Origin of the sequence: Knoellia flava TL1 (genome assembly GCF_000768675.1) — a bacterium.
GTDB lineage: Bacteria > Actinomycetota > Actinomycetes > Actinomycetales > Dermatophilaceae > Knoellia > Knoellia flava.
On record NZ_AVPI01000067.1, the window covers coordinates 57672 to 114425 of the forward strand.

Genomic DNA, 56754 nt, shown 5'->3' on the forward strand with positions numbered 1-56754 from the left:
GAAGACGAAGACGGTGACGCCGGTGACCCAGAACCCGAGCCGGCCGGCACGCCGCTTCTCCTGGCCCACGGCGACGGCCGTCGACTCGTCGATGGTGATCTGCGCGGCCGCGAGCCGGCGCAGGCCGCCGAGGTCGAGGATCCGCGAGGTCTGCAGCGCATAGAGCCCGTTGCGTACCCCGAGGAGGGTCGACGTCGCGACCGCCGCGGAGCCGGCACCCCCGGCACCGAGGATGCCGACGAGGGCGAACTGCGAGCCCCCGCTGAAGAGGAGCAGCGACAGCGCGACCGTCTGGAGGGTCGTGAGACCGGAGGCGACACCCAGCGCGCCGAAGCTGATGCCGTAGGCGCCCGTGGCGATGCCGACCGAGAGCGACTGGCGCAGCACCGCCCTGCGGTCACCCGCCGTCAGTGCCGCGTATGCCGGGTGCTCGCCGTCGTCGTGCGACGTGGGCGCCGCCGAGGTCACCCGGGCTCGTCCGTCGCGAGCGACGCGACGAGGCGCACCTCCCGCAGGGTCGCACCGTCGGGCGCGACGACGCGGTCGCGGTAGGCACCGTCGGGGCCGAGCCCGGAGGCGGTGAGGAAGGCGCGCGTGGCCTCGTCGTCCGCGAGCACCCAGATCGCGACGTCGTCGGCGCCGGCACCGCGCAGGGTGTCGACGCACGCGTTGAGCAGGCGCGAGCCGTGGCCCAGACGTCGGGCGCCCGGGTGGACGCCGATCGCCGTCACCTCGCCACGGGCCGGTCCGGCGTCCGCGTCCTGGCTGGGCCCGACCGCGGCGAACCCTACGACCTGCTCACCCGCCCGCGCCACGAGCAGCCGGTGCACACCCTCCGGCGGGTTCTCGAGGGACTGGCGCCACGCCTTCGCGAAGGCGGGCGGCTCGAAGAGGGCGACGACCTCGTCGGGGACGCGGCCGGCATACGCCTGGGTCCAGACAGCGGCCTGGACGACGCCGACGGCGGGTGCGTCGGTCGGCTTGGCGATGCGCACGCTCGCGTCGGCGACCGGGCCGGGCTCGTGGGAGTGGTCGTGGCTCATGAGCCCTGGAACTCCGGTGCGCGACGCTCGCGGAAGGCGGAGCGTCCCTCCGTGAGGTCGTCGCTCGACCACGCGGTGGCGAAGGCGGCCTCGTAGCGGGCAACACCGGCGGAGTCGGCGCCGTGGGCGTCGAAGCCGAGCTTGGACCCGGCCTGGGTCAGCGGCGCCAGGTCGGTCGCGCGGCGGGCCAGCTCGAGGGCCCCGTCGAGGCCGCCGCGCACCTGCGTGAAGCCGAGCCGCCACGCGTCGTCGGCGGTGAGGACGGCACCGGTGAGCACCATGTGCCGCGCGGCGCCCTCGCCCCAGAAGCGCGTCGTCCGCTCGAGCGTCCAGTGGTTGACCATGAGTCCCAGCCGCGCGACGGGGAGGGCGAAGGCGGCGTCGTCGGCGACGACGCGCAGGTCGCAGGCCACCGCCAGCTGCATGCCGAGACCCATGCACGAGCCGGAAATCGCGGCGACGGTCGTGATCGGCGCCTGCGACAGCCGGGTGAGCACCTCGGCGAGCCGGTCGGTGAAGGCCACGTCCTCGAGCTCGGTGAGATCGGCCCCGGCGCAGAAGTGACCGCCGGCACCGGTGAGGACGAGGGCCCGCGACTTCACGAGCGCGGCCTCGAGGGCGGCGTCGAGCTCGTCGAGGGCCTCGTGGCCCAGGGCGTTGCGCCGTTCCGGTCGGTCGATCGTGAGGAGGGTGACCCGGTCTGAGGTGGATGAGGTGATCGCCACGCGGTCGAGCCTAACGGCGGGGCATTTGTGAGGATGGAGGGCGTGTCCCTGCTCCGCCGTCCCGCCAAGCCGCACCCCGTCTTCCGCCCGCTCGCCGTGGCGGAGGTCGAACCGGTCGCCGAGCACGCGGTCTCGATCGGCTTCGACGTGAGCGAGATGCCCGCGTTCCTCGACTACCGGGCGGGGCAGTACGTCACGCTGCGGGCGCTCGTCGGCGACGAGGACGTGCGCCAGTCCTACTCGATCTGGGTGCCCCCGAGCCGCGCCCGGCGCGAGGGCGTCATCCGGGTCGCCGCCGCGGCCGTGCAGGGCGGGCGCATGTCGCCGTGGCTGGCGAACGAGGTCGGGGTCGGCGAGGTCATGGGCGTCCTGCCGCCGCTCGGCGAGTTCGTCCTCGACGACGTCGCCGGTCCGCGCCACCACGTCGGCGTCGTCGGCGGGTCGGGCATCACGCCCGTCCTCGCGATCGCCGCCGCCGCGCTCGAGCAGGACCCCGGCTCGACCGTCGACCTCGTCGTCGCCAACCGGACGCGGGAGTCGACGGTCCTCGGCCACGAGCTCGAGGAGCTGGCCGAGGCGTCCGGCGGGCGGCTGCGCGTCGAGCACGTCCTCAGCCGGGAGCGGGTGCCCGGCGTCCGTCACGGCCGGATCGACCCGCTCGTCATCCGCGACGTGCTCCGTGACGACGGGGGGCTCGAGGGGGTCGACGACTGGTGGCTGTGCGGCCCCGAGGGACTCATCGCCGACGTCGAGGCGTGGCTCCGAGGAGAGGGTGTCGGCGCCGACCACATCCACCGCGAGCGGTTCACCTCGACCGGACCGGTCGACCCACGCACGCACTGACGTCCGGCACGGTGCCGGCATACCGACCACAGTTGCGGACGCAACGCCGAGGTGAGCCGCGACGTCCGGCGAGGTGACGGCATACCCACCACAGTTGCGGACGCAATGAGGAGGCGTCAGCGGCGCTCGTAGGTGACCCACGCGAAGCCGTCGCGCTGCTCGCGCTCGGTCTCGCGCCACACTCCTTCGTCGATGTCGGGGAAGCGCACGTCACCCTCCGGCTCCTGGTCGACCTCGGTGATGAGCAGCCGCTGGGCGAACGGCATCGCCTGGGCATAGATCTCGCCGCCGCCGGCGACGAAGACCTCGCCGACCGGGCCCGCGAGCCCGAGGGCGTCGTCGAGCGAGTGCACGGTCTCGACGTCGGGGTGGTGCCAGTCGGCCTGCCGCGTGATGACGATCGTGCGTCGCCCCGGTAGGACCCTCCCGATCGAGTCGAAGGTCTTGCGCCCCATGACCATCGCATGGCCCATCGTCGTCCGCTTGAAGAACGCGAAGTCCTCGGGCAGGTGCCACGGCATGTCGTTGTCGGCGCCGATGACGCCGTTGCGCCCGACCGCCGCGATGAGCGTCACCTGGGTCATGCGCCTCACCCTAGGACCGTGGCGCCCACGACGTCACGGTATGCCGGCCGCGCACCCCGCGAGGTCGCCGCGCCTCGCGAGGTAGCCGCGCCTCACGAGGCGTGGTGCGGGCACCACGCGCCGCGGGGGCCGGCATACGGGCGGGGAGGTCAGACCGCGATGGGTGCCTTGATCGCAGGGTGGGGGTCGTAGCCGACGAGCTCGAAGTCACCGAGGTCGTAGTCGTCGATCGCGGCCCTGGGTGTGATGTGCATCGTCGGCAGCGGGCGCGGCTCGCGGGTGAGCTGGAGGCGGGCCTGCTCGAGGTGGTTGGAGTAGAGGTGTGCGTCGCCGAGGGTGTGGACGAACTCGCCGGGCTCGAGGTCGGTGAGCTGGGCGACCATCATCGTGAGCAGGGCGTAGGAGGCGATGTTGAAGGGCACACCGAGGAAGACGTCGGCCGAGCGCTGGTAGAGCTGGCACGAGAGCCGCCCGTTGCTCACGTAGAACTGGAAGAGCGCGTGGCAGGGCGGCAGCGCCATGTCGTCGACGTCGGCGACGTTCCACGCGCTGACGATGTGGCGGCGGCTGTCGGGGTTGGTGCGGATCGACTCGACGACCTTGGCGACCTGGTCGACCTGGCGTCCGTCGGGGGTCGGCCACGAGCGCCACTGGTGGCCGTAGACCGGGCCGAGGTCACCCTGCTCGTCGGCCCACTCGTCCCAGATCGAGATGCCGCGCTCCTGGAGCCAGCGCACGTTGGTGTCGCCCCGCAGGAACCACAGCAGCTCGCCGATGATCGAGCGGAGGTGCAGCTTCTTGGTCGTGACGACGGGGAACCCGTCGGCGAGGTCGAAGCGCATCTGGTGGCCGAAGACCGAGAGCGTGCCGGTGCCGGTCCGGTCGGACTTCTCGACCCCCTCGTCGAGGATGCGGTCGAGGAGGTCGAGGTACTGGCGCATGGCGAGAGCGTAGCCGCGGGCACCGACCGCACCGGGGAGGCCTCGCCCCGGGCACCCACTACCCTGAGGGGCATGACGACGAACCCCTTCGGCCGGGTCATCACGGCCATGGTCACGCCCATGCACCCCGACGGATCACTGGACGAGACGGGGCTGCGGGCGGTCGTCGAGCACCTGCTCGCGAACGGGCACGACGGCATCGTCGTCAACGGCACGACGGGGGAGTCGGCCACCCTCACCGACGACGAGAGCATCGCCGCGGTGCGGCTGGCCAAGGAGGCCGCGGGCGACCGCGCCGCGATCACCGCCGGTGTCGGGTCCAACGACACCGCCCACTCCATCCTCATGGCCGAGCGCGCCGCCGAGGCCGGCGCCGACGCCCTGCTCCTCGTCTCGCCCTACTACAACAAGCCCACCCAGGCCGGGCTCCTCGCGCACTGCCGTGCGGTGGCGGACTCCACCGAGCTGCCGATCATGCTCTACGACATCCCGGGGCGGACGGGGACGCCGTTCGACACCGCGACCCTCGTCGAGCTCGCGAGCCACCCGCGCATCGCCGCCGTCAAGGACGCCAAGGCCGACCTGTGGGCGTCGACCCACGTCATGGCCGCGACGGACCTGCTGTGGTTCAGCGGCGACGACGTCCTCACCCTCGCCCACCTCGCCCAGGGCGCGGTGGGCTGCGTCTCCGTCGTCGGCCACGTGGCCGGCAAGGAGTACGCCGCGATGGTCGCCGCCGTGGACGCGGGCGACCTCGCTGGGGCGCGTGAGATCCACGAGCGTCTCATCCCGGTCGTCGACGCCATCATGACGACGTCGCAGGGCGCGATCATGGCCAAGGCCGCGCTCGTCGAGCTCGGGGTGATCGAGTCGGCGTTCGTCCGGCTCCCGCTCGTGGAGTCACCACCGGAGCACCTCGACATCCTCCGCAAGGGCCTGGCCGGGTCGGGTCTCGCGTGAGCCATCCGCACCCCGAGCTGTCGCTGCCCGGTCCGCTCAAGGAGGGCGGCGTCCGCGTCGTCGCACTCGGCGGGCTCGGTGAGGTCGGCCGCAACATGGCGGTCATCGAGCACAAGGGCCAGCTGCTCGTCATCGACTGCGGCGTGCTCTTCCCCGACGACCACCACCCGGGCATCGACCTCATCCTCCCCGACTTCAGCTACATCAAGGACCGGCTCGACGACGTCCAGGCGATCGTCCTCACCCACGGGCACGAGGACCACATCGGCGCGGTGCCGTTCCTCCTTCGCCTCAAGCCGGACATCCCGCTCATCGGCTCCCAGCTGACGCTGGCCCTCATCGAGGCCAAGCTCAAGGAGCACCGGATCAAGCCGTACACGCTCTCCGTCAAGGAGGGCGACCGCGAGAACCTCGGCGTCTTCGACTGCGAGTTCGTCGCCGTCAACCACTCGATCCCGGACGCGCTCGCGGTCTTCGTGCGCACCTCCGGCGGCACCCTGCTCCACACCGGCGACTTCAAGATGGACCAGCTGCCGCTCGACGGCAGGCTCACCGACCTGCGCGCCTTCGCCCGTCTCGGCGAGGAGGGGGTCGACCTCTTCCTCACCGACTCCACCAACGCCGAGGTCCCGGGCTTCACGACGCCGGAGAAGGACATCGCGCCGGCGATCGACCGGGTCTTCCGGCACGCGCAGCGCCGGATCATCGTCGCCTGCTTCTCCTCGCACGTGCACCGTGTCCAGCAGGTGCTCAACGCCGCCGAGAAGTCGGGGCGGAAGGTCGCCATGGTCGGCCGGTCGATGGTCCGCAACATGGGGATCGCCGCCGAGCTCGGCTACCTCCACGTGCCCGACAACATCCTCGTCGACTTCAAGAAGCTCGGCGACCTGCCCGACGACAAGGTGACGCTCATCTGCACCGGGTCGCAGGGCGAGCCGATGGCCGCGCTCTCGCGCATGGCCAACCGCGACCACCAGATCGAGGTGGGGGAGGGCGACACCGTCCTCCTCGCGTCCTCGCTCATCCCCGGCAACGAGAACGCCGTCTACCGCGTCATCAACGGGCTCATGCGCCTCGGTGCCGACGTCGTCCACAAGGGCAACGCCCGGGTGCACGTCTCCGGCCACGCCAGCGCCGGCGAGCTCCTCTACTGCTACAACATCGTCAAGCCGCGCAACGTCATGCCCGTGCACGGCGAGTGGCGGCACCTGCGGGCCAACGCCGACCTCGCGCTCGCGACCGGCGTCCACCCCAAGGGCGTCGTCGTCGTCGAGGACGGTGTCGTCGTCGACCTCGTGAACGGCAAGGTCAAGGTCGCCGGAGCGGTCGAGTGCGGCTACGTCTACGTCGACGGCTCGTCCGTGGGCGAGGCCGACGAGACGCTGCTCAAGGACCGCCGGATCCTGCGCGACGAGGGGTTCGTGTCGGTCATCGTCGTCATGGACGCGTCGACCGGCAAGATCGTCGCCGGGCCGGAGATCACGGCACGTGGGTTCGTCGAGGACGACGTCGTGTTCGACGACGTCATGCCACAGCTCACCAAGGCTCTCGACGACGCGACCGCCCAAGGAGTGAGCGACACCTACCAGCTCGAGCAGGTCATGCGGCGGACCGTCGGCGGCTGGGTGGGTCGCAAGATCCGCCGCCGCCCGATGATCATCCCCGTCGTCATCGAGGCGTAGCCGCCTCGCCGGCTCCGTGGGCCCGCCCGTCGTCATCGAGGCGTAGCCGCCTCGCCTCGCCGGGACCCTTTTCCGGGGACGGCGGGAAACCTGCCCCGAGCAAGGGAACTGTTCCCTTGCTCGGGACACGTTTTCCGGGGACGGCGGGAAACGGCTCCAACCGTGGTGGTGCGCGTGTGCTGCGTGTGAACGGTGTGACAGTGGCCTAGGGTGCGAGCATGGCCTCCCGTTCGACCACTCCTGCGCGCTCCCGCACGGCGTCGTCGCGCCCCGCGAACCGCCGTGCACCCGCGCGCACGACGAGCCGCAAGAAGGTTCCGGCCAAGGGCAGCTCGACGCCGATGCCCGTCGCCGCCGTCCGCGGCGCGTGGATGGGGCTCGCGCACGTCACCGGGGGCACGGTCCGCAAGGTCTCGCACGTCGGTCAGGACCTCGAGCCGGAGCACCGCCGCGACGGCGCCGGGCTCGCCCTCATCGCGCTCGCCGTCGTCGTCGCCGCCCGCGAGTGGTGGGGCCTCGCCGGCATCGTCGGCGAGGTGACGCACGCCGTCGTCGCCGGCACCCTCGGCCGGGTCGGCTACGCCCTCCCCATCGTCCTCCTGCTCTTCGGGCTCCACCTCTGGCGCACCCCGCGTGAGCACCCCGCGACCAACCGCATGGCCATCGGCACGGCCCTCCTCGCCTTCGCCGCGTGCGGAGTCGTCCACGTCTCGGCCGGCATCCCCGAACCTCCCGCGGGTGCCGACGGCATGCGCGCGGCCGGCGGCATCATCGGCTTCCTCGCGTCGAGCCCGCTCGAGGCCGCCGTCTCGATCTACGGCACCATCCCGCTCCTCATCCTCATCGGCATCTTCGGGCTGCTCGTCCTCACCGCCACACCCGTGCACGAGATCCCGGACCGGCTGGAGCTGCTGCGGGCCACGCTGTTGGGGCGGCCGGCATACGCCGACGAGGACGTGACCGAGGAGGTGCCGGTCAAGAAGCCGCGCCGCACCCGCTCCAAGGGTGACGAGCCCATGGTCGGGGACGAGGCCTACGAGCAGGCCGCGATCGTCGACTACGAGGACAAGGACAAGCCGCGGCGCGGCAGGCGCGCGACTGCGCTGCCCGCCGAGACCGACGAGGGCGGCCCGCGGCCGGGCGAGAAGCGCCCGACGGCGCCCGGCGTCCTCGCGCCCGCAGCCAAGGCGCCCGTGGAGCAGGTGAAGCTCGAGGCTCCGCCGACGACCCCGTTGCCGCAGCGCGTCGAGCAGCTCTCCCTCGCCGGCGACATCACCTACACGCTGCCCGACAACGCCGCGCTCAAGCAGGGCGCGCCGCACAAGGAGCGCTCCGAAGCCAACGACCGCGTCGTCGAGTCACTCACCACGGTCCTCGACGAGTTCGGCATCGACGCCCAGGTCACCGGCTTCACGCGCGGCCCGACGGTCACCCGCTACGTCGTCGAGCTCGGTCCCGGCGTCAAGGTCGAGCGCGTCACCGCGCTCAGCAAGAACATCGCGTATGCCGTCGCCTCGGCCGACGTGCGCATCCTCAGCCCGATCCCGGGCAAGTCCGCCATCGGCATCGAGATCCCGAACCCGGACAAGGAGATGGTCTGCCTCGGTGACGTCCTGCGCAGCCGGGTCGCGCGCGACAACCACCACCCGATGGTCATGGGCGTCGGCAAGGACGTCGAGGGCGGCTACGTCATTGCCAACCTTGCCAAGATGCCGCACCTCCTCGTCGCCGGCGCCACCGGCTCGGGCAAGTCGTCCTTCGTCAACTCGATGATCACCTCGGTGCTCATGCGGTCGACGCCCGACGAGGTGCGCATGGTGCTCGTCGACCCCAAGCGCGTCGAGCTCACGGCATACGAGGGGATCCCGCACCTCATCACGCCGATCATCACCAACCCCAAGAAGGCCGCCGAGGCACTCCAGTGGGTCGTGCGCGAGATGGACGCGCGCTACGACGACCTCGCCAACTACGGCTACAAGCACGTCGACGACTTCAACAAGGCGGTGAAGTCGGGCAAGGTTCAGCCGCTGCCCGGCTCCGAGCGGGTCATCCAGCCCTACCCCTACCTGCTCGTCGTCGTCGACGAGCTCGCGGACCTCATGATGGTCGCCCCGCGCGACGTCGAGGAGTCGATCGTCCGCATCACCCAGCTCGCGCGCGCCGCCGGCATCCACCTCGTCCTCGCGACGCAGCGCCCGTCGGTCGATGTCGTCACCGGCCTCATCAAGGCCAACGTGCCGAGCCGCATGGCGTTCGCGACGTCGTCGCTCGCCGACAGTCGTGTCGTGCTCGACCAGCCGGGCGCCGAGAAGCTGCTCGGCCAGGGTGACGGGCTCTTCCTCCCGATGGGCGCGAGCAAGCCGATGCGCGTCCAGGGCGCGTGGGTCACCGAGTCCGAGATCCAGGAGATCGTCGGGCACGTCACCGGGCAGCTCAAGCCGACCTACCGCGAGGACGTCACCGTCGCCGCGGCCAAGAAGCAGATCGACGACGACATCGGCGACGACCTCGACCTACTGCTGCAGGCGACCGAGCTCGTCGTGACGACGCAGTTCGGCTCCACCTCGATGCTCCAGCGCAAGCTCCGCGTCGGGTTCGCCAAGGCCGGTCGTCTCATGGACCTGCTCGAGTCGCGTGGCGTCGTCGGACCCTCCGAGGGCTCCAAGGCCCGCGACGTGCTCGTGCGCCCCGACGACCTGCCGACGACGCTCGCGCTCATGCGGGGCGAGGACGTGCCGCAGACGGACGAGGCCTTCGACAACGAGGCCGAGGACGCAGGTGCCGGCTACCACCAGGGCGACGACGCGGGACAGTCGGCGGCTGCGCCGCAGCCGCCCACCGACCGCTACGGCACGGACGCCGTCGGGGCCGACCTCGACCGGAGACCGCAGGTCGAGTCGTGGGACGACGACGAGGACGACAGCGAGGACGCCTGGGAGCTCACCGGTCGTCGGTGAGCCTCACCAGCGGTCGGCTCACACCTCGGTCGGTGCGGAGGCGTCTGCCAGCTCGGCCTCGATGTCGTCCAGCAGCCCCATCACGGCGTCGTGCCCGTTGACGGGTCCGGCGGCGAGGAGGCCGTCAGCCCCGCAGAGCACCGCTGCCGGTGACTGCACGAGCCCGAGCCCGAACCAGGCGAGCGCCGCGTGGTCGAGGAGCGGCGCCTCCACGGGGTCGACGAGTCGCGAGGCGTCGTAGGGGACCGAGAAGACCACGCGGATGTCGATGGCGGGGAGCCGTGCCCTCCAGGCGGCGACGTTGGACGCGACCACCTGGGTGGAGACGCAGTAGCAGTTGACGAAGACCAGCAGCTGCGCGCGTTCCGACGCCAGCTCGGCCAGGGTCGCCGGCCCGGAGGTCGGGTCGTGGAGGACGAGCGTCGGGATGGGCACCCTCTCGTAGTCGAGGTCGTCACCGAGATCGCTCCCGCCCGTGGCGGCAGGCCTGCGTTCCGTCGGCGATGACCGCCATCCCTCGACGGAGGGGGTGGAGCGTTCTGCAGGCGTCGGCTGGCGCCGCGCGACGACGAGCCACGTGAGCAGGCACGCGCAGGCCGCCAGCGTGAGCCACAGGAGGTCGCCGGCGTCGCCTGCGTCCCACAGCGACCAGACGGTGCGACCGGACGCGGCCAAGGCCACGGTGGCCACAGCCGCAGCGACGAGCAGCGTGTTGCGTGCCAGGGTGCGTCCCGAGATGCTCTGGTCGCCGGCCTGCCCGAAGCACCCGCACTGCGGCCGCGGAGTGAGTGTGAGGCCCCGGGCGATGAGCGCCCAGTAGGCGAGCATGAGCCCGAGCGTCGCGACGGATGCGGCGGTGAAGAGCCACCGACCCGGTGCGAGGAGGAAGAGCGCGAGGACGAGCTCGATGCCGGGGATCGCCCGCGCGAGGGCCAAGGGGAGCACCCACTCGGGCAGCTGGAGGTTGCGGATGATGGAGCGCAGGGTCTCGCCCCGACCGAGCTTCGTGGTGGCACTGAACCCGAGCACGGCGACGAGGGCGAGTGGCGCGAGAACCCACGCTGGGTGGTGCATGTCGTCATCCTAGGTCGGCGTCGCCCCACCGTCCGGCGCTTAGAGTGACGCCCATGGAGACGAGTGTCTGGGACGACCTGCGGGAGCCGCCGACCCGTGCGCAGCGCTGGCGGGCGGTGCTCCGCAAGCAGCCGTCGGCCTTCCTCCTCGGGGTGCAGCTCGTCGTCATCGTCCTGCTGCCGTGGCTCCAGGACCTCGAGTACGGCCGGGTCGCGCTCACGGTCCTCAGCCTGTGCGCGCTCACGGTCGCCGTCTTCACCGTCCGGAGCACCCCCGCCCTCACGTGGCTGTCGGTGGGGCTGGGCCTGCCCGCCGGCGTCCTCGAGGTCTGGTCCTCGATCTCGACCGACAACACCCTCGTCGTCGCCCTCGCGCACACCGCCCTGTCGCTCTTCTACTTCTACACGGCATACGGGCTCGTCTCCTACATGTTCGAAGACGCCTGGGTGACCAAGGACGAGCTCTTCGCGGTGGGCGCAGCCTTCACGGTGCTCCTCTTCGCGTTCACCTACCTCTTCCTCGGTGTGCAGGAGCTCTGGCCGGGCTCCTTCGTCGGGCACACGGACGGCGCACAGAGGTCCTTCCTCGAGCTGCTCTACCTCTCCGGCGCCAACCTCACGAGCGTGGGCCTCTCCGACGTCCTGCCCGTCGGCCCGCAGGCGCGCGCCGTCGCGATCATCGAGCAGCTCGCCGGCGTCATGTACGTCGCGATGGTCATCTCGCGCCTCGTCGCGCTCACGGTGATGCGCAACCAGCGCTGACCCGCCACGCGACGTCGCTCAGGCAGCCGACTCCCCGTCGAGGTCCTCGATGCGGGAGATGCTCGGCTCGCGGTCCGAAAGGTCGCGGGCGGTCGCCTCGATGCCCTCGAGCACGCGCATGGCGTTGCCCCACGTGAGCCGGCCGAGGTCGTCGTCGGACCAGCCGCGCTCGGCCAGTGCCTCGAGCAGCCGCGGGTAGGTCGAGACGTCCTCGAGCCCGCGCGGGAGGCGGCCGACGCCGTCGTAGTCGCCGCCGAGCCCGATGTGCTCGACGCCGGCGACCTCACGGACGTGCTCGACGTGGGCGACGACGTCGTCGATGGTCGCCTCCGGCGGCGGGTGCGCCTCGCGGTGGCGCTCGAGGAAGGCGCTGTATGCCGTGTGGTCGGCCCAGTGGACGTCCTCGGCAGCGGCCGCGTCGGCAGCCTCGAGGTCCCACTCGCGCACGGTGGGGGAGATGAACTTCGGGACGAAGGTGACCATGCAGAGGCCGCCGTTGTCGGCGAGCGTGGCGAGGACGTCGTCGGGCACGTTGCGCGGGTGGTCGCAGACGGCGCGGGCCGACGAGTGCGAGAACATCACCGGCGCCTGCGTCGTGGCGAGGGCGTGCCGCATCGTGTCGGCGGACACGTGCGAGAGGTCGACGGCCATGCCGAGCCGGTTCATCTCGCGCACGACCTCGTGGCCGAACGGCGAGAGGCCGCCGAGCACCGTCTGGTCGGTCGCCGAGTCGGCCCACGGCACGTTGTCGTTGTGGGTGAGCGTCATGTACCTCACGCCGAGCGCGTGGAGCATCCGCAGCGCGCCGAGCGAGCTGTCGATGCTGTGGCCGCCCTCGGCCCCCATGAGCGAGGCGATGCGGCCCGACTCCCGGGCCGCGCGCACCTCGGCCGCGCTCACCGCGAGAGCCAGCTCACCGGCATACCGGGTCGTGAGGGTGCGGACGAAGTCGACCTGCTCGAGGGTCGCGGTGACGGCCCGCTCGCCGGCCCACTTGGCGTCGACGTAGACCGACCAGAACTGCGCGCCCATGCCGCCGCGGCGCATGCGCGGGAGGTCGGTGTGCGTGCTGGTGGTGCCGGTCTCGAGTTCGAGCTGGTCGAGGTCGTAGCCGACCTGCTCGCGAGCGGCCCAGGGGAGGTCGTTGTGACCGTCCCAGACGGGGTGGCTCGCGAGCAGGTCGGCGATGCGCTGCGCGGTCGAGGTCATCGCCCCAACCTAGACGTCAGCGACCCGAGCGCTCCTTGGCGGCCTTCGCAGCCGACCGCGCGCTGTCGAGCGCAGCGCGGGAACGGGCACCCTTCGTCGCCTGGCCGCCGAGGCCCCAGTCGGTGCGGTAGCCCGAGATCCGGTAGCTCACGGTGCCACCGGCCGTTCCGCCGGAGATGACGAGGTTGTCCCCGTCGACCCGGACCCAGAGGTTGGGCATGGGGCCGGAGTTGGGGGAGACGACGGGCGCGGCGTTGCTGAACTCGAGGTCCTCCAGCCCGGGACCGACCAGCGCGACCGTGGCGGAGCCCGAGCCGTTGAGGGTGACGGTCTGCTGAACGTTGACCTCGGGGCCGGTGATCGACGTGGTGCCGTAGTAGAGGTTGCCGCTGAGGGAGATGACGAGCTCGTGGCCCTCGACGTAGAACTCGTCGCCGATCATGATCGCCGCGGGCACACCGAGGTTGCTGATGCCCACGACCGCAGGCGCCTCGCCGCCCTCGGCGTAGAGGCCGCCGCCCTCACCGTTCGCGCCGACGGAGGAGAGGTTGACGGCCTCGACGGCGAACCGGTCCATGTTCTTGGTGTTGGCCAGGACGCCCGAGTTGTTGACGCCCACCGCGCCCATCGCGGCACCGGTCCCGGCGACGGTGGAGGTGTTGGCGGTCGAGAGGCCGAACTTGTTCGCGGCAGAGGTGCCACCGGCGAAGCCGTTGCCGTTGGAGGCGAAGAAGTAGCCGGCAGCGCCCGCCCCGGTGTTCTTGACGGTGAAGGCGATCCCGGCGGTGGGGGCGATGATCGAGGTATCGGTGGCGCCGGGGTAGTTGACGCGACCCTGCAGGACGGCCTGGCCGGCGGCGGCCTCGGCGGAGGAGGCGGCGGCGACGGCTGCGGTGGCAGCGGCGCCGATCGCACCCACGCGGATCGCGGCACGGCGGTCGAAGGCAGGGTTGGTCTTGTCGGACATGGTGGTGGGTTCCCCTCGGAGTATTAGGTGGTGTGACGAAGAGTCGCGCCGAAGTATCCACGGTGAGGGACCGGATGCACAGGGCTTCGGCGGAATCCACCCGTCGGCGCGTCGCGGCACGTGCTCGGGCGCCGGTGCGACGAGCCGCAGCGAGCGGTCCGGCACCCGCGCGGAGGTCCGTCCGCGCCCAACTAGAGTGTCGGCATGCCCGCACCCGAGACGACCTCACGTTCGGTGGCCGTCGTGACGCTGGGGTGCACCCGCAACGACGTCGACTCCGAGGAGCTGGCCGGTCGCCTCGCCGCCGGCGGCTGGACCCTCGTCGAGGACGCCGCGGACGCCGACGTCGCCGTCGTCAACACCTGCGGCTTCGTCGAGCAGGCCAAGAAGGACAGCATCGACAGCCTCCTCGAGGCGTCCTCGCTCAAGGAGCACGGGCGCACGCAGAAGGTCGTCGCCGTCGGCTGTCTCGCCGAGCGCTACGGCCAGACCCTCGCCGACGAGCTGCCCGAGGCCGACGCGGTGCTCGGCTTCGACTCCTACGCCGACATGTCGACGCACCTGCGCACGATCCTCGACGGCGGCAGCGTCCCGAGCCACGTGCCCAGCGACCGCCGCAGGCTGTTGCCGCTCTCGCCGGCCGTCCGCCAGGACGCCGCGGCCGGCGTCGCGCTGCCCGGGCACGCCGCGCCGCGCACCCGGCTCGGCACGGGGCCGTGGGCGCCGCTCAAGATCGCGTCCGGCTGCGACCGGCGCTGCGCGTTCTGCGCCATCCCGATGTTCCGCGGCTCGTTCGTCTCCCGTCGTCCCACCGACGTCCTCGACGAGGCGCGCTGGCTCGCCGGGCAGGGCGTGCGCGAGCTCTTCCTCGTGAGCGAGAACTCGACGTCCTACGGCAAGGACCTCGGCGACCTCGCCCTCCTCGACGCGATGCTCCCCGAGCTCGCCGGCATCGACGGCATCGAGCGGGTGCGCGTCTCCTACCTCCAGCCCGCCGAAGTGCGTCCCGGCCTGCTCGACGCGATGGTCGCGGTGCCCGAGGTCATGCCGTGGTTCGACCTCTCCTTCCAGCACGCGGCCGCGCCGCTGCTGCGCCGGATGCGCCGCTTCGGTGGCACCGAGAGCTTCCTCGGCCTCGTCGACGACGTGCGCCGCCGCTCGCCGCTCGCCGGGATCCGCAGCAACGTCATCGTCGGCTTCCCGGGCGAGACCGAGGACGACGTCGACGAGCTCGCCGAGTTCCTCACCGCCGCGCGGCTCGACGTCGTCGGCGTCTTCGGCTACTCCGACGAGGACGGAACCGAGGGCGAGACCCTCGCCGGCAAGGTCGACGCCGACGCCATCGCCGAGCGCGTCGCCCGCATCACCGACCTCGTCGAGGAGCTCACCGCCCAGCGCGCCGAGGACCGCATCGGCGAGACCGTGCGCGTCCTCGTCGAGGAGGTCGAGCGGGACGGTGTCGACGCCTCCAGTCGCGCGTCCGTCGTCGGCCGCAGCGAGCACCAGGGGCCCGACGTCGACGGGACGACCCGCGTCGTCGGCGTGGCCGCCGCCGTGGGGGAGACCATCGTCGCCACGGTCGTCGGGACCGAGGGCATCGACCTCGTCGCGGAAGCGACATGAGCGAGCGGCCGTCGCCGGTCGCACGCATGGCGCCCAGTGCGTGGAACATCGCCAACGGGCTCACCGTCCTGCGCCTGCTCCTCGTGCCCGTCTTCGGCTGGCTGCTTCTCTGGGACGACGGGCACCAGGCGGGAGCGCGATGGTGGGCCTTCGCCGTCTTCGCGTTCGCCATGGTCACCGACCGGATCGACGGCGACATCGCCCGCAGCCGCGGGCTCATCACCGACTTCGGCAAGGTCGCCGACCCCATCGCCGACAAGGCGCTCGTGACGATGGCGCTCGTCGGGCTCTCGATGATCGGCGACATCCCGTGGTGGATCACGCTCGTCATCACGGTGCGCGAGTGGGGCATCACGGCGATGCGCTTCTGGGTGATCCGGCACGGGGTCATGGCCGCCGGACGCGGGGGCAAGGTCAAGACCCTGCTCCAGGCGCTCGCCCTCGGCTTCTTCGTCATCCCGCGGTTCTCGCTGCCGTTCAGCGGTGCGCTCGACCTCGTCGCGTGGGTGACGCTCGTCGCCGCGCTCGTCGTCACGGTGGTCACGGGGGTCGACTACGCCGTCGACGCCTTCCGGCTGCGGCGCACGAGTCCGCGCGCGATGGCCAAGAAGGCGGCTCGCGCGGCCGCCCGCGACCGGCGGCCCGAGGCGTGAGCTCGCCGGAGGCGCTCGTGGCCGGCCTCGTCGGACGCGGCCTCACCGTGGCCTGCGCCGAGTCCCTCACGGGGGGCCTCGTGTGCGCGGCACTCACCTCCGTCGCCGGGTCGTCGAGGACGGTGCGAGGGGGAGTCGTGTCCTATGCGACCGACGTCAAGGCCGCCGTGCTTGGTGTCGACGCCGAACGGCTGCGCGAGACCGGCCCGGTCGACGCGCTCGTCGCCGAGCAGATGGCGCTCGGGGTCGCTCGCGTCCTCGGGGCCGACGTCGGCCTCGCGACGACGGGTGTCGCCGGTCCCGGACCCGCCGACGGTATGCCGGCCGGCACCGTCTTCGTCGCGGCCTGCGGACCGTGGCCGGGCGGCGTGACGAGCCGGCGGCTCGCGCTTCCGGGCGACCGCGCCCAGGTGCGGGCCGCCACCGTCGACGCCGTCATCGACCTCCTCGGCGAGCAGCTGGCCGTGCTGGCGCCGCAGGGGGAATAGCCCGGGTCGGGGAAGTCTTCGACGAAGGGACACCCTCGCGATGTAGCGTGGAGGGCGAACGACCACCGGTCACGACGAAGGGAGGCCCGATGATCCTGCTCCGACACGAGCTCGGTGAGGCGCTGCGCGAGCGGCGACAGCAGCAGGGCCGCACCCTGCGTGACGTGGCCGCCGCGGCCTCCGTCTCGCTCGGCTACCTCAGCGAGATCGAGCGTGGCGTCAAGGAGGCCTCCTCCGAGCTCCTCTCCGCGATCTGCGTGGCCCTCGACGTGCCGCTGTCCGTCGTCCTCGACGACGTGAGCCGGCGCGCCGCCCACGTCGAGTCGCTCGGCGCGCCGGTGTCGCTGCCGGTGACAGGTCGCACCGACGTGGTGTCGGCCTCCGCGGCCTGACCCTCGTCGCCGTGGCGGCGGAGCACGTCGGTGGCCGTCCGGTCCCGTGGTCGGTCCCTGTCGTCCTGCACGAACCCGACCCCGCGTGGGCCCGGCACTTCGAGGCGGACGCCACCCTCATCCGCGGCGCGCTCGGCGAGCGGGCGCTCTCGGTCGACCACGTGGGGTCGACGTCGGTGCCGGGGCTGCCCGCCAAGCCGGTGATCGACGTGCTTCTCCAGGTCGTCGACCCGGCCGACGAGGACGCCTACGTCCCCGCACTCGTCGAGCTGGGCTACTGGCTGCAGATCCGCGAGCCGGAGTGGCTGGAGCACCGCGTGCTCTACCAGCGGACCGAGCGCGGCTGCCCGCACGACATCAACGTCCACGTCCTCGCCCCCGACACCGGGCGAGAGGAGGTCGAACGCCTCCTCGGGTTCCGCGACTGGCTGCGCACGCACCCCGAGGACCGCGACGCCTACGCCGCCGAGAAGCGCCGGCTCGCCGCGCGGTCGTGGCGCTACGTCCAGGACTACGCCGACGCCAAGTCGACCGTCGTCGAGGAGATCCTCGCCCGCGTGGACGCGGCCCGCTCCGTCGACGGTCCGCCCGCGCCCTGACGGCAGTCCTCGCGAGGTCCCGGCCGACGTCGGGGGCCGGGCTCCGGGGTTCCGGCGGTTCGACCCTCGCCAACGTCACGTCGATCGCCGAGGGCGCCGCGGCCACGGCCCCACCGTCGACGGGCGTCCCCGGCGACCCGGAGCGTCGCCCGCCGCCGCGGTGGGAGGGCGAGCGGACGCAGGCCCTGCGTCAGGCCCTGCGGTAGGGAGAGGTCCGCCCACCGGAGGAGCCGAGGGGGTTCTGGCGACGTCCGTCGTCGCCGGGCGCGAGTCCGCCCTGGCAGGTCGGGCAGTAGAACATCGTCCGCTCGCGACCGTCCGGCCCGATCATCGACACCCGCACCGTGTCGCCGCACCGGCGGCAGGGCCGGCCCGAGCGCGCGTGGACGAAGTGCTCCTCGCCACGGCGACGCACCCCCGTGCTCGACTGGACGGCGTGGTGGCGCGAGGCGTCCATGAGCCGGCTGATCCGGGCGATGAGGGCGTCGGTGCGTTCCTGTCCGACCTCGGCCGCGGGGGTCCAGGGTCCGACCCTCTCGAGGAAGAGCGACTCCGACGCCCAGAGGGTGCCGACGCCGGCGAGCACGCGCTGGTCGAGCAGGGCGGCGCCGACGACGGTGCCGGAGGCGAGGAGGCGTGACGCGGCGAGGCTGAGGTCCCAGTCGGGGCCGAGGACGTCCGGGCCGAGGTGGCCGACGACCTCGTCCTCGCGCTGGGTCGGCAGCACCTCGAGCATGCCCAGCCGGAGGCCGAGCGCCGTCCACTGCTCGGTGCCGACGGCGACCCGCAGGTCGGCCCGGCGCAGCCAGCGCGGGGTGTCCTCGGGTGTCTCGACGCGCCACTGGCCCTCCATCTTGAGGTGCGAGTGGATCGTCAGCCCGGAGTCGACGCGGTGGAGCAGGTGCTTGCCGCGGCTCACCACCTCCAAGGTGGTCGCGCCCCGGAGATCGAGCGTCGCGATCTCGGGGAAACGGAAGTCGCTCAACGTGATCGGCTCGCCGGCGAGCGCCCTGTGGAGACGGTCGGCGGTGCGCCAGACGGTGTCACCCTCGGGCATCGGCTCGGCCCCCTGCCGCTGTCCGGCTCACCGGCGCAGTCGCAGGCCGCGGGGGGTCGCGTGGAATCCGGCCTGGGCGAGGGCGTCGACGAGCGGGTGGCCCGACCCGAGCAGCGCGCCACCGTCGGCCTTCTCGACGGTGAGCCGGCCGAGTGCCCCCTCGCGGACGGCGAGGGCGAGCGCGTCGGCGGCGGACTGGAGGGCCGCGGGGTCGTCGGTCCACGAGAGCAGCGTCTTGCCGCCCCGCTCGACGTAGAGGACGAGGTCGCCGTCGACGAGGACGACGAGCGCCCCGGCCTTGCGGCCCGGCTGGTGACCCTTGCGCCCGGACGTGCTCGAGTCGTCGTCGGACTCGCTCACCGGCCGGTCCGGCCACGGCAGGGCCGCGCCGTAGGCGTTGGCGGGATCGGTGGCGGCGAGGACGAGAGCGCGCGGCGCGGCGGCGTCGGGTGCGGCGCCGAGTGCACGCGCCCCCGCGCGGAGGCGGTCGATCGCACCGGTCGTGGCGAACTGCGCCGCCCCGAGCGACTCGACGAAGTAGCCACGGCGCACCCGCCCCGACTCCTCGGCCGCGGCCAGCACGCGGTAGACGGCGGCGAAGCCGCCGGTGACGTCCTCGGCGACGACGCTGCCCCGGGTGAGGACGCCGTAGCGGTCCTGGAGGATCTCGGCCGTCGCGAGCGTGCGCACCGTCGTGTCGGCCTCCACCTCGGGCAGCAGCGACCACCGTCCCGCAGCCGTCCCCGGCGCCGACCGGGCCACCGGCACCGCACGGGAGGCGCCGCCACGCCCGCCGAGGGCGCCGAGCGAACCGGCGCGGCCGGCATACCTCGTGGAGCGGGGGCCGGAGGCGGCGCGACGGTGCGCGGTGCGACCGCCGGAGAGCAGTGCGCGGACGGGCGCGAAGGTGTCGCCGGACACATGGCCTGACCACACGAGCGACCAGAGGTCGTCGAGCACCTCGCTGTCGGAGCCGCCGACGGCGTCGGCGAGCGCGCGGAAGAAGTAGGCACCACCGCGGGCGAGGACGTCGAGCAGCGACTGAGCCCGGTCGCCGAGCTCGGTGTCGTCGGGGGCAGCCATCGTCAGGTGCGCGGTGTCGGCGAGGTGGAGCGAGACCCAGCCGTCGTCGCCGGGCAGCGACCCGTGGCCACGCCAGACGACCTCGCCGACGCTCATGAGCTCGTCGAGCAGGGCGGGGGAGTAGCCGGCGACCCGGGCCGGCAGGACGAGGGTCTCGAGGGCGCTCGCGGGCAGGACCGCCCCGGCGAGCTGCTCGACCGCCCGGACGAGACCCTCACGTCCGCGCAGGCCGCCACCGACCGACTGCCACTGCGGCAGGAAGCGTGCCAGCTCGACAGCAGCCACCGGCTCGACCTCGGCGCGCAGGGCTGCGAGCGAGCGCCGGCGCAGCGTGCGGAGCACCTCGGCGTCGCAGTAGTCGAGGCCATGGGCGCCACCGCCGCTCTCGGTGGGCAGCAGCTCACCCTCGACGACGCGTCCGGAGGCGACGAGTCGGCGCAGCGCGTCGAGCGCGACGGCCGGCCCGACGCCCCACCACTGCGCCACGGCCGACGCCGGGAACGGTGCGTGGGTGCGGGCGTAGCGGGCGACGAGTTCGCCGAGCGGGTCGGGCACGGGGTCGAGGAAGGCCTGCGGGACGCCGACGGGGAGCGAGACGCCCAGGGCGTCGCGCAGCCGGGAGGCGTCCTCGATCGCGGCCCACCGCTCCTCGCCGGCGACGCGGACGCGGATGACACGACGTGCCCCTTCGAGGTCGACGAGCCACGAGCCGATGTCGCGGGTCGTCGCGCCGTCGCGGGTGCGGCGCTCGATCTCGGGCAGCGAGAGCGGGCCGAGGGTCCGCAGCAGGTCGGCGACGTCCTCGCCGTCGCGGCAGCGTCGCTCCTCGGCGAGCCGCTGGAGCTCGGACTCGGTGCGGGCGACGGCCTCGGGGTCGAGCAGGTCGCGCAGCGACAGGCCCTCGCCTCGCCCGAGCAGCTCGGCGAGCAGGGTGGGGTCGAGCGAGAGCGCGGCGGCCCGCTTCTCGGCGAGCGGGGAGTCGCCTTCGTAGAGGAACTGGGCGACGTAGCCGAAGAGCAGGGAGCGGGCGAAGGGCGACGGCTGCGCCGACTCGACGTCGACGAGGGTCACCTCGCGCGACTCGATGGCCGACATGAGCGCGGTGAGCCCCGGCACGTCGAAAACGTCCTGGACGCACTCGCGCACCGTCTCGAGGACGATGGGGAACGAGGCGTACTGGCTCGCCACCTCGAGCAGCTGCGCGGCGCGCTGGCGCTGCTGCCACAGCGGTTGGCGCCGGTCGGGACGACGGCGGGGGAGGAGCAGGGCACGGGAGGCGCACTCGCGGAAGCGCGCGGCGAAGAGCGCCGAGCCGCCGATCTCGCCGGTGACGAGGTCGTGGACGTCGTCGGGGTCGAGCCGGACGAGGTCGAGGAGCTCGGCGGCGGCGCCGCGCCCGCTCGACCCCTCGCCGTCGAGCTCGAGGTCGGGCAGCCGGAAGACGATGCCGTCGTCGCCGTGCATCGCTTGCACGTCGACGCCGAACCGCTCGCGCATGCGCGCCGAGACGCACAGCGCCCACGGCGCGTGCACCTGCCCACCGAACGGGCTGTGCACCGCGACCCGCCAGTCGCCGATCTCGTCGCGGAAGCGCTCGACGACGATCGTCCGGTCGTCGGGGACGTGACCCGTGGCGGTGCGTTGCTCGTCGAGGTAGGCGACGAGGTTGTCGGTGGCCCACTCGTCGAGCCCGGCCTCCGAGACCCGCTTGCGGGCCGCCTTGGGCGTCGCGGCGGCCACCTCGCGCACGAAGGCGCCGACGGCCTTGCCGAGCTCGGCAGGACGTCCGAGCTGGTCGCCCTTCCAGAACGGGAGCTTGCCGGGCTGCCCCGGCGCCGGGGTCACGAGGACGCGGTCGTGGGTGATGTCCTCGATCCGCCACGTCGACGTGCCGAGGGTGAAGAGGTCGCCAACCCGCGACTCGTAGACCATCTCCTCGTCGAGCTCGCCGACCCGCCGGCCCGTGCCCTCACCGGTGGCGAGGAAGACGGCATACAGGCCGCGGTCGGGGATCGTGCCGCCGGAGGTGACCGCGAGCCGCTGCGCGCCCGGACGACCCGACAGCACGCCCGTGACGCGGTCCCAGACGATGCGCGGTCGCAGCTCGGCGAACTCGTCGCTCGGGTAGCGGCCCGACAGCATGTCGAGCACGGACTCGAGGATCGAGCGGGGGAGCGAGGCGAACGGCGCGGCCCGGCGCACGACCTGCTCGAGGTCGTCGACGGTCCAGTCGTCGAGGGCGGTCATGGCGACGACCTGCTGGGCGAGGACGTCGACCGGGTTGGCCGGCACGCGCAGCGACTCGATGGCGCCGGCGCGCATCCGCTCGACGACGACGGCGGTCTGCACGAGGTCGCCGCGGAACTTGGGGAAGAGCACGCCCCGCGACACGGCACCGACCTGGTGGCCGGCGCGACCGACGCGCTGGAGCCCACTCGCCACCGACGGCGGTGACTCGACCTGGACGACGAGGTCGACGGCACCCATGTCGATGCCGAGCTCGAGGCTCGACGTCGCGACGACCGCCGGCAGCCGACCGGCCTTGAGGTCCTCCTCGATGACCTGCCGGTGCTCCTTGCTCACCGAGCCGTGGTGCGCGCGCGCGAGGACCGGTGGCGCGCCGGACGAGGCGCCGGCCTGGGCCATGACCTGGGCGGGGGTGCGCGAACCGCCGGTATGCCGGCCCACGCCGAGCGTGGGACCCGCGCCCGAGGCCGCGCCCTCCCTCGCCTCGTCGGGTGGTGGGGCACCGTCACCCTCGCCGTCGACGGCCGACGCCTCGGCCGCGGCGGTGAGCCGCTCGTCCCAGATCTCGTTGAGCCGGGTCGTGAGGCGCTCGGCGAGGCGCCGCGAGTTGGCGAAGACGAGGGTCGAGCGGTGCGACGCGACGAGGTCGACGATGCGCTCCTCGACGTGCGGCCAGATCGACGCGCGGCGCTCGGCGCCCGCGGCCGGGCCGCTGAGGTCGTCCTCGATGACCTCGCCGAGCGAGGACATGTCGGCGATGGGCACGACGACGTCGAGGTCCCACTCCTTCGTCGACGGCGGGCGCACGACGTCGACGGGCCGGCCACCGGCGAGGTAGCGGGCCACCTCGTCGACCGGCTCGACGGTCGCGGACAGCCCGATGCGCTGCGTCGGCTCGTCGAGGAGCGCGTCGAGCCGCTCGAGCGACAGGGCGAGGTGGGCGCCGCGCTTGGTGCCGGCGACGGCGTGCACCTCGTCGATGATGACCGTCTCGACGCCGCGCAGCGCCTCGCGCGCCTGCGACGTGAGGATGAGGAAGAGCGACTCCGGCGTCGTGATGAGGATGTCGCTCGGCGTCCGCGCGAACGCGCGCCGCTCATTGGCCGGGGTGTCACCGCTGCGCACCGACACCGTGATGTCGGGGGCGGTCTGCCCGAGGCGGGTCGCCGCGTGGCCGATGCCGACGAGCGGGCTGCGCAGGTTGCGCTCGACGTCGACGGCCAGGGCCTTCATCGGCGAGACGTAGAGGACGCGGCACCGCTTGAGCTTCTCCTCGGGCAGTGGCTCGGTGCCGAGCCGGTCGAGCGCCCAGAGGAAGGCCGAGAGGGTCTTGCCCGAGCCGGTCGGTGCGACGACGAGGGCGTGGTGCCCCGAGCTGATCGCCTCCCAGGCCCCCGCCTGCGCTGCCGTGGGCGCACTGAAGGAGTCCCGGAACCACGTCGCGGTGGCCGGGGAGAAGCGTTCGAGCACGTCAGAGGTCATGAGAGGACCACCCTCTCACTCGCGTCCGACACCCGCCCGCGCTCGATCCATCTCGCCCCACTCCGGTCTCAGCCCGGGCAGCACCGTCGAGACGAGGTATGCCGTCCCGGCGATTCCGAGGGCCGGCGCGGCTCCCAGCGCGGTCACGGCGATGCCGCCGACGACACCTCCGACCGGCAGGCCCGCCCAGGCGAGCGCGTCCGCGAGCGAGCCGACCCGTCCGACGAGGTGGCGCGGGACGCGCTCGAAGAAGAGGGCGTTGACCGTCGGGTTGACGAACCCGGCGCCGAGGCCGCTGACGACGTTGGCCGCGATGATGACCCAGAGCGGGGCACCGAGGGCGAGCGCGAGGTAGCGCGGCGCGCCGGAGAGGACGAACCCGGTGAGGAACGCCGTGCGACGGCTGAACCGCCCCGCCATCGTCGTCGCGACGAGGCTCGACGCGACGGCCGCGCCGCCGTAGAGCACACCGACGAGCCCGACGAGGCTCGCGTCGTAGCCGTTGTCGAGCGCCCACTTCGGGAGCATGACGCCGAGGTAGGCGGCCTCGAGCAGGTTGGTCACCGTGATCATGAAGAGGATGCTGCGCAGCAGCCGGTCGCGGCGGAGGTAGTCGACCCCGGCGCGCAGCTGGGCGAGGTAGGAGCCCGGCTCCTCGGCGTCGCGGTGGGAGATGTGCGGGACGAGCAAACCCACGACGAGGGCGCTGAGGAACGACGCGCCGGCCGTCACGGCAACCGTCTCGGCCGCGCCGAAGGCGGTGACGAGCACGCCGCCGACGCCGGCGCCGACCAGACCGCTGGCGCGGTCGACGGTGCTGTCGAGACCGGTGATCCGCTCGACCGGGATGCCGGTCGCGTCGGAGACGCCGGGAATCATCGCGTTCCGGGCGCCGTCGCCTGGTCCGCGCACCGCGCCCGCCAGGGCCACGAGGGCGAGGAGGAGCGGGAGGCGGTCAGGGAGCGCGAGCTGCCCCACGGCATACAGGAGGGGGATGAGGACGAGCAGGGCTCCGCTGACGACGTCGCCGACGACGCTGATGAGCCGCGGTCCGTAGCGGTCGACGAGCGGTCCGCCGAGGGCCTTGGACAGGACGTAGGGGGCCATCTCGGCGGTGAGCACGAGACCGGCGTAGGCGGCCGACCCGGTCTCCGACAGGACGAGCCAGGGGAGCGCGATCGTCGCGATGCGGGACCCCGCGATCGACACGCCCGAGGCCAGGAGCATGCCGTGCAGACTGCGCCGGGAGGGGCGCGGGTCGGTGCTCACTCCGCGGGCATCCCCGGCGCGCGGAAGACCTCGAGGTTGACCGACACGGGGCGCGCGTCCTCGGGTGCGTCGGTCGTGCCCTGGTGCGGCCGGTAGCCGCGGATGAGCGTCGTGAGCTCGGTGATGAGGCGGGCGGCCTCGTCGGGGGTGAGGCGCAGGGTGAAGTTGCTGAAGGTGCCGGCGTCCTCCCACTCGGGCGGGAGGGTGGCGATCTCGGCGATGGCACGCTGGGCGCTGTCGGCGTAGCCGGCGGCGACGGCCGAGAGGTAGGCCGCCGAGGTCTCGCTGTCGGCGTCGTGGGTGTCGAAGTAGGTGCGCGCGTGGGCGGCCCGCCACCAGCGGTCGCGGGCGTTGCCCATCTCGGTCGCCTCGACGACGAAGCCGGCCTCGGCGAGCTGACGGACGTGGTAGCTCGTGGCGCCCGTGTTGACGCCGAGGTGCTCCGCGAGGCGCGAGGCCGTGGCGGGTCCGTGGAGGCGCAGGGCGCTGAGGATCCGGGGGCGCAGCGGGTGCGTCAGGGCCTTGAGGGTCGTCGCGGTGAGGACGAGGTCCCGCCTCGGGTCCGGCTCCACTGCACGCGACATGTCGATGACCTTACAAAGGAAATTGTGTGGACGCAGTATAGGGGCGCTCCTGCGCGGGTTGAAGGACCCGAAAGGGCGGTGTGACAGACTCGCCGACATGCGGATCAGCCATTTCTGGACGCTGATGAACGACGAGTTCGGCGAGACCTACGCACCCACCCTGGCGCGTGACCACGTCCTCGGCGTCCTCGGCGGGCGCAGCGTCGCGCAGGCGCTCGAGGACGGCGTCCACCCGAGGATCGTCTGGCTCGCGCTCTGCGACGACATGGACGTCCCGCAGGAGCGTCGGCTCGGCCGGGACGACCCCGCACGGCACGGCTGAGCCGTGACCCTCCTCGACCGGCGGCTCGTCCTCGCGCCCATGGCCGGCGGTCCGAGCACCGTCGGTCTCGCCGCGGCGGTCACGGCGGCCGGTGGGTTCGGCTTCCTCGCCGGGGCCTACCTCGCGCCCGACCGGCTGCGCGACGACATCGTCCTGCTGCGGGCCGCCGCCGGCGCCGCGTCGTTCGGCGTCAACCTCTTCGCGCCCTCGCCCTACGAGCCGGGCAGCGCCGCCCGGGTCCTCGAGTACGCCGCGCGCCTCCAGCCGCTCGCCGACAAGGCCGGGGTCGGACTGGGGGAGTCGATCCACGACGACGACTCCTTCGACGCCAAGATCGAGGTCGTCCTCGCCGAGCGGCCGGCCGTCGTCTCCTTCGCCTTCGCGTGGCCGCCCGCCGACGTCGTCGACCGGTTGCAGGCGGCCGGCATCGAGGTCTGGGTGACGGTCAACGACGCGGGCGAGACGGCCTGGGCCGACGCGCTCGGCGTCGACGCGATCGTCGCGCAGGGGTGGGAGGCGGGCGGACACCGCGGTGGCCCCGTCGACACCGGACACCATCAGGCGCCCACGCGGATGTTGCTCCAGAGCATCCGCCAGCTCACCTCGCTGCCGGTCATCGCGGCCGGTGGGGTCGGCGACGGCGCGCACGTCGCCGCCCTCCTCGATGCCGGTGCCCACGCAGTCGCCTGCGGCACGGCCTTCCTGCGCGCCGACGAGGCGGGCACGGCCGAGGTGCACCGCCACGAGCTCGGCGTCCGGTCCGACACGGTCGTCACACGCGCCTTCACCGGCCGCAGCGCGCGGGCCCTCGTCACGTCGTGGACCGAGGTCTTCACGGAGGTCGCGCCGGCGGCCTACCCGCAGGTGCACCACCTCACCGCGCCGCTGCGCTCGCACGGCAAGGCGACGGGGCAGCCCGACCTCGTCCACCTCTGGGCGGGCACGGGCCACCGCACTGCCCGGCAGGCGCCGGCGGCCGAGATCGTCGCCGAGCTCTCGTCGCGCCTCTGATCCGAGCCGCTCGCGGGCTCAGGCCTCGGCGGTGCCCTGGTGGTAGAGCTGCTGCCAGTGACCCCGCTCGCGCACCCACAGCGACGAGCGCAGCGTCGAGCCGGAGTCCGTCACCGAGCGCCACAGGAGGAGCATCGCGTCCGGACCGACCGGCATACAGGAGAGGACGTCGAGGGAGGCCTCCTCCTCGAGGGGGCCGATCTCGTCGAGGATCGCCTCGCGCGTCCACAGCCGGCCGGAGCGACCGACCTCGGACCACTGCGGGTGGAGCAGCGCCGCGACGGCGGCCGGGTCGCTGCGGACCTCGTCGGTGAGCAGGGAGCGCTCGAGGGCGATGACCTGCTCGGCGTCGGACGGCCCGGAGTCGTCGGCGAGCGTCGTGAAGAGGTCGGGCTCGGGCGCCTCCGCCGCGGTCGGCGCCGCGGTCGCGGGGGCGGGGTGGCCGGGGGAGTCCTGGCCTCGGCCCTTCCAGCCGGGACCCGGGTCCGGCACGGCACCTCTCTGGTATGCCGTCGCCGCACCGTTCGCGAGCCGGTCCGCCTCCTCGTTGAGGACGTGGCCGGAGTGTCCCTTGACCCACTCGAAACGGACCCGGTCCCAGCGGCCGGTCATCGCCTCGTCGAGCGCCTTCATGATCTCGACGTTGAGGACGGGCTTGCCGTCGCCCTTCTTCCAGCCCTTGCGCTTCCAGCCGGCCATCCACTGGGTGACGGAGTTGATGACGTACTTGCTGTCGCAGAGGATGACGAGGTCCTCGTCGGCGCCCGCCGTCTGCTGGAGCAGGTCGAGGACAGCGGTGAGCTCGCCCTGGTTGTTCGTGCCGTGGGGCCAGCCCCCGGCCGCCCAGTGGTCCTCGTCGACGTACCAGGCCCACCCCGCGGGTCCGGGGTTGCCGAGGGCCGAGCCGTCCGCCGCCGCATGAATCGTCACGGCGGAGGAGTCTGCCAGTTGCCTAGGGTGGCTCCGTGGACCAGTCACACGCGGACGTGCGCACGCAGCGCTTTCTCGAGCTCGATCCGATGGTCGCCTACCGGTTGTGGGCGCTGCGGTCCGAGGTCTTCGTCATCGAGCAGGAGGCGCTCTACCTCGACCTCGACGGGCGCGACACCGAGCCCGGGACGTGGCACGTGTGGTGCGCGGACGGTGACGGGGTGCCTGTCGCGACGCTGCGGGTGCTCGACGACGGTGGTGTCCGGCGGGTCGGCCGGGTCGCGACGGACGAGGGGCACCGCGGTCGCGGGCTGGCGGCGGCGATGATGCGCGAGGTGCTGTCGCGGTGGGGCAGCGAGCCGATGGTCCTCGACGCCCAGGTGCGGCTCGCCGACTGGTACGGCCGGTTCGGGTTCGTCGTCTCGGGCGACGAGTTCGAGGACGAGGACGGGATGCCGCACCTGCCGATGCGGCGCGAGGGCGCGTCCGGCTGAGACTCGTCGGGAGGTCGGCCGGGAGGTTCGCGGCGTGTCGTCGTGTCGCTCCCGCCATCGAACACGTGTTCGTCTACTGTTGTCCACAGGTCGCCGGACCCCCAGCACCTGTCCACAGCTCCACGGCAGCTGCGGACGGCTGTCGGTGCGGAGACCTAGCGTCTGACCCGAGATCGCGACGAGACCGACCGCGGACAGAGGTCGCCGGCGGGCGCGCACATCGAACGACACAGGAAGAGCAGGTGCGACATGGCTGCAGCAGCCGTCACGAACGACCGCGAGAAGTCCCTGGGAGTGGTCCTCGGGCAGATCGAGAAGCAGCACGGCAAGGGTGCGGTCATGCGCCTCGGCGACGACGTGCGCCCGCCCATCGAGGTCATCCCCACCGGGTCGATCTCCCTCGACGTCGCCCTCGGCATCGGCGGCCTGCCCCGTGGCCGTGTCGTCGAGGTCTACGGTCCGGAGAGCTCGGGCAAGACGACCGTCGCCCTCCACGCGGTGGCCAACGCGCAGCGAGCCGGCGGCATCGCGGCGTTCATCGACGCCGAGCACGCCCTCGACCCGGAGTACGCCGCGAAGCTCGGCGTCGACACCGACAACCTGCTCGTCTCCCAGCCCGACACCGGTGAGCAGGCGCTCGAGATCGCCGACATGCTCATCCGCTCCGGCGCCCTCGACATCATCGTCATCGACTCCGTCGCCGCCCTCGTGCCGCGCGCCGAGATCGAGGGCGAGATGGGCGACAGCCACGTCGGTCTCCAGGCCCGCCTCATGAGCCAGGCCCTGCGCAAGATCACCGGTGCCCTCAACAACACCGGCACGACCGCGATCTTCATCAACCAGCTCCGCGAGAAGATCGGCGTCATGTTCGGCTCGCCCGAGACGACGACCGGTGGCAAGGCGCTCAAGTTCTACGCCTCGGTCCGCCTCGACGTCCGTCGCATCGAGACGCTCAAGGACGGCACCGACCCGGTCGGCAACCGCACCCGCGTCAAGGTCGTCAAGAACAAGGTCTCGCCGCCGTTCAAGCAGGCCGAGTTCGACATCCTCTACGGGCAGGGCATCTCCCGCGAGGGTGGCCTCATCGACATGGGCGTCGAGCACGGCTTCGTCCGCAAGGCCGGCGCTTGGTACACCTACGACGGCGACCAGCTCGGCCAGGGCAAGGAGAACGCCCGCAACTTCCTCAAGGACAACCCCGACCTCTCCGACGAGCTCGAGAAGAAGATCAAGGAGAAGCTCGGCATCGGCCCGCAGGTCGACAAGCCCCTCGAGGTCGTGCCCGAGGTCCCGGTCGACTTCTGAGCCGAACCCGACCCCGTATGCCGTCCCCGGACTCTTGGTCCTCGTCGTCCCCGCCGCCCTCGTGGGCGGCGGGGACGACCCCGTCTCCCGACGAGCTGAGGGTCGCTCTCGACGAGCACTCGTCATCGACGTCTCCACGGTCGCGTGCACGGTCTGGTCGGTCTGCTCGCTCCGGTGACCGACGGTCCGTGCCGCCCCCGCCGGACACGGCGGTCGAGGGTGTCGAGCCCGACGCCCATGACGTCGCGCGCCAGATCGTCCTGCGACAGCTCACCAACGCCCCGAAGTCCCGGTCGCAGCTCGAGCAGGTCCTCGCGAGGAAGGGCTGCGACCCCGACGTCGCCGCCACCGTCCTCGACCGCATGGAGGAGGTCGGGCTCGTCGACGACGAGGCCTACGCCGGGATGCTCGTCCGCTCCCAGCAGGCCGGTCGCGGGCTGGCCCGGCGCGCGCTCGCGCAGAATCTGCGTCAGAAGGGCGTGAGCGACGAGGTCGCCGAGACCGTGCTCGACGAGGTCGACCCGGCGGCCGAGGAGGGGCGGGCCCGCGAGCTCGTCGAGAAACGGCTGCGTCGGCTCCACGGCCTCGACGCCACGGTCCAGATGCGGCGGCTGGCAGGGCTGCTCGCGCGCAAGGGCTACCCGTCCGACGTGTCGATGCGGGTCATCCGCGAGGCCATCGCCACCGCCGACGAGCACCGGCGCGACTGACGCCCGCCGGCTGCTGCTCCGGCGCGTCGAGCGCAGGCACGCCGAAGGGGCGGGGACCGTGACAATCCCCGTCCCTTCGGCGGTTGCTGCGTGTCCTCAGACGGCGGCCGGCACTTGGGCGATGGCCGAGATGTCGAACTCGAGCGTGACCTTCTCGCTCACGAGGACGCCGCCCGTCTCGAGGGCGGCGTTGAAGGCCAGGCCCCAGTCACCGCGGTCGATCGTCGTCGCACCCTCGAAGCCGATGCGGGTGTTGCCGTAGGGGTCCTTCGCCGAGCCGGTCTCCTCGAAGTCGATGGTGACCGGGTTGGTCGTCGCGTTGATCGTCAGGTCGCCGGTGATGCTCCAGACGGCGCCCTGGCGGGCGACCTTCGTCGACACGAAGGTGATCGAGGGGTGGTTCTCGACGTCGAAGAAGTCAGGGGTCTTGAGGTGGCCGTCGCGCTGCTCGTTGCCGGTCGTGACCGAGGCGGCGGCGATGGTGACGGTGACCGAGGAGGCGGCCGGGTTGACGGTGTCGACGTGGGCGGTGCCCTCGAACTCCTCGAAGCTGCCGCGGACCTTGGTGACCATCGCGTGGCGGGCCGAGAAGCCAAGGCGCGAGTGGCTCGGGTCGAGGACGTAATGGCCGGCGATGTCGGAGACGTAGGCCGAGCTCGCGGCCGGGGCGGGCTGCGCGGCGACGGTGGTCGTGGCGGTCTTGGGGGAGCGGGAGAAGAGGCCCATGGTGCGTGTCCTTCGTCGAGTAGTTGTTGTTTCAAGTAAGACGATGACAGCAAATAGTTGTTGTGTCAAGTATTCGTTTGCCGAACGCGTGCGCTGGTTGCTCGGGCACGGGCACTCTGGTGGTCAGCCGCGAGGAAGGGGCGCTGCACATGACCGCGCACGACGGGGTAGTGCCCGCTCCCGGGGGCGGCCGGGGACGGACCGGTCCACGGTGGCTCACCGACGGAGGTCTGGAGACGGACCTGGTCTTCCACCACGGGGTGGAGCTGCCCCGCTTCGCCGCGTACCCCTTGCTCGACAGCCCGCGAGGGCAGGCGCTGCTCACCGACTACTTCTCCGGGTACGCCGACGTCGCCGCGAGGGTGGGCGCCGGTCTCCTGCTGGAGACGCCGACGTGGCGCGCGAACCCGGACTGGATCACCGCTGTCGGTGGCGCCCCTGACGACGTCCGTCGCGTCAACGTCGAGAGCGTCGTCCTCCTGGCTGCACTCGGCGAGTCGCTCATCGCGTCAGGTGTCCTGCCTTCCGAAGGGTCGGACTACGCCAGCTTCCGCGTGAGCGGGACGATCGGCCCGCGAGGCGACGGCTACGTCGCCGGCGAGCAGCGGTCGGCCGACGAGTTCGCGACCTAACACCTTCCCCAGGTGACGGCCTTCGCGGAGAGCGGAGCGACCCGCGTGGCGGCCTACACGCTGACGACCGTCGCCGAGGCCGTGGGGGTGGTCGAGGCACGCGCGTCCACACGGTCGACGTCGCAGTCTCGTTCACCGTGGAGACCGACGGACGCCTCCCTGACGGCACCCCGCTGGGCGAGGCCGTCGCGTCGCTGTGGGAGCAGGGGCCGCCGGAGGAGCTGCTCGTCAACTGCGCGCACCCGAGCCATGTGGCAGCAGCCCTTGCCGACGACCCTCGTGGGTCAGCAACGTCACGGGGTTGCGGGTGAACGCCTCGCGGCAGTCGCACGCCGGCTCGACGCCGCCGAGGTCCTCGACGAGGGCGACATCGTCGACCTCGTGGCCGAGCACGAGCGCCTCGCCGCCCGGCTCCCGAACCTCGACGTCGTGGGTGGCTGCTGTGGCACCGACGTCCGCCACGTCGCCGCCCTGTGGGGCGTGGGCGCCTGAGCCAGGACGTACCCTTGTCGGTGCGATGACTGACCTCAAGACCTACGACGTGCGCACGCACGGCTGCCAGATGAACGTCCACGACTCCGAGCGCCTCGCCGGGCTGCTCGAGACGGCGGGCTACGTCGACCTCGCGAGCGTGCCCGCGACCGAGCGCCCCGACACCGCCGACGTCGTCGTCTTCAACACGTGCGCCGTGCGCGAGAACGCCGACAACAAGCTCTACGGCAACCTCGGGCAGCTGCGCCCGGCCAAGACGCGCAACCCCGACATGCAGATCGCCGTCGGCGGCTGCATGGCGCAGAAGGACCGCGCGAGCATCGTCCAGCGCGCCCCCTGGGTCGACGTCGTCTTCGGCACCCACAACATCGGCTCGCTGCCCGCGTTGCTCGACCGCGCCCGCCACAACAAGCGCGCCGAGGTCGAGATCCTCGAGTCGCTCGAGACCTTCCCGTCGACCCTCCCGACGCGACGCGACTCCGCGTATGCCGCTTGGGTGTCGATCTCGGTCGGCTGCAACAACACGTGCACGTTCTGCATCGTCCCGAGCCTGCGCGGCAAGGAGACCGACCGCCGCCCCGGCGACGTCCTCGCCGAGATCCAGGCGCTCGTCGACCAGGGCGTCGTCGAGATCACCCTGCTCGGCCAGAACGTCAACACCTACGGCGTCGAGTTCGGCGACCGCCTCGCCTTCGGCAAGCTGCTGCGCGCCTGCGGCGAGATCGACGGCCTGGAGCGCGTCCGCTTCACGAGCCCCCACCCGGCCGCCTTCACCGACGACGTCATTACCGCAATGGCGCAGACGCCCAACGTCATGCCGAGCCTGCACATGCCGCTGCAGTCCGGCTCCGACAAGGTCCTCAAGGACATGCGCCGCTCCTACCGCAGCGCGAAGTTCCTCGGCATCCTCGACCGCGTCCGCGAGCAGATCCCCGACGCCGCGATCACGACCGACCTCATCGTCGGCTTCCCCGGCGAGACCGAGGAGGACTTCGCCGAGACCCTGCGCGTCGTCGAGGAGTCGCGCTTCTCGAGCGCCTTCACCTTCCAGTACTCCATCCGCCCCGGCACCCCGGCCGCGACCATGGAGGACCAGGTCCCCAAGCCCGTCGTCCAGGAGCGCTTCGAGCGCCTCGTCGCCCTTCAGGACGAGGTGTCGTGGGCCGAGAACCGCGCCATCGAGGGCCGCACCGTCGAGGTGCTCGTCGCCCCCTTCGAGGGCCGCAAGGACAGTGAGACCTCGCGGATGAGCGGTCGTGCCCGCGACAACCGCCTCGTCCACTTCACCGTGCCCGAGGGCGGGGAGCGCCCGCGTCCGGGCGACATGGTGAGCGTCGACGTCACCTACGGCGCCCCGCACCACCTCGTCGCCGACGGCGCCCTCCATGGCGGCACGTATGCCGTCCGCCGCACCTCGGGCGGCGACGCCTGGGAGGCGCTCCAGGACGCCCCCGTCCCGGGCAAGCCGGCCGTGAGCCTTGGTATGCCGTCGGTCGGCAAGCCTGCAGCCGCTCCGGTGAGCGCTCCCGCCTGCGGCGCCTGACCGGCATACGCCGCGCTTCGACCGTTCCTCGGTCCCGTTCTACGGGGTCCCCGCAAAAGGGGTCTCGAGCAAGGGAACTGTTCTTGTGCTCAGGACCCGCTTCCCCTGTCCGGACACACGAGGGCCCCGCCACCGGGAACGGTGACGGGGCCTCGAGCAGGGGCTCAGGCGGGCGGTTCCTCGGAGCCGTCGCCGACGCGGTCGTCGACGAAGTCGCGCCCGGTCTCGACGTGCTCGGCCCCGACCCCCTTGCCCTCGGCGAACTCGCCGGCCTGGTCCAGGCCGCGGTCGCTGTGCTCCTCGATCTTGTCGCCGTGCTCCCCGGCCAGGTCCTTCGCCTTGTCGAACATGCTCATGGTTCGCTCCTTCGTGTCGAACTTCAGGACCCTTCCCACTGTGCCGCAGGCATCGGCTGGCGGACGCGGGAGGCGCAGGGCATCTCGGGCGATCTGAGAGAATCGCCGCATGACGATCCGCCCCATCACCATCACCGGCGAGCCGGTGCTCCACCGCCGGGCCGAGCCCGTCGAGGTCATCGACGACGGCATCCGCGAGCTCGTGGCCGACATGTTCGAGACGATGGACGCCGCCCGCGGGGTCGGTCTCGCGGCACCCCAGGTCGGTGTGGGACTGCGGATCTTCACATGGCAGATGGACAACCGCGACGGCATCCCGGCGCGCGGTGTCGTCATCAACCCGTTCGTCACGTCGAGCAAGCCGCCGGTCGGCGACCCCGACCCTCACGACGAGTCCGAGGGCTGCCTCTCGGTGCCGGGGGAGTCGTTCCCGCTGCGCCGTGGCGAGACCGCGACTCTCACCGGTCTCGACCTCGACGGCAACGAGATCTCCTATGCCGCGACCGGGTGGTTCGCGCGGATGTTCCAGCACGAGTACGACCACCTCAACGGCTTCCTCTACGTCGACCGGCTCCAGGGCAAGTGGGCCCGAAAGGCCAAGAAGGCCGTGAAGTCCCACGGCTGGGGGACTCCCGGTCAGACGTGGATGCCCGGCACCGACCGCGACCCCTTCGGCCACGACGACGTCGACGAGGAGACCGAGGACTTCGGCACCGTCCCCGAGGGCGGGCACACGGAGGCGACCGAGGACGAGCTTGCCCGCTGAGGGTCCGCTCGTCGTTGCCGTCGTCGGCCCGACCGCCAGCGGGAAGTCCGAGCTGGCCGTGCGCATCGCCGAGTCGCTCGGCGGCGAGGTCGTCGGGGCCGACGCCATGCAGCTCTACCGCGGCATGGACATCGGCACCGCGAAGCTCTCCCCGGCCGAGCGCCGGGGGATCCCGCACCACCAGGTCGACGTCCTCGACGTCACCGACGAGGCCTCGGTGGCGCGCTACCAGGTCGAGGCGCGCGCCGACGTCGACGACATCCGGTCGCGCGGACTGCACCCCGTCGTGGCGGGCGGCTCCGGGCTCTATGTCCGGGCAGCGCTCGACCACCTCGACATCCCGCCGACCGACGCCGACGTCCGCGCCCGCCTCGAGAACCAGGCCGAGGAGCTCGGCGCCGCTGCGATGTTCTCGCTGCTTGCCGAACGCGATCCTGTTGCGGCACAGGCGATCGAGCCACGCAACGTCCGCCGGGTGGTCCGGGCCCTCGAGGTCGTCGAGATCACCGGTCGCCCGTTCAGCGCCTCGATGCCCGAGCGGCGCAGCCTCCACCCGACGGTGACCGTCGGGCTTCGCCCGCCGCGCGAGGTGCTCGACGAGCGCATCGACACACGGGTCGACCGGATGTGGGAGGACGGCCTCGTCGACGAGGTCCGCGGACTGCTGCCACACGGCATACGGGATGGACGGACGGCGTCGCGCGCCCTCGGCTACGCGCAGGCGCTCGCCGAGATCGACGAAGTCATGACCACCGAGGAGGCGCGGGCGGAGACCGCGCGCCTCACCCGGCGCTACGCCCGGCGGCAGGAGTCCTGGTTCCGGCCGGACCCGCGCACGACGTGGTTCGACCCCACCGACGAGGGCGCGCTCGACGAGGCCCTCGCCTACGTCCGCCGCGCTGTCGCGGACAATGGCTGACATGCCAGCCGACTCGCGCAGCCTGCGCTTCACCAAGGGGCACGGGACCGAGAACGACTTCGTCGTGCTCGCCGACCTCGACGCGCGCCTCGACCTCGACGCCGACCTCACGCGCCGGCTGGCCGACCGCCACGCCGGCATCGGTGGTGACGGGGTCATCCGGGTCGTGCCGACCGCGTCGGCGGACGAGGAGTCGGTGCGGGCGCTGGCCGACCGCGCGCCGTGGTTCATGGACTACCGCAACGCCGACGGCTCGGTCGCCGAGATGTGCGGCAACGGGACCCGCGTCTTCGCGACGTTCCTCCGCCGCGAGGGCATCGAGACCGCCGACGAGTTCCAGATCGCGACCCGCGCGGGCCTCAAGGGCATCCGCTTCGAGGGGGACCTCGTCGCCACCAACATGGGCCGGTGGCGCCTCGTCGACGAGGACCGGGCGCGCGCCGACGGCTTCGACTCCCTCGTCCACGTCACCGGGCACTCCGACCCGTGGTCGGCGCTGTCGGTCGACATGAGCAACCCGCACACCGTCGTCGCGCTGCCCGAGGGCGTCGACCTCGACGCGCTCGACCTGCTCCACGCGCCTGTCGTGCGCCCGGTGCCGCCGCACGGCACCAACGTCGAGCTCGTCCGGATCCTCGGGCCGGCCCACATCGCGATGCGCGTGCACGAGCGGGGGGTGGGGGAGACCCGCTCGTGCGGCACCGGCGTGTGCGCCGCCGCCCTCGCGACGAGCTTCTGGGCAGGAGATCCCGAGCCGACCCGCGACTGGACCGTCGACGTCCCCGGTGGGCGGCTGCGCGTGCGCGCGCTGCCGGGTCACGAGGTCGAGCTCGCCGGACCCGCTGCCCTCGTCGCCGACGGTGAGGTCGACCTCTCCACGCTCTGACTCCCCACGCGCTGACGAGCGAGTCGTGATAGCACGACACGCCGCAGCGACGGGGTCGTGCGCGGCATGTCGTGCTACCTCGACCCACGAAGTCCCCGCGTCCGGTCCCGCCGCCGCTCGACATGCGGTACTCGCGGGTCACTCCTAGCGTCGAGGGCATGAGAACTCCCGCAACGGTCCTCGCCCTCGTCACGGCCGGCGGAGTGGCGGCAGCGCTCGCGCTCCCGGCCAGCGCCGCCCCACAGGCGCCACCCGGTCGCACCGGTCCCCCGCCCGTTGGCCACGAGCTCCCCAAGGTCCCCGTCATGACCGGGGGCGGCGGCGCCGTCGCCTCGGTCGACCCCGTCGCCTCGCAGGTCGGCATCGACATCCTCGAGAAGGGCGGCACCGCAGCGGACGCAGCGGTCGCCACCGCAGCCGCGGTCGCCGCCGTAGAGCCCTACTCGTCGGGCATCGGCGGCGGTGGCTTCTTCGTGCACTACGACGCAGAGACCAAGAAGGTCACGACAATCGACGGCCGCGAGACCGCACCCGCCACCTTCGACGAGAAGGTCTTCCTCGAGCCCGACGGCACGCCGATGGACTTCATGACCGTCGTCAACTCGGGCCTCTCCGTCGGCGTGCCCGGCACCCCGGCGACGTGGGACGCCGCGCTGCGCACCCACGGCACGATGAGCCTCAACCAGGTCCTCAAGCCGGCCGAGGAGATCGCCCGCAAGGGCTTCGTCGTCGACGAGACCTTCCGCCAGGACACGCTCGACAACGCCGAGCGGTTCTCCATGTTCCCCGCGACGGCGGCGATCTACCTGCCCGGCGGCGAGCCCGTCCCCGTCGGTGGCGTCCAGCGCAACCCCGACCTCGCCAAGGCCTACCGCGAGCTCCGCACGCACGGGATCGCCGCGCTGCACACCGGCCGCATGGGACAGGACCTCGTGCGCGAGGTGCAGAACCCGACCACGGCGCCCGGCGTCACCGTCCCCAAGGGACAGATGACCGCGGCCGACCTCGCCGCCTACCGCGTCAACCACAAGGCGCCGACGCACAGCGAGCACCGCGGCCTCGACGTCTACGGCATGGACACCCCGAGCAGCGGCGGCATCGCCGTCTCGCAGATCCTCAACCTCCTCGAGTCGTTCGAGGAGCGCACCGGGCGCGAAATCGCGAACCTCAGCGAGGCGGAGTACCTCCACTGGTTCAGCGAGGCGTCGGCACTGGCCTTCGCCGACCGCAACCGCTGGGTCGGGGACGTGCCCGGCGTCCCGACCGCAGAGCTCACCTCGCAGGAGTTCGCCGACGAGCGCTCGTGCCTCTTCAGCGACGACACCGCGCTCACGCGACCGGTGCCGTTCGGCTCGCCCGACGGCGACTACGACGCCACGTGTGAGGCCGCCGGCACCACGCGGCTGCCCAAGGACGGCCAGTCGACGACCTCGCTCACCGTCGCCGACCGGTGGGGCGACGTCGTCACCTACACCCTGACGATCGAGCAGTACGGCGGCTCCGGCATCGTCGTGCCCGGGTGGGGGTTCCTCCTCAACAACGAACTCACCGACTTCAACTTCACGCCGACGATGAAGGGTGTGCCCGACCCCAACCTCCCCGGCCCGGGCAAGCGACCGCGCAGCTCGATGAGCCCGACGATCGTCCTCGAGGACGGCAAGCCCTTCCTCACCGCCGGTAGCCCCGGCGGCGCGACGATCATCACGACCGTCGCTCAGGTCATCGCCGGCGTCGTCGACCGCGGCCTCACCGTGGACGACGCTGTCGCGGCACCGCGCCTGTCGTCGCGCAACGGCACCGAGGAGGCCGAGACCCCGATCTTCGCGACCGCGATCGGTGACGAGCTGCGCGCCAAGGGGCACGTCCTGCGCTCGCGGCCGGTCATCGGCAACGCCACGGCGATCCGCAGCCTGTCGCCCTCGCTCTGGACGTCCGCGGCCGAGCCTGTGCGCCGCGGCGGCGGCTCGGCGATGGTCGTCGACCCGCAGTGACGCTGTGAGCAGGGGAGGGGCGCTGCGTCGGCCACCCGGCGCGGTGCCCCTCTTCTCGTCACGTCAGGGGTGGCGGACCTCGAGGACGCGGAAGCCCTTGCTCGACGCATGGCGAGTGCACGGCATACGGAGGTCTGACTCGACCCAGCGCTGGAGGCTGTCCGAGCCGAGGTTCTTCTGGACGACGAGGTAGGCGACGCCGTCGGGCGTGAGGCGCGGCAGCCAGGTGCGGAGCAGGATGTGCAGGGCGGCCTTGCCGATGCGGATCGGCGGGTTGGACCAGATGAGGTCGTATGCCGTGTCGTCGCCGACCGCGTCTGGCGTCACCGCGCTCACGTGGTCGAGGCCGAGGGCGCTCGCGTTGCGGTTGGTGAGCTCGACGCTGCGCTCGTTGACGTCGACGCCGACGACCTCGGCGTGCTCGGCGAGCAGCCCGAGGGTGAGGGCGATCGGGCCCCAGCCGCAGCCGAGGTCGAGGAACCGGCCAGACGGTGGCGGGTCGGGCACCTCCTCGAAGAGCACGGCCGTGCCCTTGTCGAGCCCGCCGGGGCTGAAGATGCCCGGCGCCACCTCGACCTGCACCCGTCGGCCGGCGAGTGTCACGTCGAGCGGTCGGCGTTCGTCGGGGGTGGCCGGGGAGGCGGTGAAGTAGTGCTCGCGGGAATCCGTTCGCCCCGAGTCGGTCATGGGTGAGACCCTAGACGCAACATGACAGAACGACACCACATCTTCTCCGGTCACGCCGACGCCCTGTCCGACGATGCCTACGACGACGAGGGGTTCGTCGTCGAGGGCGAGGAGGAGGGCGATCGCCCGTCCGCCCTCTATGACGGCGACCAGCTCGAGCGCGAGGAGCGCGCGGCGCTGCGCCGCGTCGCCGGCCTCTCCACCGAGCTCGAGGACGTCACCGAGGTCGAGTACCGCCAGCTCCGCCTCGAGCGGGTCGTCCTCGCGAGCGTCTGGTCCGAGGGCACCCTCGTCGACGCCGAGAACTCGCTGCGCGAGCTCGCCGCCCTCGCCGAGACGGCCGGTGCGCTCGTCCTCGAGGGCGTCATCCAGCGACGACAGAAGCCCGACACCGCGACCTACCTCGGCAAGGGCAAGGCCGAGGAGCTGCGCGACATCGTCATCAACGAGGGCGCCGACACCGTCATCTGCGACACCGAACTCGCCCCCTCCCAGCGTCGCGCGCTCGAGGACGTCGTCAAGGTCAAGGTCATCGACCGGACCGCCCTCATCCTCGACATCTTCGCCCAGCACGCCAAGAGCCGTGAGGGCAAGGCGCAGGTCGAGCTCGCCCAGCTCCAGTACCTCCTCCCGCGCCTGCGCGGCTGGGGTGAGTCGATGTCGCGGCAGGCCGGTGGCCAGGCCGCCGGCGGCCAGGGCATGGGCTCGCGAGGTCCCGGTGAGACCAAGATCGAGCTCGACCGGCGTCGCATCAACAGCCGCATCGCGAAGCTCAAGCGCGACATCGCCGGCATGAAGACCCACCGCGACACCAAGCGCGGCAGCCGCCGCTCCAACGGCATCCCGAGCGTGGCCATCGCCGGCTACACCAACGCCGGCAAGTCCTCGATCCTCAACCGGCTCACCGGCGCCGGCGTGCTCGTGCAGAACCAGCTCTTCGCGACGCTCGACCCGACGGTGCGCCGCAGCGAGACCCCCGACGGGCGCGAGTTCACCTTCACCGACACGGTCGGGTTCGTCCGGCAGCTGCCGCACCAGCTCGTCGAGGCCTTCCGCTCGACGCTCGAGGAGGTGGCCGACTCCGACCTCCTGCTCCACGTCGTCGACGGCTCGCACCCTGACCCCGAGGGCCAGATCTCCGCGGTCCGCGCCGTCCTCGCCGACGTCGACGCGACCGACGTCCTCGAGGTCATCGTCGTCAACAAGGCCGACATCGCCGACCCCGAGGTCGTCGACCGCATCCTGCGCCACGAGAAGCACGCCGTCGCCGTCTCGGCCCGCACCGGCCAGGGGCTCGACGAGTTGAGGGCGCTCATCGCCGAGGAGCTGCCGCAGCCCGACATCGACGTCGACGTCCTCCTGCCCTACGGCCGGGGCGACCTCGTGAGCCGGATCCACGACGAGGGCGAGATCCTTGCGAGCGACCACGTGAGCGAGGGGACCCGCGTCACCGCGCGCGTCAACGCCGACCTCGCGGCCGAGCTCACGGCATACGGAGTCTGAGTGCTTGTTGCGAATCCTTCGCAATAAGATGCCCGTATGCCGTCCCCGTCGGTCGTCGAGACCACCCGCCTGACCCTGCGCCCGCCGACGACGGGCGACCGTGACGACTGGGTGCGGCTGCACCGTGACCCGCGCACCTACTGGCACGCGCCGCACGCGATGTCGCAGAGCGACGACGACGCCGCGGACTTCCTCGACCGCAGCCTCGCGCACTGGGACGAGCGCGGCTTCGGGTTCTGGGTGGCGCAGGACCGGGGGACCGGCGACGTTGTCGGGGTCTGCGGGCTCAAGGTCATCGAGGACGTCTTCCTCAACCTGTACTACCGGCTCACCCACGACAGCCTCGGCCGCGGGCTGGGGCGCGAGATGTCGCGGGCCTCGGTCGCGTACGCGGTCGAGTGGCTGCCGCGGCTGCCCGTGCGGGCGCTCGTCAAGGAGGTCAACGCGCCGTCGGTCGCCACGGCGCTCGGCACCGGGCTCGAGCGCGCCGGCACCCGCGTGCTCCACGACGACCTGCCCGACGAGCCGCCGTCGACCGTCTTCGAGGCGCCGATCATCGAGGCGGCCACCTCGTTCGACGCCACGACCCACGAGGAGGTGCTCGACCTGTGGATGCGCACCAACGAGGCCGGTGGGGCCGTGGGCTTCCTGCCGGGGGCGCCGCGTGTGCGGGTCGAGGCGGCGCTGAACGCCTCGGAGGAGCGCATGGCCGAGGGTAGTCGCGTGGCTGTGGTGCAGCGCTCTGCCGCCGACGGTGCACTGCTCGGGCTGGCCTTCCTCGCGGAGGCCGGTGGGCGGCTCCAGGCGCACGAGCGGTGGGTCTACACCGTGATGACCGAGCCCTCGCGTCGCGGGCAGAACCTCGGCCGGATCCTCATGGCCGGCACCCACCGTGTCGCCCGTGAGGCCGGCGTGGAGATCCTCACGCTCGGTGTCCGCAGCGGCATGGGCACGACGGCGTTCTACGAGGCGTGCGGCTACCGCGAGTCCGGGCGCATCCTTGGTGGGATTCGGGTCGAGGACGGCGACGACCGCGACAACATCACCATGACCCGCCGCCTCGACGGCCGCACGCTCACTCCCGACCCGCGCGGCTGAGGGCACGCGCCTCTGTCGCTCCTCGTCTCGATCGGGTGCGAGGTTGGAATCGAGTGAGGATCAGCTGGGTGCCGGGCGCTCAGCGTCGTCGTTCAGGTCGGCGATGCCGGTCGCGGTTACCAGGCGCAGTCGCTGGACGTCGATGCTCGTGACGAAGTCGTCGACGCGGTCGAGGAAGTATCGGGTCGTGGTCTGCGCCTCGTGCTCGGCGAGGGCCTCCTCGCTGGTGTAGAGCTCGTAGAAGATGCGGACGTCGGGCTCACCGTCGAGTGTGTGCACCGCATAGGCCAACGTGCGGGGCTCATTGTCGGCGATGCCCGCCACTGTGTCGCGCATCAGTGCGTCGAAGGCCTCGGCCCGCCCGGGCCTGAGCGCGAACCGGACCACCAGGCCGAACTGGGGCATGTGCTCCTCCTCGGTAGGAGCTGACTCTCCCACGCCGGGGCACTCCTACACGCTGAGAAGGCAGACCTCCAAGCGGGGAGCGGAGGTCAGCGCTGAGAGCACTCGCGTGATCCGCGGCAAAGTCGGACGAGCGTAGCCGTCCTCCACGCGGCTACTTGTTTCATTGACGGCAGGACCGGTGCCTGCGCAGGCTCGGTTCAGGTGTCCGGGTTCGTCGCTCTCAATCGCGGCTGCCCACGATGAGCACTTTCGGGTGCAGGCTGCGGTGTCACTCCTGTCCACACAATGCGAGAAGGCGTTTTGACCGCATCGGAAGTCCTAATCGTCGCCAGCGCCGTCGTGTTTTTCGCTGCGCAGGTGTTCAACTTCGTCGGATTTAAATGGCGTGCCTTGGGCTCGACCGTGGGCATCGCCATGGCCCTCGTCGTGCTCGCGGTGGCTCCCCCCGCTTGGGAGGCTGGCGTGTTCGGTTGGTTCCTTGCGTGCGCAGGGCTGATTGGGAAGTGGGCTCGTGAAGTGAACTACGACATCGAGGCCCGAAAGGAGAAGGGGAAACGACTGCTGGCGTGGGACTTCTTCGGTCTGAACGTGGTTCTCAACCCGTTCTTCATCGCCCTCTATCGACGTCGGATGTTCCGTGACAAGTGGTCCCTGAAGCGAGTCCGGAGAGAGAGTTTCTCCGTTCCCGAATGGCTGAGATGACTCGGGGTGTCCCAAACCCACACCTCCGCTCATCGGCAGTTCCGGACGTTCGGTTCCAGTGAACGCCTGCCCTTGCTTACCGAGCGCTACGACTTGGTGCCCTGGGATTTACCCGACGAGCCGAGCCCTCGCGCAGGGGTCTCCGTGCACCCGGGGTCGGGTCAGAGACGGCGGAGGGCGGTGGCGGTGATGACGAGCTCGCCGGCGGCGTCGCTGGCGTCGAGGTCGACGATGGCCTCGATGCCCCAGTCGTGGTCGTCGGCGGGGTCGGCGAGGACCTGACGAACCCGCCAGATGCGGTGCTCGGTGTCGTCGTCGAGACCCGGCACCAGGTCGCGAGCGGGCGTGACCTGCAAGAGCGAGGGACCACGCGCGTCGGCATCGGTGCCGATGGTCCCGTGCTCGTCCCAGTAGGCGCCGAGCGCGACGTCCCAGGCATCCAGGTCCATGACTGGCGACCGACCGTCCTCGGGGACGGCGGCGGCGTCGGACTCCAGCCGGGCGAGTGCCTCGATGTCGTCGCGCTCGGCGAGCTCGACGCGGCGCCACATCGCCTGGCGGACCATGGCGCGAAAAGCCCTGTCGTTGGCCGTGATCGGGCGCGGCGGCGGTGGTGCCTCGCCATGGGCGGCGGCTGCGTTGCGGACCGACTCGGGGTCGGTGAGCGCCGCCCACTCGTCGATGAGCGAGGAGTCGGTCTGGCGGATCGTCTCGCCGAGCCACTCGATGAGCGTGTCGAGCTCCTCCCCGCGGTGCGCCTCGGGCACGGTCTGGCGCAGCGTCCGGTAGGCGTCGGAGAGGTAGCGCAGGACGACGCCCTCGGAGCGCGACAGCCCGTAGCGGCGGATGAGGTCGCCGAAGCTCATCGCCTGCTCCCACATCTCGCGGACGATGCTCTTGGGGTCGAGCGCGTCGTCCGGCAGCCAAGGGTGCGTCTGCCGGTAGGTCTCGTATGCCGGCTCGAGCAGCTCGAGGAGCGGGCGCGGCCACGTGATCTCCTCGACGATCGCTGTCCGCTCGTCGTAGTCGACGCCCTCGGCCTTGAGCTCGGCGATGCGCTCGCCACGGGCGGCCCACTGCTGGGCGCGCAGGACCGGCCGAGGCGAGTCGAGGACGGCCTCGACGACGGAGACGACATCGAGCGCGTGCGTCGGCGACTCGGCGTCGAGGAGGTCGAGCGCGGCGAGCGCGAAGTGCGCGAGCGGCTGGTTGAGCGCGAAGTCCGCCGGCAGGTCAACCGTGAGCTCGACGGTGCGACCGTCGGCCGCGGGCTCCGGCAGGCGGACGACGACGCCCGAGTCGAGGAGCGAGCGACCGAGCCGGATCGCACGGCGGGCGAGCTTGGCCCGGCCCGCTGGGGTCTCGTGGTTGACGCGGACGAGTCGGCTCACGGCCGCGACCGGGTCACCCGGGCGCGCCATCAGGTTGAGGATCATCGCGTTGTCGATCCGCATCTTCGACGTCAGCGGCTCGGGCTCGCTCGCGACGAGCTTGTCGAAGGTCTGCTCGGTCCACACGATCGAGCCCTCGGGCGGCTTCTTGCGCTGGACCTTGCGCAGCTTCTTGGGATCGTCACCGGCCTTGGCGATGGCACGCTCGTTGTCGATGACGTGTGGCGGGGCCTGGACGATGACCGACCCGCTCGTGTCGAAGCCCGCGCGCCCCGCCCGACCTGCGATCTGGTGGAACTCGCGTGAGCGGAAGACGCGGTCCCGCTGCCCGTCGAACTTCGCGAGACCGGTGAACAAGACGGTCCGGATAGGCACGTTGATGCCGACGCCGAGGGTGTCGGTCCCCGCGATGACCTTGAGCAGCCCTGCCTGCGCGAGCTGCTCGACGACGCGGCGGTAGCGGGGGAGCAGCCCGGCGTGGTGAACGCCGATGCCGCGTCGCAGCAGTCCGGACAGGGTCTTGCCGAACCCGGCGGCGAACCGCACGGGAGCGAGGCGCTCCGCGATGGCGACCTTCTCCTCGGCGGTGAGCAGCTTGAGCGTGACGAGCGAGGCCGCGTGCTCGGCGGCGAGCTGCTGGGTCGGGTGGACGACGTAGACCGGCGCCTGGTGGGTCGTGACGATCTCCTCGACCATCTCGGCGAGCGGCGTGAGCGACCACGTGAAGGACAGCGGCACCGGCCGCTCCGCCGTCGTCACGAACGCGACCTCGCGCCCGGTCCGGCGGGTGAGGTCCTCCGAGATCGCGGTCATGTCGCCCAACGTGGCCGACATGAGGAGGAACTGAGCCTGCGGCAGCTCGAGCAGCGGCACCTGCCACGCCCACCCGCGCTGGCCGTCGGCGTAGTAGTGGAACTCGTCCATGACGACGAGCCCGACGTCGGCCGAGGAGCCCTCCCGCAGAGCGATGTTGGCGAGGACCTCGGCGGTGCAGGCGATGATCGGCGCGTCGGCGTTGACCGAGGCATCACCGGTGAGCAGGCCGACGTTCTCGGCGCCGAAGACGTCGCACAGGGCGAAGAACTTCTCGTTGACGAGCGCCTTGATCGGGGCCGTGTAGAACGACACGCGGTCGCCGGCGAGCGCGGCGAAGTGGGCAGCGACGCCCACGAGCGACTTGCCCGACCCGGTCGGAGTCGCAAGGACGACGTGGCGGCCCGAGACGACCTCGATGACCGCCTCGTCCTGGTGGGGATAGAGCGCGATGCCGGACTCCTCCGCCCAGGCCGAGAAGACGGCATACAGGGTGTCGGCGTCGGTCGTGACGGAGGTGAGGGCGCGCTCGGCCAGCGGGTGGGAGGTCATTGCGCTGAATCCTCCCATCCCGCAGTCGGCGCACCCGCCACGGAGCGGGGACCACCCCGACCTGCCCGCGGAGTCGGGACACCGGCCCCTGTCGCACGGGACGCGACCAGCGCCACTGTCGACCCATCAACCTCCACGAAAGGACAAGCGCGATGCGCACCAACCCCCATCGGATCCGCCGCCTCACGACAGGGACGACCCTGTGCCTCGCCGCGGTCCTCATGGTCACCGCCCTCCTCGTCGACCCCGGCACGTGGGGCGACGACCGCGAGGTCGTCAGCTACCAGGACAACCCCGCCCTCGCGCAGCTCCAGTCGGCGCTCTACCACTGGGGTTACCTGCTCATGGCGGTCGCCGTCCTCGGCCTCGCCCACTTCACCCGCCGGCGCGCGGTCCTCGCAGGGCACGTCGTCGCCGGCGTGGCCGCCATCGGCTGGATCAACCTCTCCGCACTGCTGCTCACCGACCCCGTCAACTGGTGGTTCGGCGAGCGCTACGCGCCGGAGGAGGCGGAGCGGCTCACCAACGAGGTCCTCGAGATCCCGGGCGTGATCGTCGGCTTCATGATCCCCGGCCCGTTCCTCGCCCTCGGTGGCACGGTCGCCCTCTTCATCGTCCTGTGGCGAGCCGGCTTCGTCCGCGGCTGGGTCCCGCTCCTCTTCGCCGCGTGGGTCGCGGGCAGCTTCACCGTCCCCTACGGCCCCGCCGCGATCCCGCTGTGGCTCGCCGGCACCGGAGTCCTCGCCTACCTCGGCCAGCGCGTCCTGCGGATGACCGACGAGGCGTATGCCGCCCACGAGGCTCCGTTGCCCGCGGCACCCGCCGCGCAGGAGACCGCCGTCCTGGCCCGGCAGGCGTAGTCGCTCGTCGCGCCGCGCCCCCACCTCGGCACCCCCGTGCCAAGGTGGGGGCATGACGTCGGTGGAGCCGGAGGAGCCCGCCCTCACCGAGGAGCACCTCCGGCTGCGCGACTCGCCGGCCGACGACGACCCGTGGCGCGCGTGGGGTCCCTACGTCTCTGGCCGCCAGTGGGGCACCGTGCGCGAGGACTACTCCGCCGACGGCGACGCGTGGTCGTTCTTCCCCTTCGACCACGCCCACGCCCGCGCCTACCGCTGGGGAGAGGACGGCATCGCCGGGCTCTGCGACCGCTACGGCTTCCTCAACCTCGCCGTCGCGATGTGGAACCGCAACGACGACCGGCTCAAGGAGCGGTGCTTCGGCCTCACCAACGGCGAGGGCAACCACGGCGAGGACGCCAAGGAGTACTGGTGGCACCTCGACGCCACCCCGACGCACAGCTGGGCCCAGCACCTCCACCGCTACCCCCAGGCCGCCTTCCCGTATGCCGTCCTGCGCGAGGAGAACGCCCGCCGCGGCCACGGTGACCCCGAGTTCCAGCTCGTCGACACCGGTGTCCTCGACGAGGACCGGTTCTTCGACGTCGTGACGACGCACGCCAAGGTCTCGCCGGGCGATGTCCTCATGACCGTGGAGGCGACGAACCACGGTCCGGACCCGGCGCCCCTCGACCTCTTGCCCCAGCTGTGGTTCCGCAACACGTGGGCCTGGGGGCGTGACGACCGCACACCGCTCATCGAGGTCGTCGACGACGCGCCCGACGGGATGGTCGTGCTGCGCGCGACGCACGCCCACCTCGGCGTCGTCCACCTCGTCGCCGAGGGATCGCCCGAGGTGCTCGTGTGCGACAACGAGACGCACGTCGAGGCGGTCTTCGGACAGGGCCAGAGCCGCAGCCCCCACCCCAAGGACGCGGTCGACCGGGCGATCGTCCACGGCGACCCGAGCCTGCTTGCCACTGACGGGCGGGGCACCAAGGTGGCCCTGCGCTTCGGCTTCGACTCGGTGGCGCCTGGCGAGACGGTGCGGGTGCGCCTGCGCCTGCTCGACGACGCGTGGGCCGAGGGCACCACCGACAGGGTCGTGCCCGACGCGTCGTCGCTGCACGACGCCTTCGGGCCGGAGTTCGACGAGGTGCTCGCGACCCGGCGGGCCGAGGCCGACGCCTTCTATGCCGCCGTCATCCCCGATGGTGTCGGCGACGAGGAGCGGCTCGTCGCCCGGCGGGCCTTCGCCGGCCTCAACTGGGGCAAGCAGCTCTATCGCTACGACGTGCGCGAGTGGCTCGAGGGCGACCCGGCCTACCCGCCGCCGCCGGACTCACGACGGGCGCGCGAGCCCGCGGGCCGCAACACGTCGTGGACCCACCTCGCGCTCGCCGACGTCATCTCGATGCCCGACGAGTGGGAGTACCCGTGGTTCGCCGCGTGGGACCTCGCCTTCCACACCGTCGCCATCGCCCACATGGACCCGGAGTTCGCCAAGAACCAGCTCCTGCTCATGTGCCGGGAGTGGAGCCAGCACCCCAACGGCCAGCTGCCGGCATACGAATGGCAGTTCGGCGACGTCAACCCGCCGGTCCACGCGTGGGCCGCGTGGCACGTCTACGTCCTCGACGGCGCGCGCGACCACGGCTTCCTCGTCCGCGTCTTCACCAAGCTGCTCTTCAACTTCTCGTGGTGGCTCAACCGCAAGGACTCCGACGGGTCCAACCTCTTCGAGGGCGGCTTCCTCGGCATGGACAACATCAGCGTCTTCGACCGGTCGCGCGAGGTGCCGGAGGGGTGGCGGCTCGAGCAGTCCGACGCGACGAGCTGGATGGCGTTCACCTGCCTCCAGATGCTGCGGATCGCGCTCGAGCTGAGCCGCGTCGACCGCGCGTGGGACGGGCTCGCGACGACGTTCCTCGAGCACTTCTTCTCGATCGCCGAGGCGATGGAGGCGTTCGGCACCGACCAGGTTTCGCTCTGGGACGAGACCGACGAGTTCTTCTATGACGTCCTCGTCGACGACGAGGGGCGGGGCTCGCCGGTGCGGGTGCGCTCGCTCGTGGGGCTGCTGCCGCTCATCGCCGTCGCCAACGTCCCGGCGTGGGCGTTCGAGGAGCTCGGCGACTTCACGTCGCGCCTGCGGTGGCTCCAGGACCGGCGCCCCGACCTCACCGAGTCGCTGCTGCACAGCCAGGACGGCGAGGTCGTCCACAACAGCCTCACCCCGGTCGTCCGGCCGCGGCTCGAGGCGATCCTGCGGCGGCTCTTCGACGAGGACGAGTTCCTCTCGCCGCACGGGATCCGCTCGCTGTCGGCGGCCTACCGCGGCGGGACCGAGGTCGACGCCGGTGGCACGTCGGTGCACATCGCCTACGACCCGGGGGAGTCGTCGACCGGGATGTTCGGCGGCAACTCGAACTGGCGCGGGCCGGTGTGGTTCCCCGTCAACGTCCTCATCCTCGACGCGCTGCTCGTCCTCGCCGACGGTGCCGACGGTGACCTGCGGGTCGAGTTCCCGACCGGCTCGGGGCGGCCGGTGCCCCTCGAGGAGGCGGCGATCGGGCTGCGGCAGCGGCTCATCTCGCTGTTCCTCTCCGGTGACGACGGACGTCGGCCCGGCACCCCGCGCGAGCACCCCGAAGGGCCGCTGTGGGACGCGCACCCGACCTTCAGCGAGCACTTCAACGGGGACACCGGCATCGGCCTCGGCGCCTCGCACCAGACCGGCTGGACCGCCCTCGTCGCCCACCTCGTCTGCACGCCGCCCGACGACCTCCGCGAGGAGATGGACACCTGAGGGCATGAACCTGCGTGCGCAACTCGCCAATTCCTCGGGTTCGGCACGGCTGTGGAGGGCACGACGTCGGTGTCGCCGGGACGGCATACCCTGTGTCGGTGCCGACCCTCGACGACCTCCTCGCCGCAGCGGTCAGCACGGTCGGGGGAAGCGAGCGGCCCGGTCAGGTGACGATGGCCAAGGCGGTCGCGGACGCGATCGACACCGGCGAGCACCTGCTCGTCCAGGCGGGCACCGGCACGGGCAAGTCCCTCGCCTACCTCGTCCCCGCCGTCCAGCACGCGATCGACGCGGGCAAGCCCGCCGTCGTCGCCACCGCGACGCTCGCGCTGCAGGCCCAGATCGTCGACCGCGACATGCCGCGGGTCGCCGACGCCCTCGCCCCGCTGCTCGGGCGGCGCCCCACCTACGCGATCGTCAAGGGTCGCCGCAACTACCTCTGCGCCCACAAGCTCGAGGGCGGCTTCCCCGACGACGACGCCGATACCCTGCTCGGCGTCGGCGCGGTCGACCAGCAGGCGGGCCGCCTCGGCCAGGAGGTCGTCCGGCTGCGCGAGTGGGCCGGCGAGACCGAGTCCGGCGACCGCGACGAGCTCGTCCCGGGTGTCTCCGAGCGGGCGTGGCGCCAGGTCTCGGTGAGCGCGCACGAGTGCATGGGCAGCAAGTGCCCGATGGTCGCCGACTGCTTCGTCGAGCGTTCGCGCGACGCTGCCAAGGACGTCGACGTCATCGTCACCAACCACTCGTTCATGGCGATCGACGCGTTCGAGGGCCGGCAGATGCTGCCCGAGCACGACGTCCTCGTCGTCGACGAGGCGCACGAGCTCGTCGACCGCGTCACGGCGACGATCACCGACGAGGTGACGCCGGCGATGGCGCGCACCGCCGCCAAGCGTGCCGGCCGGCAGGCCGACTCCAGCGAGACCATCGACGACGCGGGGACCTTCCTCGAGTCCGTCCTCGACGAGATCCCCGAGGGCCGGCTGACCGGCGTCCCCGACAACCTCGCGCTCGCCCTCGCCCGGCTGCGCGACACGACCCGTCAGGTCCAGACCGAGCTCAAGCCGGCGCAGGGCCAGGAGGTCGACGGCGCGCGTCAGGTCGCCCGGGCCGCCGTCGACGAGCTCAACGAGAACGCCTCGCGCATCCTCGAGCAGCGCGACCTCGACGTCGTGTGGGTGAGCAAGGACCCGCGGCGGGGGAGCGTGCTGCGAGTCGCTCCGATGAGCGTGGCGATGCTCGTGCGCGACAAGATCTTCGAGGACCGCACCGTCGTCCTCACCTCCGCGACCCTCGAGCTCGGTGGCACGTTCGACGCCGTCGCCGGCACGATCGGGCTGCGCGGCGAGGGCTCGCCGTCGTGGAAGGGGCTCGACGTCGGCAGCCCCTTCGACTACCCCCAGCAGGGCATCGCCTACGTCGCCAAACACCTGCCGCCACCGGGTCGCGACGGCGCCTCGCCCGAGACGATGGACGAGATCGAGACGCTCGTCCGGGCCGCCGGCGGCCGCACCCTCGGCCTCTTCTCGTCGATGCGCGCCGCCCGCGCCGCGACCGACGAGATGCGCGAACGCCTCCAGGACCTCGAGGGCGAGGTCTCCGTCCTCTGCCAGGGCGAGGACCAGATCTCCACGCTCGTGCGGCAGTTCGCCCGCGACCCGCGCACCTGCCTCTTCGGCACCCTCAGCCTCTGGCAGGGCGTCGACGTCCCCGGGTCGAGCTGCCAGCTCGTCATCATCGACCGCATCCCGTTCCCGCGACCCGACGACCCGCTCGCGTCGGCGCGCTCGCAGGCGATCGCCCGGATGGGCGGCAACGGGTTCATGGCCGTGTCGGCCACCCACGCCGCCCTCCGCCTGGCGCAGGGTGCCGGCCGTCTCATCCGTCGCGGCGACGACCGTGGCGTCGTGGCCTTCCTCGACTCCCGGATGATGAGTGCCCGGTATGCCGGCTTCCTCCAGCGCTCGCTGCCTCCCTTCTGGCCGACCTCGGACCGCGACCTCGTCCTCAACGCGCTCAAGCGGCTCGACGCCACGGCTCCGCCGCCGCTCGCGGTGGCCGACCCGGCGCTGCGCGGGCTCACCGGCGCCCTCAAGGGCACGACGATGGGCGACGTCGAGGTCAAGGGTGAGGTAGACGCCACCGACACCCGGCCCGTGGCGACCGCCCCGCCGCCGGCGCCATCAGCGCGCACCGCCGTGACGCAGGGCCACGCGTGGACCGACGAGGAGGACGAGGAGCTGCGCGACGGCGTCGAGCTGGGCCTCAGCGTCGACGAGCTGAGCGAGTCGCTCGAGATGCCCGCCGACGTCATCTCCGCGAGGCTCACAGGGCTCGGTCTCGAGGCCGGTGCGGGCTCCACCCTGAGCCTGGACTGAGCCGTGACGCCGATCCTGACAGGGCTAACCGTTGGGCGGTTTGGTAGGGGTTTCTGGAGGCCATGGGCGCGGGCGGGAGGGGCCCCTACGGGTGCGGTGCGCAGTTTGCTGAACAGATCCGGGACTTCGAGGCGGCGAGACCCGAGGAGGCAGGTTCACAAACTCTCGCATGCCCCCCGGGTTCGCATTGGCTGCAATAGAAGTAGTGAAACTTCTACCTACCTCGCGCTCCGGGTGCCGCTGCGGCTCGGTCCAGTGCCCATTGTGCAGAAACCACGGAGCGCAGATTTCGATGCCACAGCAAATGCGAGCGGCCGCGATTAACCTGTAGCGGATCAGTGACGGCAGTCAGGGGAGGACGCGGTGGGTTTCTTCAGTAGGTCGAGGCAGACTGGGTCTCAGGTTCCGGCTGCCTGGCATCCAGCAACTGACCGTCCAGGGTTCCTTCGCTGGTGGGACGGAAGTCGATGGACCGACCACTACCACCCGGTTGGCCATGATGCGGAGCAGGCGGCTGGAGCGGTTGAAAAGGTCCGCCAGCCGGCCGCCTTGTCGGTGGGCCTGTCTGGCGCGAAGTCCGCATCCCGTCCGCGCAAGGCTCGCTATCAGACGGCAGCGCCAAGCGGACTCCCGGTCGAACCGTGGGCTAGGGCCACCACATGGCAAAACGTGGTCGGCGAGTCGCACTACGAGAATGCGTTTCGTGCCCTCCTAGACAAGAACAAGCCGCCCTGGGGCGACTACTGGGCCGAGATGGACGACCTTCCGGCCGCGATCGTGGCCGACCCGGATAATCCCCACGACAGCAGCGCCGTGGCGGTTTGGGTGCAAGAGGAGCTCGTAGGCTTCCTGCCACGCGAGGCTGCCGCGCTCTATCACCCGGCACTGGCTGACTTGGCCGAGAGGGGTGAGCACCTGAGAGTCGGTGCGCGAGTTTTAGTTCACCTCGATGATGGGGCGGTGAGTGGCAGTGCGACGGTGACTTTGCCGCCCCCCGAAGGCGTCCAGTCGTATAACGAGCCGCCGGATGAGCCCCACCAAGTGATGCCGCACGGCAGCGCCATGCAGGTGACGTGCGAAGAGCAGCACATGGACGTGCTTGGGGCCTATGTGTCTGACCGGGAGCGTCACGTCGCCGTGACGCTTCACGCCATTGACGTCCAAAAGACTCCCCGCTCGTCCCCCTACCGAGCGGTGGAGGTTCGTCTTGATGGCCAACGTGTAGGAGAGCTCACCAAAGGGATGTCAGAGAAAATGCTCGACGTCGTCGACTTCATCTCGGGCAAAGGCCGTCTTCCCTTGTGCCGGGCGGTTCTGAAGGGCTCCCCACTACGCGCTGAGCTAACGCTGCAAGTCGCCAAGGCTCATGAGGTCAAGAGTCGTTGGCTTGATGGCATCGAGTCGGCGTAACCAAGCGGGCTGACCGTAGGTAGCGTCGATACAGCCACGCCGTTACGCCGCGACGATGGGCCGCAGTCTGCCCTCCGGAAGGCCCGGGACCTTTCGGACGGCGACGGCCGCATGCTGGTCGGTGTCGGGCGGCCCGGCGGCGCGGGTCGCCGTCGCACCCACGTGGCAGAGTGACCGCCGTGAGTGATCTCGTCGACGTGCAGCGCCGCGTCCCGCCGCTCGTCCTCATCGCGGGCCCCGAGCAGGTGCTCGCCGAGCGTGGCCTCGCCGAGGTGCTCCAGTCCGTGCGCGAGCGGACCCCTGACGTCGAGGTCATCCGGCTCCATGCCGCGACCTACGAGCCCGGCGAGCTCATCGTGCACGCCAGCCCGTCACTCTTCGGCGGCGACAAGGCCGTCGTCGTCCACGACCTCGACGAGGCGCCGGACGAGCTGCAGCAGGACCTCCTCGCCTACCTCGCCGCCCCGCCGGAGGAGGTCACGCTCGTCGTCACCCACAAGGGCGGCAACCGCGGCAAGAAGGTCCTCGACACCCTCAAGAAGTCGCGTGCCCGGGTCATCGACGCCCCGGCGATCAAGACCGACCGCGACAAGGCCGACTTCGCGATGAACGAGTTCCGCCGGGCCAAGCGGCGTGCGACCGGCGAGGCCGTGCAGGCGCTCGTCGACGCCGTCGGCAAGGACCTGCGCGAGCTCGCGGCCGCGTGCCAGCAGCTCATCGCCGACACGACCGGAGTCATCGATGAGCCGGTCGTGCTGACCTACCACGGCGGCAAGGTCGAGGCCACGGGCTTCAAGGTCGCCGACGCCGCCGTGGCCGGTGACGCGGGGGAGGCGCTGCGCCTGCTGCGCCACGCGATCGCCGTCGGCGTCGACCCCGTGCCGATCGTCGCCGTCCTCGCCCAGCAGCTGCGCCAGCTCATCAAGGTCGGCTCCGCCGGGCGCGGCCGGTCGACCGACCTCGCCCGCGACCTCGGCATGGCGCCATGGCAGGTCGACAAGGCCCGCCGCTCGCTCCAGGGGTGGACCGCAGAGTCGCTCGCCCGGTCTTTGCGGGCCGTCGCCGCCGCCGACTTCGAGGTCAAGGGCGGCGGCCGAGACCCGGTCTACGCCGTCGAGCGCGCCGTGCTCACGATCACCCGAGAGAAGGCGGAGGGCGACCGCTGAGGGTGGGTGAGTGCACGGCATACCGGCTGGTCCGAGGCGTTTTGCCTCGGTGCGCCGCCCGCTGGTAGATTTGTCCCTTGCGTGCGCGCTCAGGTCGTGCGCGTACGTAGATCCATCCAGAGCGGTTCAGCAAGGGTGTCCCCACTCCCGGTCCCGAGCCGCATCTGCCGCCCTCTCACGGCAACCACCGACCTCTCAGAAAGAATCTCTTCGTGGCAAACATCAAGTCCCAGCTCAAGCGCATCAAGACCAACAAGGTCGCGACCGAGCGCAACAAGGCCGTCAAGTCGGACGTCCGCACCGCGGTCCGCAAGTTCCGCGAGGCTGCCGACGCCGGCAAGGTCGACGAGGCGAAGGACGCGCTCAAGGCTGCGTCCAAGAAGCTCGACAAGGCCGTCAGCAAGGGCGTTCTGCACAAGAACAACGCGGCCAACAAGAAGTCGGCCATGGCCAAGAAGGCCGCCGGCCTCTGAGCCAGCCGCACCGCGGTCGCTGACCGCACGCACGAGGGCCCGTCACCACATCGGTGACGGGCCCTCGTGCGTGGTCCGGCTGCAGTCGGCCGGAGCTCATCCGCGGCGGAAGAGGTCCCTGAGGCGCGTGAGGGGGGTCCGGCGGGGCCCGGTCGTCGTGCGGGGTGCGCCTGCGACTTGGGCGTGCGGGTGGGTGCGGTGCCCAGCGACGACGTCGTCCCACCGCGCCCGGTCGAGCACGGCCCCCTCGCGCCGGATCGTCTCGGGGTCGATCCGCACGACCCGGTTGACCCGGACCTCGGAAGGGCGCCGGGCGCCGTCCCAGCCACCGACGCCGATGTCGACCCAGTAGCGGCCGGCACGCTCCTCCTGGGCCGCGTCACGGTCGTGGTCCTGGCTCGTCAGCTGCATCCCGAGCACCCAGCGACCGTCCCGGCCGACGACGAGGACGGGCCGGTCCTTGCCGCGGCTGGGGTCCTCCTCGAAAGGCACGTGCGCCCAGACGACCTCGCCCGCGTCCGGCTCGCCGTCCACCTCCGGCGCGTAGCGCAGCTCGAGGGGGCCGTCGTAGTCGCCGGGATAGCTCGCCATGCGCCTCACGCTAACCGAGACGGACAGGCGCCCGTATGCCGTGGCGCGGGACGGCATACGGGTTCGGCTCGCGCGGTGGCTGGGGGAGGAGTGGCGCCGGTTCGGTGGCGTGCCGCCCTCATGGGAGACTGTCCCGACGCCCGTTTCCGCCCACCCCGAGGACTCGACCGACTGTGTCTCCCCGCGCCCGCACCGTGCTGCAGCCGCACGCCACGCCGCCGGAGGCGATCCGCAACTTCTGCATCATCGCCCACATCGACCACGGCAAGTCGACCCTCGCCGACCGGATGCTCCAGATCACCGGTGTCGTCGACGAGCGCGCCATGCGCGCGCAGTACCTCGACCGCATGGACATCGAGCGCGAGCGCGGCATCACGATCAAGAGCCAGGCCGTGCGCATGCCGTGGGAGGTCGCCGGCGAGACCGGTGCGCCGACCAGCCACATCCTCAACATGATCGACACCCCGGGACACGTCGACTTCACCTACGAGGTGTCGCGCTCGCTCGCTGCCTGCGAGGGTGCGGTCCTGCTCGTCGACGCCGCGCAGGGGATCGAGGCGCAGACCCTCGCCAACCTCTATCTCGCGATGGAGAACGACCTCACCATCATCCCGGTGCTCAACAAGATCGACCTGCCGGCGGCGCAGCCCGAGAAGTACGCCGAGGAGCTCGCCGGCCTCATCGGCTGCGAGCCCGAGGACTGCTTCCGGGTCTCCGGCAAGACCGGCGTCGGCGTCGAGCCGCTCCTCGACGCCATCGTCGCGCAGGTCCCGGCGCCCGTGGGCGACCCGGACGCCCCGGCGCGCGCGATGATCTTCGACTCGGTCTACGACACCTACCGCGGCGTCGTCACCTACGTCCGCGTCGTCGACGGCAACCTCAACCCGCGCGAGAAGATCATCATGATGTCGACGCGGGCGACGCACGAGCTGCTCGAGATCGGCGTCATCAGCCCCGAGCCCCTGCCGGGCAAGGGCCTCGGGGTGGGTGAGGTCGGCTACCTCATCACCGGCGTCAAGGACGTCCGCCAGTCGCGCGTGGGTGACACCGTGACCAACGAGCGCAAGCCGGCGGCGACCGACCTCGGCGGCTACCGCGACCCCAAGCCCATGGTCTTCTCCGGGCTCTACCCGATCGACGGCTCCGACTACCCGGTCCTGCGCGACGCCCTCGACAAGCTCAAGCTCAACGACGCCGCGCTCGTCTACGAGCCCGAGACGTCGGCCGCGCTCGGCTTCGGCTTCCGCTGCGGGTTCCTCGGCCTGCTCCACCTCGAGATCGTGCGCGAGCGCCTCGAGCGCGAGTTCGACCTCGACCTCATCTCGACCCAGCCCAACGTCGTCTACGACGTGACGATGGACGACGGCACGCACGTCGAGGTGACCAACCCGAGCGAGTTCCCCTACGGCAAGGTCGCCGAGGTCCGCGAGCCCGTCGTCAAGGCCACGATCCTCGCGCCGAGTGAGTTCATCGGCGCGATCATGGAGCTCTGCCAGGGCAAGCGCGGCCAGCTCCAGGGCATGGACTACCTCTCCGAGGAGCGCGTCGAGATGCGCTACACGCTGCCGCTCGCCGAGATCGTCTTCGACTTCTTCGACCAGCTCAAGTCGCGCACCCGCGGCTACGCCTCG

51 protein-coding genes and 2 pseudogenes (2 of these 53 running past the window's edge) are annotated in these 56754 nt (G+C 71.8%); 34 read left to right on the forward strand and 19 right to left on the reverse strand.

The window, feature by feature from the left end; all coding sequences use genetic code 11:
• The 3 genes in view from N798_RS15375 to N798_RS15385 are tightly spaced (each overlapping or abutting the next) and all read right to left on the reverse strand, a layout consistent with a single transcriptional unit that may run on beyond the window.
• On the reverse strand, positions 1-468 hold the 5' portion of the coding sequence (locus N798_RS15375) for an AzlC family ABC transporter permease (protein ID WP_156971766.1). It extends 288 nt beyond the left edge of the window; the window shows 468 of its 756 coding nt (coding positions 1-468); its start codon is at positions 466-468; the stop codon falls past the left edge of the window.
• Entirely contained in the window at positions 465-1043 is a 579-nt protein-coding gene (locus tag N798_RS15380; RefSeq protein ID WP_035950134.1) for a GNAT family N-acetyltransferase, read from the reverse strand. Before N798_RS15380 ends, N798_RS15375 begins: the two co-directional genes overlap by 4 nt.
• A complete protein-coding gene (locus N798_RS15385; protein WP_035950137.1) occupies positions 1040-1768 on the reverse strand; it encodes an enoyl-CoA hydratase-related protein in 729 nt (242 codons plus the stop codon). Before N798_RS15385 ends, N798_RS15380 begins: the two co-directional genes overlap by 4 nt.
• Before the next feature lie 33 nt (positions 1769-1801).
• Between N798_RS15385 and N798_RS15390 the strand changes: the two genes are divergently transcribed.
• Positions 1802-2611: an FAD-binding oxidoreductase gene (locus N798_RS15390; RefSeq protein WP_035950139.1), complete on the forward strand. Its 810-nt coding sequence runs from the start codon at positions 1802-1804 to the stop codon at positions 2609-2611.
• 116 nt (positions 2612-2727) lie between these two features.
• Here N798_RS15390 and N798_RS15395 read toward each other — a convergent pair whose 3' ends face one another.
• Both N798_RS15395 and N798_RS15400 read right to left on the reverse strand, forming a co-directional pair.
• Positions 2728-3195 (reverse strand): dihydrofolate reductase, encoded by a 468-nt coding sequence (locus N798_RS15395; protein ID WP_035950142.1) that lies wholly within the window; start codon positions 3193-3195, stop codon positions 2728-2730.
• Positions 3196-3344: 149 nt separating this feature from the next.
• On the reverse strand, positions 3345-4136 hold the full coding sequence (locus N798_RS15400) for a thymidylate synthase (protein ID WP_035950145.1): 792 nt from the start codon (positions 4134-4136) through the stop codon (positions 3345-3347).
• A gap of 72 nt (positions 4137-4208) precedes the next feature.
• Between N798_RS15400 and dapA the strand changes: the two genes are divergently transcribed.
• The 3 genes from dapA to N798_RS15415 all read left to right on the forward strand — a co-directional run bounded on the left by dapA (position 4209) and on the right by N798_RS15415 (position 9735).
• The gene (gene dapA / locus N798_RS15405; protein ID WP_035950147.1) at positions 4209-5096 is read left to right on the forward strand and encodes a 4-hydroxy-tetrahydrodipicolinate synthase; all 888 of its coding nucleotides are present in this window, start codon (positions 4209-4211) and stop codon (positions 5094-5096) included.
• Positions 5093-6778 (forward strand): ribonuclease J, encoded by a 1686-nt coding sequence (locus N798_RS15410; RefSeq protein WP_035950150.1) that lies wholly within the window; start codon positions 5093-5095, stop codon positions 6776-6778. The genes dapA and N798_RS15410 overlap by 4 nt, the downstream gene beginning before the upstream one ends.
• Positions 6779-6996: 218 nt before the next feature.
• Positions 6997-9735: an FtsK/SpoIIIE family DNA translocase gene (locus tag N798_RS15415; protein ID WP_084100836.1), complete on the forward strand. Its 2739-nt coding sequence runs from the start codon at positions 6997-6999 to the stop codon at positions 9733-9735.
• A gap of 18 nt (positions 9736-9753) precedes the next feature.
• Here the strand turns inward: N798_RS15415 and N798_RS15420 are convergent, their stop codons facing one another.
• Entirely contained in the window at positions 9754-10809 is a 1056-nt protein-coding gene (locus tag N798_RS15420) for a MauE/DoxX family redox-associated membrane protein (protein WP_035950153.1), read from the reverse strand.
• Between the two features lie 53 nt (positions 10810-10862).
• Here N798_RS15420 and N798_RS15425 point away from each other — a divergent pair, with 53 nt between their 5' ends.
• The gene (locus N798_RS15425) at positions 10863-11570 is read left to right on the forward strand and encodes an ion channel (protein WP_052117437.1); all 708 of its coding nucleotides are present in this window, start codon (positions 10863-10865) and stop codon (positions 11568-11570) included.
• An 18-nt stretch (positions 11571-11588) separates the two neighbouring features.
• On the opposite strand, the gene N798_RS15430 is transcribed toward N798_RS15425, so the two are convergent.
• Entirely contained in the window at positions 11589-12779 is a 1191-nt protein-coding gene (locus N798_RS15430) for a dipeptidase (RefSeq protein ID WP_035950156.1), read from the reverse strand.
• Positions 12780-12795: 16 nt separating this feature from the next.
• Positions 12796-13746: a hypothetical protein gene (locus N798_RS15435; RefSeq protein WP_035950159.1), complete on the reverse strand. Its 951-nt coding sequence runs from the start codon at positions 13744-13746 to the stop codon at positions 12796-12798.
• A 204-nt stretch (positions 13747-13950) separates the two neighbouring features.
• Here N798_RS15435 and rimO point away from each other — a divergent pair, with 204 nt between their 5' ends.
• From rimO to N798_RS15460, 5 genes are all read left to right on the forward strand, one after another.
• Complete coding sequence (rimO, locus tag N798_RS15440; RefSeq protein ID WP_035950164.1) at positions 13951-15369, forward strand: 30S ribosomal protein S12 methylthiotransferase RimO; 1419 nt, start codon at positions 13951-13953, stop codon at positions 15367-15369.
• Positions 15366-16022: a CDP-diacylglycerol--glycerol-3-phosphate 3-phosphatidyltransferase gene (gene pgsA / locus N798_RS15445; RefSeq protein WP_035950167.1), complete on the forward strand. Its 657-nt coding sequence runs from the start codon at positions 15366-15368 to the stop codon at positions 16020-16022. The genes rimO and pgsA overlap by 4 nt, the downstream gene beginning before the upstream one ends.
• Positions 16019-16510, forward strand: a complete 492-nt coding sequence (locus tag N798_RS18505; protein WP_035950170.1) for a CinA family protein — start codon at positions 16019-16021, stop codon at positions 16508-16510. The genes pgsA and N798_RS18505 overlap by 4 nt, the downstream gene beginning before the upstream one ends.
• A gap of 89 nt (positions 16511-16599) precedes the next feature.
• Complete coding sequence (locus tag N798_RS15455) at positions 16600-16902, forward strand: helix-turn-helix domain-containing protein (protein ID WP_035950173.1); 303 nt, start codon at positions 16600-16602, stop codon at positions 16900-16902.
• A gap of 11 nt (positions 16903-16913) precedes the next feature.
• Positions 16914-17501: a GrpB family protein gene (locus tag N798_RS15460; protein ID WP_229708298.1), complete on the forward strand. Its 588-nt coding sequence runs from the start codon at positions 16914-16916 to the stop codon at positions 17499-17501.
• Between the two features lie 190 nt (positions 17502-17691).
• Here the strand turns inward: N798_RS15460 and N798_RS15465 are convergent, their stop codons facing one another.
• Genes N798_RS15465 through N798_RS15480 form a run of 4 tightly spaced genes read right to left on the reverse strand, consistent with a single transcriptional unit; the run spans position 17692 to position 25223 of the window.
• Positions 17692-18558, reverse strand: a complete 867-nt coding sequence (locus N798_RS15465) for an Fpg/Nei family DNA glycosylase (protein ID WP_035950178.1) — start codon at positions 18556-18558, stop codon at positions 17692-17694.
• Positions 18559-18585: 27 nt separating this feature from the next.
• Positions 18586-23370 carry an ATP-dependent helicase gene (locus tag N798_RS15470; RefSeq protein WP_035950179.1) on the reverse strand — a complete coding sequence of 1595 codons (4785 nt, stop codon included), beginning with the start codon at positions 23368-23370 and terminating at the stop codon, positions 18586-18588.
• 15 nt (positions 23371-23385) lie between these two features.
• Positions 23386-24597, reverse strand: a complete 1212-nt coding sequence (locus tag N798_RS15475; RefSeq protein ID WP_156971767.1) for an MFS transporter — start codon at positions 24595-24597, stop codon at positions 23386-23388.
• 38 nt (positions 24598-24635) lie between these two features.
• Positions 24636-25223: a winged helix-turn-helix domain-containing protein gene (locus N798_RS15480; RefSeq protein ID WP_035950183.1), complete on the reverse strand. Its 588-nt coding sequence runs from the start codon at positions 25221-25223 to the stop codon at positions 24636-24638.
• Positions 25224-25320: 97 nt separating this feature from the next.
• Here N798_RS15480 and N798_RS15485 point away from each other — a divergent pair, with 97 nt between their 5' ends.
• Both N798_RS15485 and N798_RS15490 read left to right on the forward strand, forming a co-directional pair.
• Positions 25321-25545 carry a DUF3046 domain-containing protein gene (locus N798_RS15485; RefSeq protein ID WP_035950186.1) on the forward strand — a complete coding sequence of 75 codons (225 nt, stop codon included), beginning with the start codon at positions 25321-25323 and terminating at the stop codon, positions 25543-25545.
• A gap of 3 nt (positions 25546-25548) precedes the next feature.
• Complete coding sequence (locus N798_RS15490; protein WP_035950189.1) at positions 25549-26556, forward strand: NAD(P)H-dependent flavin oxidoreductase; 1008 nt, start codon at positions 25549-25551, stop codon at positions 26554-26556.
• Between the two features lie 18 nt (positions 26557-26574).
• On the opposite strand, the gene N798_RS15495 is transcribed toward N798_RS15490, so the two are convergent.
• Positions 26575-27486, reverse strand: coding sequence for a ribonuclease HI family protein (locus N798_RS15495; RefSeq protein WP_035950192.1), 912 nt, complete (start codon positions 27484-27486; stop codon positions 26575-26577).
• 35 nt (positions 27487-27521) lie between these two features.
• Here N798_RS15495 and N798_RS15500 point away from each other — a divergent pair, with 35 nt between their 5' ends.
• From N798_RS15500 to N798_RS15510, 3 genes and pseudogenes are all read left to right on the forward strand, one after another.
• A complete protein-coding gene (locus tag N798_RS15500; RefSeq protein ID WP_084100845.1) occupies positions 27522-27980 on the forward strand; it encodes a GNAT family N-acetyltransferase in 459 nt (152 codons plus the stop codon).
• A gap of 249 nt (positions 27981-28229) precedes the next feature.
• Positions 28230-29228, forward strand: a pseudogene (recA, locus tag N798_RS15505) (recombinase RecA); the annotation flags it as partial.
• A 245-nt stretch (positions 29229-29473) separates the two neighbouring features.
• Positions 29474-29995 carry a regulatory protein RecX gene (locus tag N798_RS15510; RefSeq protein ID WP_052117439.1) on the forward strand — a complete coding sequence of 174 codons (522 nt, stop codon included), beginning with the start codon at positions 29474-29476 and terminating at the stop codon, positions 29993-29995.
• A 96-nt stretch (positions 29996-30091) separates the two neighbouring features.
• On the opposite strand, the gene N798_RS15515 is transcribed toward N798_RS15510, so the two are convergent.
• Positions 30092-30721, reverse strand: coding sequence for a YceI family protein (locus tag N798_RS15515; RefSeq protein ID WP_035950200.1), 630 nt, complete (start codon positions 30719-30721; stop codon positions 30092-30094).
• A gap of 149 nt (positions 30722-30870) precedes the next feature.
• Here N798_RS15515 and N798_RS18785 point away from each other — a divergent pair, with 149 nt between their 5' ends.
• The 4 genes from N798_RS18785 (at position 30871) to miaB (ending at position 33388) form a co-directional block, all read left to right on the forward strand.
• A complete protein-coding gene (locus N798_RS18785) occupies positions 30871-31353 on the forward strand; it encodes a homocysteine S-methyltransferase family protein (protein ID WP_229708296.1) in 483 nt (160 codons plus the stop codon).
• Positions 31354-31490: 137 nt separating this feature from the next.
• Complete coding sequence (locus N798_RS18790; protein WP_229708294.1) at positions 31491-31664, forward strand: homocysteine S-methyltransferase family protein; 174 nt, start codon at positions 31491-31493, stop codon at positions 31662-31664.
• Entirely contained in the window at positions 31603-31845 is a 243-nt protein-coding gene (locus N798_RS18795) for a hypothetical protein (protein WP_229708466.1), read from the forward strand. Before N798_RS18790 ends, N798_RS18795 begins: the two co-directional genes overlap by 62 nt.
• A gap of 25 nt (positions 31846-31870) precedes the next feature.
• On the forward strand, positions 31871-33388 hold the full coding sequence (gene miaB / locus N798_RS15525; protein WP_035950203.1) for a tRNA (N6-isopentenyl adenosine(37)-C2)-methylthiotransferase MiaB: 1518 nt from the start codon (positions 31871-31873) through the stop codon (positions 33386-33388).
• Between the two features lie 164 nt (positions 33389-33552).
• Here miaB and N798_RS18510 read toward each other — a convergent pair whose 3' ends face one another.
• The gene (locus tag N798_RS18510; protein ID WP_035950206.1) at positions 33553-33744 is read right to left on the reverse strand and encodes an antitoxin; all 192 of its coding nucleotides are present in this window, start codon (positions 33742-33744) and stop codon (positions 33553-33555) included.
• 109 nt (positions 33745-33853) lie between these two features.
• On the opposite strand from N798_RS18510, the gene def reads away from it, so the two are divergent.
• The 4 genes from def to ggt all read left to right on the forward strand — a co-directional run bounded on the left by def (position 33854) and on the right by ggt (position 38306).
• A complete protein-coding gene (gene def / locus N798_RS15535; RefSeq protein WP_035950209.1) occupies positions 33854-34510 on the forward strand; it encodes a peptide deformylase in 657 nt (218 codons plus the stop codon).
• Complete coding sequence (gene miaA / locus N798_RS15540) at positions 34500-35429, forward strand: tRNA (adenosine(37)-N6)-dimethylallyltransferase MiaA (RefSeq protein ID WP_035950212.1); 930 nt, start codon at positions 34500-34502, stop codon at positions 35427-35429. Before def ends, miaA begins: the two co-directional genes overlap by 11 nt.
• The gene (gene dapF, locus N798_RS15545) at positions 35422-36315 is read left to right on the forward strand and encodes a diaminopimelate epimerase (protein ID WP_035950214.1); all 894 of its coding nucleotides are present in this window, start codon (positions 35422-35424) and stop codon (positions 36313-36315) included. The genes miaA and dapF overlap by 8 nt, the downstream gene beginning before the upstream one ends.
• A 158-nt stretch (positions 36316-36473) precedes the next feature.
• Entirely contained in the window at positions 36474-38306 is a 1833-nt protein-coding gene (ggt, locus tag N798_RS15550) for a gamma-glutamyltransferase (protein WP_035950216.1), read from the forward strand.
• A gap of 63 nt (positions 38307-38369) precedes the next feature.
• Here ggt and N798_RS15555 read toward each other — a convergent pair whose 3' ends face one another.
• Positions 38370-38993, reverse strand: a complete 624-nt coding sequence (locus N798_RS15555) for a class I SAM-dependent methyltransferase (RefSeq protein WP_035950218.1) — start codon at positions 38991-38993, stop codon at positions 38370-38372.
• Positions 38994-39014: 21 nt separating this feature from the next.
• On the opposite strand from N798_RS15555, the gene hflX reads away from it, so the two are divergent.
• Positions 39015-40496 (forward strand): GTPase HflX, encoded by a 1482-nt coding sequence (hflX, locus tag N798_RS15560; protein WP_035950220.1) that lies wholly within the window; start codon positions 39015-39017, stop codon positions 40494-40496.
• Positions 40497-40532: 36 nt separating this feature from the next.
• Positions 40533-41594, forward strand: a complete 1062-nt coding sequence (locus N798_RS17600) for a GNAT family N-acetyltransferase (RefSeq protein WP_052117440.1) — start codon at positions 40533-40535, stop codon at positions 41592-41594.
• A 60-nt stretch (positions 41595-41654) separates the two neighbouring features.
• On the opposite strand, the gene N798_RS15570 is transcribed toward N798_RS17600, so the two are convergent.
• Positions 41655-41999: a putative quinol monooxygenase gene (locus N798_RS15570; protein ID WP_084100854.1), complete on the reverse strand. Its 345-nt coding sequence runs from the start codon at positions 41997-41999 to the stop codon at positions 41655-41657.
• A gap of 357 nt (positions 42000-42356) precedes the next feature.
• On the opposite strand from N798_RS15570, the gene N798_RS15575 reads away from it, so the two are divergent.
• Positions 42357-42701, forward strand: a complete 345-nt coding sequence (locus tag N798_RS15575) for a hypothetical protein (protein WP_156971768.1) — start codon at positions 42357-42359, stop codon at positions 42699-42701.
• Between the two features lie 161 nt (positions 42702-42862).
• Here N798_RS15575 and N798_RS15580 read toward each other — a convergent pair whose 3' ends face one another.
• Positions 42863-45457, reverse strand: a complete 2595-nt coding sequence (locus N798_RS15580) for a DEAD/DEAH box helicase (protein ID WP_035950224.1) — start codon at positions 45455-45457, stop codon at positions 42863-42865.
• Between the two features lie 152 nt (positions 45458-45609).
• Here N798_RS15580 and N798_RS15585 point away from each other — a divergent pair, with 152 nt between their 5' ends.
• The 7 genes and pseudogenes from N798_RS15585 (at position 45610) to rpsT (ending at position 54532) form a co-directional block, all read left to right on the forward strand.
• Positions 45610-46317, forward strand: coding sequence for a hypothetical protein (locus N798_RS15585; protein ID WP_052117441.1), 708 nt, complete (start codon positions 45610-45612; stop codon positions 46315-46317).
• Between the two features lie 52 nt (positions 46318-46369).
• Positions 46370-49105 (forward strand): MGH1-like glycoside hydrolase domain-containing protein, encoded by a 2736-nt coding sequence (locus N798_RS15590; protein ID WP_035950227.1) that lies wholly within the window; start codon positions 46370-46372, stop codon positions 49103-49105.
• A gap of 98 nt (positions 49106-49203) precedes the next feature.
• Positions 49204-51483: an ATP-dependent DNA helicase gene (locus N798_RS15595; protein WP_035950329.1), complete on the forward strand. Its 2280-nt coding sequence runs from the start codon at positions 49204-49206 to the stop codon at positions 51481-51483.
• A 363-nt stretch (positions 51484-51846) separates the two neighbouring features.
• Positions 51847-51969: pseudogene (locus N798_RS19000) on the forward strand (DUF2510 domain-containing protein); the annotation flags it as partial.
• Positions 51970-52152: 183 nt separating this feature from the next.
• Positions 52153-52893, forward strand: coding sequence for an HIRAN domain-containing protein (locus N798_RS18240; RefSeq protein WP_035950229.1), 741 nt, complete (start codon positions 52153-52155; stop codon positions 52891-52893).
• A 170-nt stretch (positions 52894-53063) separates the two neighbouring features.
• Complete coding sequence (holA, locus tag N798_RS15605) at positions 53064-54059, forward strand: DNA polymerase III subunit delta (RefSeq protein WP_052117442.1); 996 nt, start codon at positions 53064-53066, stop codon at positions 54057-54059.
• 212 nt (positions 54060-54271) lie between these two features.
• The gene (gene rpsT, locus N798_RS15610) at positions 54272-54532 is read left to right on the forward strand and encodes a 30S ribosomal protein S20 (protein WP_035950231.1); all 261 of its coding nucleotides are present in this window, start codon (positions 54272-54274) and stop codon (positions 54530-54532) included.
• A 96-nt stretch (positions 54533-54628) separates the two neighbouring features.
• Here the strand turns inward: rpsT and N798_RS15615 are convergent, their stop codons facing one another.
• A complete protein-coding gene (locus N798_RS15615) occupies positions 54629-55123 on the reverse strand; it encodes a type II toxin-antitoxin system PemK/MazF family toxin (protein WP_084100857.1) in 495 nt (164 codons plus the stop codon).
• A 173-nt stretch (positions 55124-55296) separates the two neighbouring features.
• Between N798_RS15615 and lepA the strand changes: the two genes are divergently transcribed.
• Positions 55297-56754, forward strand: the 5' portion of a protein-coding gene (gene lepA, locus N798_RS15620; RefSeq protein WP_035950234.1) for a translation elongation factor 4. 408 nt of this gene lie beyond the right edge of the window; the window shows 1458 of its 1866 coding nt (coding positions 1-1458); it begins with the start codon at positions 55297-55299; its stop codon lies off the right edge, out of view.

What these genes read in the sequence shown, in the direction of transcription:
- N798_RS15470 (WP_035950179.1), bottom strand. Translation starts at nt 23,370, where the DNA reads ATGACCTCTGACGTGCTCGAACGCTTCTCCCCGGCCACCGCGACGTGG.
- N798_RS15400 (WP_035950145.1), bottom strand. Translation starts at nt 4,136, where the DNA reads ATGCGCCAGTACCTCGACCTCCTCGACCGCATCCTCGACGAGGGGGTC.
- N798_RS15570 (WP_084100854.1), bottom strand. Translation starts at nt 41,999, where the DNA reads ATGCCCCAGTTCGGCCTGGTGGTCCGGTTCGCGCTCAGGCCCGGGCGG.
- N798_RS17600 (WP_052117440.1), top strand. Translation starts at nt 40,533, where the DNA reads ATGCCGTCCCCGTCGGTCGTCGAGACCACCCGCCTGACCCTGCGCCCG.
- N798_RS15395 (WP_035950142.1), bottom strand. Translation starts at nt 3,195, where the DNA reads ATGACCCAGGTGACGCTCATCGCGGCGGTCGGGCGCAACGGCGTCATC.
- N798_RS15390 (WP_035950139.1), top strand. Translation starts at nt 1,802, where the DNA reads ATGGAGGGCGTGTCCCTGCTCCGCCGTCCCGCCAAGCCGCACCCCGTC.
- ggt (WP_035950216.1), top strand. Translation starts at nt 36,474, where the DNA reads ATGAGAACTCCCGCAACGGTCCTCGCCCTCGTCACGGCCGGCGGAGTG.
- N798_RS15380 (WP_035950134.1), bottom strand. Translation starts at nt 1,043, where the DNA reads ATGAGCCACGACCACTCCCACGAGCCCGGCCCGGTCGCCGACGCGAGC.
- rimO (WP_035950164.1), top strand. Translation starts at nt 13,951, where the DNA reads ATGCCCGCACCCGAGACGACCTCACGTTCGGTGGCCGTCGTGACGCTG.
- miaB (WP_035950203.1), top strand. Translation starts at nt 31,871, where the DNA reads ATGACTGACCTCAAGACCTACGACGTGCGCACGCACGGCTGCCAGATG.
- N798_RS15455 (WP_035950173.1), top strand. Translation starts at nt 16,600, where the DNA reads ATGATCCTGCTCCGACACGAGCTCGGTGAGGCGCTGCGCGAGCGGCGA.
- N798_RS18785 (WP_229708296.1), top strand. Translation starts at nt 30,871, where the DNA reads ATGACCGCGCACGACGGGGTAGTGCCCGCTCCCGGGGGCGGCCGGGGA.
- N798_RS15420 (WP_035950153.1), bottom strand. Translation starts at nt 10,809, where the DNA reads ATGCACCACCCAGCGTGGGTTCTCGCGCCACTCGCCCTCGTCGCCGTG.
- N798_RS15515 (WP_035950200.1), bottom strand. Translation starts at nt 30,721, where the DNA reads ATGGGCCTCTTCTCCCGCTCCCCCAAGACCGCCACGACCACCGTCGCC.
- N798_RS18510 (WP_035950206.1), bottom strand. Translation starts at nt 33,744, where the DNA reads ATGAGCATGTTCGACAAGGCGAAGGACCTGGCCGGGGAGCACGGCGAC.
- N798_RS15425 (WP_052117437.1), top strand. Translation starts at nt 10,863, where the DNA reads ATGGAGACGAGTGTCTGGGACGACCTGCGGGAGCCGCCGACCCGTGCG.
- N798_RS15590 (WP_035950227.1), top strand. Translation starts at nt 46,370, where the DNA reads ATGACGTCGGTGGAGCCGGAGGAGCCCGCCCTCACCGAGGAGCACCTC.
- pgsA (WP_035950167.1), top strand. Translation starts at nt 15,366, where the DNA reads ATGAGCGAGCGGCCGTCGCCGGTCGCACGCATGGCGCCCAGTGCGTGG.
- N798_RS15415 (WP_084100836.1), top strand. Translation starts at nt 6,997, where the DNA reads ATGGCCTCCCGTTCGACCACTCCTGCGCGCTCCCGCACGGCGTCGTCG.
- N798_RS15615 (WP_084100857.1), bottom strand. Translation starts at nt 55,123, where the DNA reads ATGGCGAGCTATCCCGGCGACTACGACGGCCCCCTCGAGCTGCGCTAC.
- N798_RS15465 (WP_035950178.1), bottom strand. Translation starts at nt 18,558, where the DNA reads ATGCCCGAGGGTGACACCGTCTGGCGCACCGCCGACCGTCTCCACAGG.
- N798_RS15585 (WP_052117441.1), top strand. Translation starts at nt 45,610, where the DNA reads ATGCGCACCAACCCCCATCGGATCCGCCGCCTCACGACAGGGACGACC.
- N798_RS15480 (WP_035950183.1), bottom strand. Translation starts at nt 25,223, where the DNA reads ATGTCGCGTGCAGTGGAGCCGGACCCGAGGCGGGACCTCGTCCTCACC.
- N798_RS15430 (WP_035950156.1), bottom strand. Translation starts at nt 12,779, where the DNA reads ATGACCTCGACCGCGCAGCGCATCGCCGACCTGCTCGCGAGCCACCCC.
- N798_RS15475 (WP_156971767.1), bottom strand. Translation starts at nt 24,597, where the DNA reads ATGCTCCTGGCCTCGGGCGTGTCGATCGCGGGGTCCCGCATCGCGACG.
- N798_RS18795 (WP_229708466.1), top strand. Translation starts at nt 31,603, where the DNA reads ATGTGGCAGCAGCCCTTGCCGACGACCCTCGTGGGTCAGCAACGTCAC.
- dapA (WP_035950147.1), top strand. Translation starts at nt 4,209, where the DNA reads ATGACGACGAACCCCTTCGGCCGGGTCATCACGGCCATGGTCACGCCC.
- N798_RS15485 (WP_035950186.1), top strand. Translation starts at nt 25,321, where the DNA reads ATGCGGATCAGCCATTTCTGGACGCTGATGAACGACGAGTTCGGCGAG.
- N798_RS15580 (WP_035950224.1), bottom strand. Translation starts at nt 45,457, where the DNA reads ATGACCTCCCACCCGCTGGCCGAGCGCGCCCTCACCTCCGTCACGACC.
- N798_RS15555 (WP_035950218.1), bottom strand. Translation starts at nt 38,993, where the DNA reads ATGACCGACTCGGGGCGAACGGATTCCCGCGAGCACTACTTCACCGCC.
- hflX (WP_035950220.1), top strand. Translation starts at nt 39,015, where the DNA reads ATGACAGAACGACACCACATCTTCTCCGGTCACGCCGACGCCCTGTCC.
- dapF (WP_035950214.1), top strand. Translation starts at nt 35,422, where the DNA reads ATGGCTGACATGCCAGCCGACTCGCGCAGCCTGCGCTTCACCAAGGGG.
- N798_RS15435 (WP_035950159.1), bottom strand. Translation starts at nt 13,746, where the DNA reads ATGTCCGACAAGACCAACCCTGCCTTCGACCGCCGTGCCGCGATCCGC.
- def (WP_035950209.1), top strand. Translation starts at nt 33,854, where the DNA reads ATGACGATCCGCCCCATCACCATCACCGGCGAGCCGGTGCTCCACCGC.